Origin of the sequence: Ideonella sp. (genome assembly GCF_041287625.1) — a bacterium.
In the GTDB taxonomy this organism is placed as follows: Bacteria; Pseudomonadota; Gammaproteobacteria; order Burkholderiales; family Burkholderiaceae_C; genus Ideonella.
The window spans coordinates 1-54,737 of record NZ_JBGGNH010000001.1; the positions used below are offsets into that span (position 1 = coordinate 1).

The following is a 54,737-nucleotide window of genomic DNA, read 5'->3' on the forward strand; positions in this document are numbered from 1 at the left end:
AGGTCCGCGCGTTCTCGGGCGACCTGCACAACGTGCTCCTCGCCGGCAAAAAGTAAACAGCTGGAACGGAGTTCGTCATGTCGATGACCGTAGGCGCCGCCGACGAAGGCGAAGAGCAGATGAACTCCAGCATCAACACCACCCCGCTGGTGGATGTGATGCTGGTGCTGCTGATCATTTTCCTGATCACGATTCCCGTGGTCACGCAGTCGGTCAACCTGACGCTGCCCAAGGAAATCAACGTGCCCACCACGACCAAGCCGGAGAACATCCTGCTGGCGGTGACCAAGGATGGCGACGTGTACTGGTCGACCAAGCGCATTCCGGACCAGCAGACGCTGGTGGACATGCTCAAGAAAGAGTCGATCAAGGACCCGCAGCCCGAGGTGCACATCCGTGGCGACGCGAACGTGCGCTATGAGTCGGTGGGCAAGCTGATCGTGGCCTGCCAGCGTGCGGGCATTGCCAAGGTGGGGTTCATCACCGAACCGCCGCCCAAAGGTTAGCCCCCACCTGACGCTGCGCGCCAGGCCCCCCGAGGGGGCGTCAAGCTGCCTTGGGGCGGCCCGGCAGCAGCTTGAAAAAATCAAGGAAACAGACCATGGCCATGAGCGTAGGGTCGTCTGACGACGACATGATGGTGGAGATGAACACCACACCGCTGATCGACGTGATGTTGGTGCTGCTGATCATGTTCATCATCACCATCCCGGTGCAGACGCACGCGGTGAAGATGAACATGCCGCAGAACAGCGCGAGCCAGCCGCCCCCAAAGCCGCCGGAGATCGTGCGCATCGACGTCGACTTCGACGGTACGATTTTCTGGAATAGCGAGCCGGTGCCCACCCGGGCGGACCTGCAGGCGCGGCTGTACCGGTTGGCGCAGCTGCCGGACCAACCCGAGGTGCACCTGCGGCCCAACAAGCTGGTGACCTACAAGCACGTTGCAATGGTGATGGCTGAGGCCCAGCGCCTGGGTGTCACCAAGATCGGCATCATCGGCAACGAACAGTTCATGGACTGACCGGAGACTCGGCCAGCCCTGCACCACAAGCACCTTCCGCCCGCCCGGCTGCCTTCGCAAAGGCGGGCCCGGCGTGCCAGACCATCGGGGCTCATCCGTCAGCGGATCGAACCCCGATGGCGTTTCTGGCTCTCACCCTTCATCGAGCACTTTTCGAGACCCTCCCGGGTCCCCGTACACCATGACCAAGCTGCGCGTTCTTGCCGCCTCCCTGCTGATGGCTGGCTGCCTCACCACCGCTTACGCCCAGGCGCTGCGCCCGGAAGTGGCCAAGCCGCTGCAACAAGCCGGCGACATGCTGAAGGCCGGCAAAGCCAAGGAAGCGCTGGCCAAGGTGCGGGATGCCGACAGCGTCGCCAACAAGAATCCCCAAGAGCAGCTGATGGTGGACCGCATGCGCGGTGCAGCGGCCCAGCGCGCTGGCGACAATGCCACCGCTGCGCGCTCGTTTGAAGCCGCCATCGCTTCGGGCAAGCTGTCTCAAGCCGATCAGGCCCAGATGGCTGAATCCATCGCCTTTGCCTACTCCCAGCTGAAAGACAACGCGAAGGCCGGCCAGTGGGCGCAGAAGGCTGTTTCGCTGGGCGGCAACAGCCCGCAGCTGAAGCAGCTTCAGGCCTATCTGCAGGGCCAGAGTGGCGACTACAACGCGATTGCCAAGGACGCCGCCGCTGCGGTGTCCGCCGCCGAGCAAGGCGGTCGCAAGCCCGACGAAGGCGACCTGCTGCGCCTGGCCGACGCCTACCAGCACACCAACAACGCGGCAGGCCAGAGCGCCGTGCTCGAGAAGCTGCTGACCTACTATCCTAAGAAGGAATACTGGGCGGCTGCACTGGGCCGACTGCCGCGCAAACCAGGCTTCTCGAATGACCGCTACTCGCTGGACCTGCTGCGCCTGCGCCTGGCCACCGGCAACCTGACCAAGGCTGACGACTACATGGAAATGGCCCAGCTCGCGCTGCAGGCCGGCTTCCCGAGCGAAGGCAAGATGGTGGTCGAAAAAGGCATTGCTGCCGGCGTGCTCGGCACCGGCCCGGAAGCCGCGCGCCACAAGCGCCTGGAAGACCTGGCCATCAAGTCGGAAGCCGAAGCCAAGGCCGGGCTGGACAAGGACGTTGCCGAGGCCAGGGACGGCAATGCGATGGTGCTGGTTGGCACCCAACTGGTGTCTTTCGGCCAGACCGACAAAGGCATTGCGCTGATCGAACAAGGCATTGCCAAGGACCAGCTGAAGCGGCCGGACGACGCCAAGCTTCGCCTTGGCTTGGCATTGCTGCACAGTGGCAAGAACAAGGCCAAGGCCACTCAGACGCTGCGCAGCGTGCAAGGCACCGACGGCGCGGCCGACATCGCCCGCATGTGGGCCCTGCTGGGCACCGGTGCCTGATTTCCTGCAAGACCTCGGCCACGGCGTTTACGCCGTGGACACCGGGTTCCAGCGGCCGAATTTCGACGCCGCCTACCTGATCGTCGATGATGGCCGTGCGGCCTTCATCGACACCGGCACCGGCTACGCCGTGCCGCGCCTGCTGGCTTCGCTGCAGGCACTGGACCTGACGCCCGCGCAGGTCGACTGGGTCATTCCAACCCATGTGCACCTGGACCATGCGGGCGGCGTTGGCCAACTGATGCAGCAATTGCCCAATGCAGCGCTGTTGGTGCATCCGCGCGGACTGCGCCACATGCTCGATCCCGGCGCGCTGTACCAGGGTGCGCGCGCGGTCTACGGCCAGGCCGAGATGGACCGCTGGTACGGGCAACTGGTGCCTGTGCCTGCGGCGCGTGCCCAGCCCAGTTCGGACGGCCAGGCCATCAGGCTGGGCCAGCGCACGCTGACCTTGATCGACACGCCCGGCCACGCCCGCCATCACCATTGCATTTGGGACCCGGTCTCGCGCGGCTGGTTCACCGGCGACAGCTTCGGCATCTCCTACCGCGAGCTGGATGTGAATGGCCTGCCCTGGACCTTGCCGACCACAACGCCAGTGCAATTCGAGCCCGATGCAGCCCGCAACACGATTGCCCGGCTGATGGCCGCGCAGCCCGAGCGCGTCTACCTCACGCATTACGGCGCGCTGAGCCCGGTGGCACCGCTGGCCGAAGCGCTGCTGCGCCTGCTGGACGAGGTTGAGGCGCTTGGCCTGGCCCTGCGCGATCACCCGACGCGCCATGCCGCGCTGAGCAGCGCGCTGCTGGCGCTCTACCAGCGCGACCTGCGCGCGGCTGGCAGCACGATGGCACCCGAGCGGGTGGCGGAACTGCTGGCCCTGGACGTTGAACTCAACGCCCAGGGCATGGCTTGCTGGCTGGACCGGCCGGGCACCTAAGGACAGGTTGCCGGCAGCAGCTCAGCGCGCCAGCGCCGAGGCTTCTTGCGCCAGACGCGTGATGCGCGCCCAGTCGCCGGCCTTCACCGCATCAGCCGGCGTCAGCCAGGAACCGCCGCAGACCTTCACGTTGGGCAGCGCCAGGAAGTCGGGGGCGGTCTGCAGGCTGATGCCGCCGGTGGGGCAGAACACGACATCCGGGAACGGACCGGCCAGCGCCTTCAGCATCGGAATGCCGCCGGCCGCGGTGGCCGGGAAGAACTTGAGGAAGCGCAGGCCATCGGCCTGGGCCATCATCACTTCGCTGGCGGTGGCCACACCCGGCAGCAAAGGCAGCGCGAGTTCGCGGCAGGCCGCGCCGACTTCCGGGGTGTAACCAGGGCTGACACCAAACACCGCGCCGGCCGCTTTGGCCGCGCGCGCATCGTCCGCACTGCGGATGGTGCCGGCGCCGACGATGGCGCCCGGCACGGCCTTGACCATGGCCTCGATGGCCTGCAAAGCGACGGGCGTGCGCAAGGTCACTTCCAGCACCTTCACGCCGCCGGCCACCAGCGCTTGCGCCAGCGGCACCGCATCAGCCAGGTTGTCGATCACGATCACCGGGATGACGGGGCCTTGGGCGGCCAGGTCCAGCGTGTTCATCATGGGGAATTTCCTCTGGGTGAGTCTTCGATGGGTTCTGGGACGAGATGCGTCGGCGGCTTCACAGCCAGGTACAGGCGCCCTCTTCGGCCGTGCGCACATTGCGCCGCATGCCGGCAAACAGCTCGCGGCCGAGGTCATGGGCATGCAGCTCGGCGAGTGCGTCGCCGCGCTGCGCGGGCACGCGGGCGGCCCATTCTTCGGCCGGCACCAGGGCTTCCAGCGTGCCGGCCACGGCGTCCAGGCGCAACAGGTCGCCGTCGCGCACCTTGCCCAGCGGGCCACCGGCCAGCGCTTCGGGGCTGACGTGGATGGCGGCCGGCACCTTGCCGGATGCGCCGCTCATGCGGCCATCGGTCACCAGTGCAACCTGGAAGCCCTTGCCTTGCAGCACGGCCAGTGGCGGCGTGAGCTTGTGCAGTTCCGGCATGCCGTTGGCATGCGGGCCCTGGAAGCGCACGACGGCGATCAGGTCGCGCTCCAGCAGGCCATTCTTGAAGGCTTCGAGCAGGGCTTCCTGGCTGTCGAACACGACCGCAGGCGCCTCGATGATGTGGCGGTCTTCCGGCACCGCCGAGACCTTGATCACCGAACGGCCCAGGTTGCCGGACAGCAGCTTCAGCCCTCCGGTCACGGAGAACGGCGACAGGACGCCGCGCAGCACGGTTTCGTCCCCGCTGGCGGCTGGCAGTTCCTGCCAATGCAGGGCCCCTGCTTCATCCAGCAAGGGCAAGCGACCGGATGCGGCCATGCCGTCGGCATCGACCGTGGGCGCATCGCCATGCATCAGCCCGGCCTGCACCAACTCGCGGATCACAAACGCCGGGCCACCGGCGGCCTGGAACTGGTTCACGTCGGCTGCGCCGTTGGGATAGACCCGCGCCAGCAGCGGGATCACGCCGGAGAGTTCGGAGAAGTCGGTCCAGTCGATCAGGATGCCGGCGGCGCGCGCCACGGCGACCCAGTGGATCAGGTGGTTGGTCGAACCGCCGGTGGCCAGCAGCGCGATCATCGCGTTGACGATGCAGCGTTCATCAACCTGGTGGCCGATCGGCAGTTCACGTTGGCGCAGCGCCAGCACGCGGCTCACCGCGTCTTCGGTCAAGGCCTTGCGCAGCGGTGTATTCGGCGGCACAAACGCAGCGCCGGGCACGTGCAGCCCCATCGCTTCCAGCAGCATCTGGTTGGAATTGGCAGTGCCGTAAAAGGTGCACGTCCCAGGGCTGTGATACGCAGCCTGCTCGGCTTGCAACAGTTCGGCACGGCCGACCAGGCCTTGCGCGGCCTGCTCGCGCACCTTGGCCTTGGCGCTGTTCGACAACCCCGAGCCCATGGGGCCGGCCGGCACGAACACGCAAGGCAAGTGGCCGAAGTGCAGCGCGCCGATCAGCAGGCCCGGCACGATCTTGTCGCAGATGCCCAGCAGCAACGCGGCGTCGAAGGTGTCGTGCGTCAACGCGATCGCGGTGCTCATCGCGATGGTGTCGCGCGAGAACAGCGAAAGCTCCATGCCCGCGTAGCCTTGCGTCACACCATCGCACATTGCCGGCACGCCGCCGGCGACCTGCGCACTGGCGCCAAGTTTCATCGCGGTTTCGCGGATCAGCGCCGGGTAACCTTCGTACGGCTGGTGCGCCGACAGGATGTCGTTGTACGAGGTGACGATGCCGATGTTGGGCGCCTTCTCGGCGACGATGCGCAGCTTCTCGTTGGCCGAAGCGCCGGCCACCGCATGCGCCACGTTGGCGCAGCCCAGGCGGTCCACGCCGCGTGGGCGCTTGCGCAAGGCGTCAATGCGGGCAAGGTAGGCGCTGCGCAGCGATGCGCTGCGCTTGCGGATGCGGTCCGTGACGGCCGCAATGACAGGATGCAGTGAAGTTTCAGAAGTCATGGGCGATGGCTGATCCAGGACAGAAGAAGGATTGGCTGCAGGCGGCGCCTGGCGTGCAGGCCGAGTGGCGGCACGATGTAACCTTGGTTTTGATTATCAAGTAACTTGATTACATGGTCAAACCAGGGCCGCGCACAGGCAGGTCGCCAGCGAAGCATGCATCGCGAGCGCGCAAGGATGCGGTTTCCATGCCCCGGACGCGGGCAATGCGCGCTGGCCTCAGCCTGCGGCGAGATTGGCGCGCTGGTGCCAGCGGGCCCGCAGGCTGGCCAGGTCGTCCTCGGTGTCCATGTCCTGCAGCACGCCCGGGTCCTCAACATCGACCGGATGCGCCGGATAGCGCGCCACCAGCCGGCGGGCACCCTCTTCGCCACTGAGGCGCATCAGCTCGGAAAACAGCTCGGCGCCAAAGCCGACAGGATGGCCGCGCTGCCCGCGCAGCTGGGCATAGGCCACGGCATGGTGGGACAGCGCGTTGGCCACTGCGAGCAAGGTCAGCGGCTGCACCATCGGCATGTCGGCCGGCAGCATCAGCCAGCCAGCCGCGCCTGAACGCGCGGCCACACCGGCAGCAATCGAGTCGCCCATGCCGCCAGGCGCTGGGCCGGTGCCGTGGCCCAGCACCACCACGTCACGTTTGGCCACCAGGCCGGCCGCCTCGTCGGCAAAGGCAGGCGTGGTGACCACGACCACCGGCAGCCCGGTGGCAATCGCATTGCGCACGGTGTGGCTGAGGATGGAGTGGCTGCCCAGCGGCTCAGCCAGCTTGTGGCGCGGCCCCAGGTAGCGGGAGCCGCGGCCGGCGCCCAGCACCACCACGGCAGGAAGGGATTTCATGACAGGAAGGAGGCGACAGTTGCCCAACAAGACCGACCCCAAGGATGTAAGCCTTGCCGTCCCCGGGCCAGTGGGAGCTTCACTTAAGGCCTCACCCTAGCGCAAGCTGGCCGTTGGCGGAATCGGCCATTGGAAAGAAGCGCCACGCATACACTTTACCGATGAGTGATCTCGCCAAATTGCGCAAGAGTTACGAGCTTGCCGAATTCGATGAAGACCAGGCGGCCGACGCACCGCTGCCGCAGTTCCAGCAGTGGCTGCAGGCGGCGCTGGACGGGGGCGTGCCCGAGCCGAACGCGATGACGCTGGCAACGGTGGGCGCAGATGGCAGGCCCTCGACCCGCATCGTGCTGATCAAGGGCGCGGACGCGCGCGGGCTGGTCTGGTTCACCAACTACGACAGCCGCAAGGGCCAGGAACTGGCACTGCATCCGTTTGCCGCGCTGCAGTTCCATTGGGTGACGCAGGAGCGCGTGGTGCGCGTCGAGGGCCGGGTCGAGAAAGTCAGCGCCGAGGAGTCGGACGCCTATTTCCAGTCCCGGCCGCTGGACTCGCGCCTGGGTGCCTGGGCTTCGCCACAAAGCCAGGTGATCAGCTCACGCGCGGTGCTGGTGGCCAACGCAGCCAAGGCCGCGCTGACCCACGGCCTGCAGCCCGCGCGGCCACCCCACTGGGGCGGCTACCGCCTGGTGCCGGACTGCTGGGAGTTCTGGCAGGGCCGCAAGTCTCGCCTGCATGATCGCCTGCGATACAGGATGGTCGACGGCCAGTGGCAACGCGAACGCCTCGCACCATAGGAATGGGGCACCCGGTCTCGCGGGATACCCGAGACCACCCGCCGGGCGGGTGCGCAGGCCGCTTGGGGCGGCCCGGCGCTGGCCTGCTGAATGGGGCACCCGGTCTCGCGGGATACGCGAGATCACCCGCCGGGCGGGTGCGCAGGCCGCTTGGGGCGGCCCGGCGCTGGCCTGCTTGGCCGCGCCGCGATCAGAACCTGACGCGCACCCCCGCCGAGGCCGACCGGCCCGGCAGCGGCGCCAGCTCGCGCATGGTCTGGATCGAGCTGGCGCTGTAGGCCAGCGTGTTGCCCAGGTTGTCCAGCTTCAGGAACCACAGCGCGTCGGTGTTGGCGCCCCATGCCTGCTTGTAGCTGGCCGACAGGCTGAGCAGCGTGTAGCCGGGCGTGCGCACATCGCTCGCGGGCACCCGGTTCTGCTCGACTGCGTGGCGGACCTGGGCACCGAGCTGCCAGTTGCCCTGGCTGGCGTCCAGGCCCAGCGTCACGCGCAGCGGTGCGATGCGCGGCAGCGCCTCGCCGGTGTCGCGGTTTTCGCCGCGTGTCATGTCCAGGCCACTGCTCAGGTCCAGCTGCCAGCCACCCAGCCGGGCAAAACGCGTGTGGCCTTCGAGCTCCACGCCCCAGAGCTGCGCCCGCACGCCGCGGAACACGTACTCGGGAGAGTCGCCACCGGGCTCGCCGGCCTCGTCCACCTGCCGGCCCGAGGCTTCCAGCGAGATGAAGTTGGCAAAGCGCATGCCGAACAGCTGCAGGCTCGCGGTGTCGGCACCCTGGGTCCAGTTCAGGCCCAGGTCGGCATGCGTGCTGCGCTCCAGGCCCAGGCTGGCATTGCCGCGTTCATAGGAAGCGGTGGCCACGTGCAGGCCGTTGGCGAACAGTTCGTAATAAGCCGGTGCGCGCTGGGTGTTGCCAAACGACGCGCTGACGGACCAATCTGGAGCGAGCGGCCACGTGCCGGACACCGAGGCGCTCAGCGGCGTGAAGTCGCGGCTGGTGGCCGCACCGAAGCGGTTGCCCACCTGGCCTTCGGCATCCGGCTGATCGCCCTCGGAATGCACGGTGGCGCGCTCGGCACGCAGGCCCAGGCTGAGCTTGCCACCCACGGCATTGAGCTCTTCCAGCGCGAACAGCGCGGCATTGCGGCTGCGGGTGTTGGGCACAAAAGCCTCCTCACCCAGCGCCGAGAAGTTCAGCGTTTCCGCCTGCAGGCCGATCACGCCCTGCGCACCGCTGCCAAACAGGCCGCGATGGCGCGCTTCCAGCCGCAGGTCGTTGCCGCTGCTGTCGAATGTGGTGCCCACTTCACCTGTGCCTTCGACTTCCTGGTGGCGGTAGTCGGTGTGGCCATAGCGGAAGGTCAGCTGCTCGAAACCCAGCGCATCAAGCTCATGTGCGCCGGCCAGGCTGAAACGGTCGCGTTTCATGTGGATGGTCACGTCCGGCTCGACGGTCACGCCATAGACATTTCGGTACGTGTCCAGCGAAGCGCCCAGGTAGCCGGCAGCGTTTGCAAAAGACGCGCCGATGGCGCCGCCTTCGGTCTCGGCAGCGGAATTGCGCACCCTGGTGCTCGACTCACCGGCCTCGCCGTCTTCCACTGGCGTGAAGCGCGGCACGCGCAAGTCGTCGGTCTTGCGCTTGAAGCCGTCCAGATGCCAGTTGAAGCCGCCCTGCCCGCCTTCCAGCAAGCCGGACGCGGACTTCTCGCTCGCGGCACCACCGGCGCGCAGTTCGACCCTGCCGCCCAGCCCGTCCAGCGCGGTGGTAGGAATGCGGTTGTCGATGGTGTTGACCACGCCGCCGGTGGCATTGCCGCCGTACAGCAGCGAGGCCGGGCCGCGCAGCACTTCGACCCGCTCGACCACCAGCGGGTCCAGCGCCACCGCGTGGTCGAAGCTGAGGTTGGATGCGTCGACCGAAGCACCGGCGTTGTCCAGCAGGCGAACGCGATCCCCGTCCAGCCCGCGGATCGTCGGCCTGTTGCTGTTCGGGCCGTACCAGCTGGCAGACACGCCAGGCAGGCCGTCCAGCGTTTCGCCCAGCGTGGGTGCCAGGCGCAGCGTCAGCTTGTCGCCCGTCAGCACACTGGCCGGCTGCACCGAATCGCCACCCAGCGGGTTGCCGGTGATCACAACCTGGGCGGCAGGCGCCCCGGCTGTCGCGGTGCCGGCCAGGTTCGGCGTCGGATTGGCAGCCACGGTTTGGGCCTGGGCAGCGGAAAGCCCGGCCAGGGCCAGCAGCGCGGCCTGGTTCAGTCTGGCAAGAGGCCAAGCAAGAGGCCAAGGGCGGGAAGAAGGCGTGGCAACAGGAGAAGAAGTGGGCAGCAACATTGGGAATCCATGGCCCGCCCCACCAGGCCGCATGGGGCGATGGTGACGGGCAAGTCGAATCAGGTGCACGCGGGACTGGCGTGCAGGCGGCCGCTCGACGTTCCATGCGCAGCGATGCATGCACGCCAGCGCCCGCGTCTAGGCGCAGGACGGCATGCGCATCGGCCATGCGCAGATCGGAACGGAGCGGAAGGGGCTGGCGTCAGGCCAGCAAGGGTGGCGCGCGGGCCTGGTAGGGCTGCTCAAGCCGCCCATGCAGGGCAACCGCAGCCCATGTCGCGAGCCTCGGCGGCCGCGGTGTGTCGGCCGACAAGGCCAGCGTGACCTGCGGCAGCAGGTCGGCATGCAGCAACTGGTCCAGCAGCTGGCAGTCGGCATGGCCGGCTGCGTGGGACCAGAGCGTTGCACCCAGCGAAGTGGCTTCCGTCGCGGCCACCGCCTTGGCAACCAAGGCCTGCCGAGCGGCCCCGCGCGGCAAGCCGTTGCCGTGCTGCAGGCTGTGCAGCGTGCCCAGGGTCTGGGCACACAGCAGTGCAAACGCCAGTGCCAGCGCCGCCGGCCAGCTGAGCCGGACCGACGTTGGCCAGAAGCGCCTGCGAGTCATCTGCAATCAGCCACGCACCAGGCGTGTGAAGCTGCGCCGGAATTTCTCGACCTTGGGCGCCACCACGTAGGCGCAATAGCCCTCGCCCGGGTGGTTGGCGAAGTAGTGCTGGTGGTAGTCCTCGGCCGGCCAGAAGCGCTTGAGCGGCTGCAGTTCGGTGACCACCGGTTTGTCTGCCGCCTGCCGCACTTCGGCCAGCACCTCGCGGCAGACTGGCAACTGGCCTTCGTCGTTCACATAGATGCCGGAGCGGTACTGGGTGCCCACGTCATTGCCCTGGCGGTTCAGCGTGGTCGGGTCGTGGATCACGAAGAAGACTTCCAGCAACTCGCGCAGGCTGACCTGGGCTGGGTCGAAGCGCAGTTGCACCACCTCGGCATGGCCGGTCGTGCCGGCGCAGACCTGCTCGTAGCTGGGATCGTCCACCCGCCCGTTGGCATAGCCGGACTGAACGGACAGCACGCCCTGGACCTGTTCGTAAACACCTTCGAGACACCAGAAGCATCCCCCCGCGAGCGTGATCAGTTGGGGCGCGCTCGCATCAGCGTTTGCAGGCATGGGGGACATGGAGGAAGAGACAAAGGCGGCGGTCATGGCGGGTCCTGTGGTGGCGTAACGCGCACACCCGAAGCGGTGCGGCGAAACCGGCGCAGGTCTGCATTCTGACGGGCTGTGGGGCCCGCCGCGCCGGCTCCCCCTTATCTGAAGCCGCTGGCAGCCGACGCAAGCCCCGGTGCAGGAGCCGACATTGGAGCCCATCAAGACGAAGACCCCCGGCCCGTTGCCGGCCCGGAGGTCTTGTGGACGGCATTCGCCATCCAGCGAGGATCGGGCGAGAAATGGGCCCGGGCCTCAAAGACGCCGCGATGGCGTCTTCATGAAGTACCTCAGTGAAGAGGCGGGTTCAGATTAGCGCCAAGGGGGCGCCAGCGCAAGCGCGTATCCCTGCCCCGATGGCGTCCTTTCGTGATGGCTTGCACAGCACCCTCAGCTGGCCGATGCTCACAGGTTGAGCTGGTCAAACAAGGCCTTCATGCGGGCTTGAACCGCGTCGTCCATCGCAATGACACGGCCCCATTCGCGGCTGGTTTCACCTGGCCATTTGTGGGTCGCGTCCAGCCCCATCTTGCCGCCCAGGCCGCTGACGGGCGAAGCGAAGTCGAGGTAGTCGATTGGCGTCTGCTCGACCAGCGTCGTGTCGCGCACCGGGTCCATGCGGGTGGTGATCGCCCACATCACGTCCTGCCAGTTGCGGATGTCCACGTCGTCGTCGGTCACGACGATGAACTTGGTGTACATGAACTGGCGCAGGAAGCTCCACAGGCCGAACATCAGCCGCTTCGCGTGGCCCGGGTAGGCCTTGCGGATGGAGATCAGCGCCATGCGGTAGCTGCAGCCTTCGGGCGGCAGGTAGAAGTCGACGATCTCCGGAAACTGCTTTTGCAGCAGCGGCACGAACACTTCATTCAGTGCCACGCCCAGCACGGCCGGCTCGTCCGGCGGCTTGCCGGTGTAGGTCGAGTGGTAGATGGGGTCGCGCCGGTGCGTCAACCGGTCGATGCGGAAGACTGGAAACCAGTCCTGCTCGTTGTAGTAGCCGGTGTGGTCGCCATACGGGCCCTCCAGCGCGTGCAGGTAGCCGCCGAGTTCCTTCACCGGCACGCCGTGTTCGCTGTGGCCGGTGAAGCCAGCGGGCGCGGTCGGGATGTGCCCTTCCAGCACCATCTCGGCCCGCGCCGGCACCTGCAGCTTCAGGTCGCCCTCGCCCACGCTGCTGTCGGCCAGCTCGGTGCGGCCGCCGCGCAGCAGGCCGGCGAACTGGTATTCGGACAGGCTGTCCGGCACCGGCGTGACGGCGCCCAGCGTGGTCGCCGGGTCGGCGCCCAGCGCTACGGCGATGGGAAACGGCTGACCTCGGTTGACGCGCGCAAAGTCGCGGAAGTCCAGTGCGCCACCACGGTGCGCCAGCCAACGCATGATGACCTCGTTGCGGCCGATCACCTGCTGACGGTAGATGCCCAGGTTTTGCCGCAGCCTCGGCTGCGGCACGTTGCGCGGCCCGCGGGTGATCACCAAGCCCCAGGTGATCAAGGGCGCAGCGTCACCAGGCCAGCAGAACTGGATCGGCCAACGGCCCAGGTCCACTTCGGCGCCCTGCAGCACCACTTCCTGGCAAGGCGGCGAGCTGACCTTGGCCGGCTTCATGTCCCACACGGCCTTGGCCATGTCCCACAACTTGCCGGCTTCCCTGAGGCTTTTAGGGGGGTCCGGCTCTTTCAGAGCCGCCAGCAGCCGGCCAACGTCGCGAAGTTCGCCCACCGCTTCAGCACCCATCCCCCACGCCACGCGCTGGGGCGTGCCGAACAGATTGGCAAGCACCGGCACGTTCGGCGCTGAATGCGGCGCTATCGAGGCAAAAGCAGGCTGCTCGAAGAGCAATGCAGGTCCGCCGGCCTGCAGGACCTGATCGGCCAAGGCCGTCATTTCGAGGTGTGGCGACACAGGCGCCTGCACCCGCTTGAGCGCACCGCGTGACTCCAAAGCGCCCATGAAGCCGCGAAGATCCCGGTATTTCATATTGTTTCGTTATAAGGACTTAAGTCCTTATGGTTGACTGGTTATTTCGCCTGCCTACAATTCGCAGCATCAACCAATCCAGGCCTGCCCGCGCACTCTCTCAGAGGCGCCCTGAACAGGCGGCCGTTCGGTCAAGTTTGCGATGCTGGCGTGCACATCTGCACCGGCCCGACTTGGCAATCGATTATCGCCACCCTCAGCATCCCTGATCGGCTTCCTGCCGCAGACGCTGCGACGCGTGGCGCCCGAGGAAAGGATGGACATGTCTGAACCTTCATGGTGGCAGCGCATGGCCGACGCAGGACGCCGCAGTGCCGGTGTGTTCCTGCGCGACGTGGGTCATGGCCTGCTAGAGGTCAGCCACAACGTGTTGGCCCTGGTCGGCTTGCTGGTGCTTGCCGCCATTGTCTTCACGCTCAGCCGTGCCGACTTGCGCAGCGCGACCGAGCAACGCATGTACGACTGGCTGCAGGCGCGCAATACCGCGCGCAATGCACCGGCCGAAACCGATTTCATCGCCATGCCGGACGATCCGGACGCGGGCAACCTGGCCCGCGCCCTGGCGATGGACCCGGCCACGCTGAACCGCCAGCAGGCGGTGGTCACGACCTGGCTGTCGCGCCGCTACCGCGTGGCGCCGGAGCCCGTCGCCCGCCTGGTGCAGGAAGCCTGGCATGTGGGCCAGCGCGCCCAGCTGGACCCGACGTTGATCCTGGCGATCGTCGCGATCGAATCCAGCTTCAACCCGTTTGCGCAAAGCCCGGTGGGCGCGCAAGGATTGATGCAGGTCATGACCGGCGTGCACAACCAGAAATACGAGGCCTTCGGCGGCAAGCTGACGGCGTTTGATCCGGTGACCAACCTGCGCGTGGGCGTGCAGGTGCTGAAAGAATGCATCAGCCGCGGCGGCGGCCTGGAAGCCGGCCTGCGTTTCTACGTGGGTGCCGGCAACCAGGAAGAAGACGGCGGGTATGCCGGCAAGGTGCTGGCCGAACAGCGCCACCTGCTGCGCGTGGCCGCCGGCCAGAGCGTGCCGGTGACGGTGCAGAACGCTGTCATCACCGCGTCGAACAACGGCGGCCCCGTGCTGTCGGTCGCCCCGGGGGCTGTCACCCCGCTGGCGCCGGCGCTGCCGGCCTCAATGCCTGCCGCTGCATTGCCAGGCCACCCGGAAGTGACTGGACCGTCTGCGGCGGCTGAGCCTCCGGCGGGCCGCGCACAGGTCGCGTTGGCCAGCTGAACAGGATGCATGCAGCCTGCGGCCGCCTCACGGGCGGCCCTGGCTTGCCGCCGAGTCGGAGCAAGCCGCTACACTAGCGGCCGTGCAGTCTGGCGTTCATCGAGCGTCTCGCAGCACCTAGTTTCTCTGTCTCCTCACGCGCGACTGGCGATAGAGGTGCCCTTCAGGCATCTCGAGGTGGATCACCACCGGGAAGCGCGGAGCGGCCCTCGGCCGCTTGCATCAGCCGTTCGCCTGGGCAACCCTCCTCCTGCAGTGCATGCCGAAGTCGGCCCGCCGCGGGACGGCAGGGCTCATCCTGCCCCCGATTGAAGGAATGCCTCCCATGTTCGACCGCTCCGAATCGACGATTGCCAAGGTCGATCCTGACCTGTGGGCCGCCATCCAGGCGGAAAACCTGCGCCAGGAAGAACACATCGAGCTGATCGCCTCGGAAAACTACACCTCGCCTGCCGTGATGGCTGCGCAAGGCTCGCAGCTGACCAACAAGTACGCCGAGGGCTACCCTGGCAAGCGCTACTACGGCGGCTGCGAAAATGTGGACGTGGTCGAGCAACTCGCCATCGACCGCGTGAAGCAGCTGTTTGGCGCCAACTTCGCCAACGTGCAGCCCAACTCCGGCTCGCAGGCCAACCAGGCCGTGTTCTTCGGCCTGCTGCAGCCCGGCGACACCATCATGGGCATGAGCCTCGCCGAAGGCGGCCACCTGACACACGGCATGTCGCTGAACATGAGCGGCAAGTGGTTCAAGGTCGTCAGCTACGGCCTGGACGCGCAGGAGGACATCGACTATGAAGCGATGGAACGTCAGGCGCGCGAACACAAGCCCAAGCTGATCATCGCCGGCGCGTCCGCCTTCGCGCTGCGCATCGACTTCGAGCGCTTCGCCAAGATCGCCAAGGAAATCGGCGCCTATTTCATGGTTGACATGGCGCACTACGCCGGCCTCATCGCCGCCGGCGTCTACCCGAACCCGGTGCCGCATGCCGACGTGGTGACCTCCACCACCCACAAGAGCCTGCGCGGCCCGCGTGGCGGCATCATCCTGATGAACACCGAAGAGGTCGCCAAGAAGATCAACTCGGCCATCTTCCCCGGCATCCAGGGCGGCCCGCTGATGCACGTCATCGCTGGCAAGGCCATCGCATTCAAGGAGGCCCTGGCGCCCGAGTTCAAGACCTACCAGGAACAGGTCGCCAAGAACGCCAAGGTGCTGGCCGACACGCTGATCGAGCGCGGCCTGCGCATCGTTTCCGGTCGTACCGAAAGCCACGTCATGCTGGTGGACCTGCGCCCCAAGGGCCTGACCGGCAAGGAAGCCGAAGCCATCCTCGGCGCGGCGCACATGACCTGCAACAAGAACGGCATCCCGAACGATCCGCAAAAACCGATGGTCACCAGTGGCATCCGCCTGGGCACGCCAGCCATGACCACCCGCGGATTCAAGGAAGACCAGGCCCGCCAGACCGCGCACCTGATCGCCGACGTACTGGACAACCCGCACGACGAAGCCAATCTGGCCCGCGTGCGTGAAAAGGTGGCGGCGCTGACACGCGACTTCCCGGTCTACCGTTGAAGCAGATGGCCACCCCACGCAGGTCAGCCACCAGGACCTGTTATTGAGTTGACGCCCACGAGCCCGCGCCCAACAGCCGGGCTCGTTTTGCTTCTGGCCTCGCGCCCTACCAAGAAAGAGCCCGCATGCGCTGCCCCTACTGCAGTCACACCGAGACCCAGGTGGCCGAAACCCGCGAATCCGACGAAGGGGACGTGGTGCGCCGCCGGCGCAAATGCACCAGCTGCGACAAGCGCTTCACCACCTACGAACGCGCTGAAATCGCCCTCCCGGCGATCGTCAAGCGCAGCGGCGCCCGAGTGGAGTTCGTGCCAGAGAAGCTGCGCGGCTCCATGCAACTGGCCCTGCGCAAGCGCCAGGTCAGCATCGAGCAGGTGGACGCTGCGATGGAGCGCATCCAGGAAAAGCTGCTGGCGAGCGGGCTGCGCGAAGTGCCGTCAACCCGGCTGGGCGAACTGGTGATGCGCGAATTGAAGCGGCTGGACAAAGTGGCCTACGTGCGCTTCGCTTCGGTTTATCGCAGCTTTGAGGATGTGGATGAGTTCAGTCGGCTGATCAAGGAGATATGACGAACCACATCAGCGCCAGCACTGTGCCGTCAGCGAAGCGTCGGTTCCGCCGCTCTGTGACTTTTGTCCCGTGTCGGTCAGCTTGAGCGTTCCACAAGCGTCGTCAGCTTGTCCACCAGTGGGCGCAGCCAGGATCTCGTAGTGCTGACCTCCAGACTCGTCGCTGAGTGCGATGTCATAAAACTTGGTTCCAGACTTGGGCGACTGGTTTAGCTGCGCCGAACTAAGGCTGGCGTCGGTGAAATTGTTGTGGGCTGCGTAATACCGCTGCAGGTACTGCGCCGCCTCGTTCATCACCGTCTCGGCGTCGGCTCGTCGACTCTTGCGCATCTGGCTGACATAGCTGGGATACGCGATGGCTGCAAGGATGCCGATGATCGCCAGCACGATCATCAGCTCAATCAGCGTGAAACCCGCCGAGCGGAAAGCCCGGTGGGGGCAAGCACGGCGCATCATGGTGTTGTGCTTCTTCATTGGGACTTGGCTAAATCAAGGACTGGGCGCGACCGGCTGAGGCGGGTTCATGATCTGCCGCCACACACGATCGGTGACCACGGGAACGAGCGGCTGGCAGTTATCGGTGGCGGACTTCTTCTGCGTCACGCCATCCGGGCACAAGCAACGAGGATCGCCCATCGGATTGTCCCAACTGCAATGCGGACCAGGGACACAAAGCTCCTGCGCATCATTGGTCGTGTTCACGATCACCACAAGGCAACTGTCGGCTGGACATTTTGCGTTCAGATCTGGCAGACAACGGTTGGTGGAGTATTCGTTCACCAACCCGGTCTGGTTGGTCAGCAACTTGTCCTGACCGTCCGCCAAGGTCTTAGCGCCGGCTACGGTGGCATCAGAGTTGTCGACCGTGCCATCGCCATTGGTATCGAACACCGGGCCATTGATCGCCGCACCAGAGACGCCGTCGAGCACAAAGTTGTACCCTGCACCCGATGCAAATTCACATTCTGCGGCTTTGGCAGCGGGCACGATGGTGCTGATATACACAAAATTCAGGATGTTTTGCGCCGGATAGATCGTGCGCTGCCCGTCCTGGATGTGGGTCTCAAGGTACCAGCCCTTTTTAGAGGTCCAATTCACCGCGTTGCTGCTCACGGTGTAGTACGTCACGCCCTCAATGTTGGTGGTGCTGTCAATGGACTGAGCCACCAGCAGCGAACGATTCGGGTTGGCGCTAGCGAAGGGGCTGGCCAACGCGGCAGAGGAACCCTCGGCAGGCGTATCGTCCCAAACCCCGTAAAAGGTCTGTGCATCAATGTTGGCAGAATCGGCAACGTCGATCAGGCGGCCAGTGCCGAAATTCACGACAAAACCTTTGGTTGGATGCGGAATCGCAGCCGGCGCGTCCACGATGGGCTGGGCTTTACCGGCGCTGTCAGTGGCCTTGAATAAAGGTGAGTTGTTGAAGCCCACCTTCCAAGTGCTGATGTCGTCCCCCCGACCAAAGTCGAAGCGCCAAAGATTGCCCTGCAAGTCGCCCGCGTAGGCAGCGTAAACCTCAAGATGGCTGTTGCGCAGCAGGCGCACGCCGCCGAGACCGTTCGCGCCCGTGTTAGGAGACACCACCAAACTCTTGACCACCGCGCCCGTTTCCAGGTCGACCACAAGCAGCGCCGCGTTGCCATTGGCGCTGTACGGGCCGTTGCCCACGAACGCATACCAACCACCGCCGTTCTGGATCTTGCCGGTGCGCATGTCGTTCATGACATAGCCTAGATCGGCGTGATCGTTCAACTCCCATTGGACTGAGTCGGCATTGAGTTGAGCTGGATCTGCCGTCGGCAGGTTCAGTGCAAACACGCTCTTGCCACCAGCCCCCATGCTGCCCACCAGCATGTTGGTCCAGCGCTTGCTGCCGCCTTTGGGCGTGATGTAGGCGTCGGCCTCGACCGTCGGACCGTCCACGAAGAAGCGATGGGAATTGCTGGCAGTCCCGTAAGTTTTGGAAGCGATCAGGTTCAAGTTCGAGAAACCAGCGCGAGGCACGAAACCGAAGGTTTCCACGCCAGTGGATCCGCGAAACACATGGAAAACGCCAGCATTGGCGCCGACCGCTAAAGCACCGTCGGTACGCGCCTTCTTTGCCGCCAAGTACTCGGCATAGGAACCCGCCTCAGCAGGGTCACTCAGGCTGCCATAGCTTGAATCTAGCAGGTCACGCACATACACCGGTGGCGAATTGATGATGTCACCAATGAACTGGCCACCGCGCGGCCGGAAGCTGAGCGAATTGCCTTCGTTGGCAGTCTCGCCGCGAATGTAATTGACCAAGTCGGCAGAGCCGATCAGGTTCACATCGGCAGTGGAAAGTGTTCCCACCTTGAACTCCTGGCCAGACGTTTCGCCCCAAGTGAAAAGTTTGCGCGCCGCTGCTGACGGCAACTTGGTCGAGGCCTGCCAAATGGGTTTGGAGTCCTTCAGCACGTCACCGGTATCATCCAACTGGTAGGCAAAAACTTCGCCGTACCAGGCACCAGACTTGTACTGTGGCACGAACTTGATGTTCGACGCCGAAAGCGTGGAAGCGACTGTCGCGACGCCAGCCTCTCTCGACTCGACGCCCACTGCGCGGCTGAAGACGTTGGTGAGCGCCGCACTCAACTCCGTGCCATTCTTGACCGGATAGAAATCACCCCCGGTGTTCACCGCAGCATGCCAAAGATCATCGATCTTTTGCGGATCGCCCTTATCCGGCAAAGGCCAAACCTTTGCGCCAGAGGCAATGTCGGCAAGCGTGGCGGCCTTTCGATCGGGGGAAGAAGAATCCAATGTGCCTTTCACACCGATGCCAATCGTGAACTGAGTCAAATGCTGCCAGAAGGCAATGTCAGTATCGGCGGGCACCACCTTGTTTGGAATACCTGTGTCCAAATCCCGGAAATACCATTTCATTGCCACATCGGTCAGCGAGTTCGTCGCAACGTTCTTCGGATCGTCGATATAGGGTCGCTGCGCGACATAGTGCGTAGGCGTGTAACCATTGGGATTGTTCGCACCTGTGTAATCGAAGCCATTTACGCCGCTTTTTTGGATCGTGACGCCGTTGACCACAATGACGCTACCAGTTGCGTTTCCGTCCATATTGGTCTGCTCTCCACCATCCTTATAGTTGGTATCGTTATAATACCCGTCGGTGGTCAGCAAATTAATGGAACGGCGGCACGCCAACTGGGTAGACGTTGCATCGCCGATGGTGGTGAGCCATGGATTACCAGCCTGGGGAGTCCCATTGGCATTGCGCCTGTTGGTGAAATATGGCCCCACCGCATCCAGCGCAGTCCGCAGAGGCGTACCGCCCGATGAGGATATATTCTGAATGCCGGTCCCAGCAGTACCATCTCCGCTCAGCACAGTCTGCAATTGCGTCTTGTCCAAATTTCGAAGGGGCGCCCTGATCACGTTGTAATTGATACCATCAATCTTGGTAGAGCCGCTGTTGATGCGCCCCCATCCCACCCGCATCTTGTCCTGAAACCCGAACAACGATTCGGTCAAAGCGCCCTTCGCGAGCGCTTCACGCATGCGGTGATAGGTGAACCAGTTGGCGAAGTTCTGCTTCTCTTCGTCCTGTGTACAGGCATTGGACAAAGTTACGCAGTCCGTGCGGCCGGTGGGCTTGCTGGTTCGCGTCGAGCTGTAATTGCTGGCGTCGTTGACGTCGTATAGCGTGTAGTTGCCAACATCGTCAGCAGGAGCGCCACTCTTTAGCCGGTAGAATAGGCCTGGGTAATAATCAAGCTTAACAGTGACACAAGTGGTGTCGTAACTGAGGCACCAAGCCCGAGATTCAGCAGTCTTATTGGTCGTCAGATCGAAGGTCGCGGGATTCAGCGTCGCCGCCTTGATCGGATCCCAATACGCTGCAGCAGGCGTGGCATTGGCCATGTACTCGCCGGTACCATCTGACTTTGGCGTGGCTTTCAGCCAAGGTCGATAGCGAACCTCCGGGTTGTACCAAATGGTATTCACGTCCGGCGAACGGAACTGCATCTGGTACTTGTCAGGCGAGTAAGTCTTGCCGGACACCTTGATCGGAACCTTCAAAGCTGGAATATAACCGTCCAGCTGATTCACCGCCTTCTTGCGCGGATCGTCCAGGAATGCACCCAGATGGTCCCCGACCTTGGTACTGTCCAGGCGCGTGGTCACGTTATTCACGAGGACAGCTCCCACTGGCATGAAGTCGGAGTTCATCGAGCCAGAGTCGTCCAAGGTGATCATCACGTTCGGCGGAGGCGCGTCGCCCACACGGCTAGTCAGCGGCGTCTGCGAAGGCTCGTTGGTGACCGCCCAAGCCGCGGCGGCGACCCCACCAGCCAAGAGCAGGGCCACGGCACGCACGATGTTCAAGCCCACATCGGACTGCCAGCGCAACAGGTTGATCTTGCTTGTCATTCAATGCTCCTGCCAATGGAGTGTTCACACCATGGCGAAAGGGAGGGAATTTGGAAACGGCACGGAAGCCCCCAGAGAGGCGCCACAGGGTCAATTCAGCTTCAAGGTGGACTGCACCCAGACCGCAGCACCCGCCGTGGACTTGCCTTCATCCGTCTCCTGATAATCAGGACTGAACCCGCGCGCAGTGATCACTATCGCAGTCGTGGTGGCATCTTCTAGCGTCACGTTCTCAGCCATGCATTGCGGCATGTGCGAGGGTTTGAAGGAACTGTCCTCGGAACGCATGATGTCGTCCGTCAGTTCCGTCCGCTTGCTGGCGTCCTTCCAGTTCGCGAAGGTGTTCCAGTTCGTGGGCCCCGGCGTGTGCAAATCGCCATCGTTGTCCGCTGGGGCAGCGAGCACCGTCACGCCAGCCGGTACTTTCGCCACCTCACGTTCGCAGTAGCGCAGCGCGATCTGTGCTGCCTGCATGGCCGATGCCTGCGAGCGGGCATTGTTGGCCACCACGTCGGCGCTGAGCGCACCACGCATCACCGAAGCGGACATCAGGCCGATGATGACCAGCATCACCATCGCCACGATCAGCACGAAGCCTTGCTGCCTTCGGGCGCCAAGAGAAGAATTCATGCACCTCATGTTTACACCCCCATGCGGTTGTGAAGCACGATGGTCGAAGTGAAGGCACGAAACATGTGGCGATCACCTTCAGCCGGGTCAATCCTGCCTGCATGCGGGTCGCAGCCCACATAGGACACCGGCGCATCCAGCACCTGGTCTTCACTGCGCATCAAGAGGCACACCCGAACCGACAACACGCGCGACCAGGGCCCCATGTCTGACACCTCTTTCGCCGTCTTGTAAGTGATCACCCGCGTGGCGTCAGCGCCAGTACCACCCATGCCGTACATGAGGTGCATTTCCTGGATGTTCTCCACCAGCGGCTGGCCTGTCGCGCTGCCCGGGCCGCGGCAGTACAACTGCGAGTCTTGCAGGTAGAACTGGCTGTAAGAACGGAAGTAAACCGGCGCGATCGTCGTCTTCGTCAACGCGGCGCCCAGGCAATCGCTTGGCACCGTGGTGTTCGTGGCGTCTTTTGTCGTCAGGCTGTTCTGCAAAGTGGCCTCATAGGCCACTGCCAGCACATCCGTTCCGGCCACCCCGGCGGCATTGCAGGCCAGCGTCGTGATCGGCTGGGTGGCATCGGCAAACCCGTTCTCGCAGCCCAGCAGCCACTTGGCCGTATCGGCACCGGCGGCCCGGGTCATGACCGTGCCCGATGTGCCCACTGGCCGGCTGTACCCACCTTCGGCAATGTGCTGCCGCAGGATGTTGATGGCCACCGTCGCGTCTTCAGTCATCTGAGCCACTGCGCGGCTCGTCCGGGTGCTGGCAGACGAGGCCAGATAGGCAGCATAGACCGCGCCCATGACCACCAAGCCGATGACCATCGAGATCATCAACTCGACCAACGTGAAACCGCCTGCCCCGCGCCGCAGCGAACGTGTCAGGAGTACATGCCGATTCATAGCCCCACCCGGAAAAACATGCAGCGCGCCCCAACGTCATCGGGAAAATCTTTCGGACAAGCGGATCGCCCATCGTCATTGGCCGCCAGATCGGCCTGGTTCAATGCCTCCGGGTCACGCCAGATCACCCAGATGTCGAACATTTTGTTGGCCGCGTCCGTCTGGGTCACATACCCGGTGCCATCCGGCAGACTGTTGTTCAGCGAAGCCTGCCAGTCGGCCAGGTCGCGTGCGGCAAGTTGTTCCTTGGTGCAGTTGTCTGGGTCAGCGCAGGGCACCTCATCCGCTGGCGAGGTTGCCAGCGTAGCGCTGAGCAGGCTGTAGCTGGAAGCCCCGATTGCGTTGGCTCGCATGCGATCAACCAGATCAGCTGCCAGCAACGTTGCCATGGAGCGATATTCCGCCGTCTTGCCAAAACGGGTGGAGGTTCCCAGCAGGCCAGCCAGGGCCAGAATGCCCATCGACGCGACGAAGATGGCGACCAGCACCTCGATCAGCGAGGCGCCTGACTGCCGCCGAACATCTCGATGGTTTCCGCTTGTCAGCATGCAGCCTCCCCACCGGTTTTCACCTGTGCCCGTCCCGAAACTGGCAAGCAGACGGTGCGCTGACTATTGGCATCACTGCTGCTCAGCTTGGGCATCACCACCCAACGGCGTGGGCCGCCCACCACCAATCCGTTGGCGGTGAAGGTGGTGAAAGCCTTGTCGTCGTCTTCCACCACACTCTCCACCGATCGGCTTCCAGTAAAGGCTCGCACCAGGCTGTCACCGCTGTCGAGACTGCCATCGGCCCCAGGATCGGTGAACACAAGCCAGCCGGCGGTCCACACGCCATCGGCGCAGGCAGCCGCCCCGGCGTTCGGGTCCGCCGAAGCGCAGACCGAAACCGGCATGCCTCGCTTTAGCGCCTCGGATCGCGCCTGACGCAATGCCGCAGCCAAGTCATCCGCGTTGCCGGCCACGGCGCGCGTCGCCAGCATGGTCTGCATCGCTGGCGCGGCGATCATCGTCAGGATCGCCGCCACCGCAATGGTGACCAGCAACTCGACCAGAGTGAAACCGCGAAGGGCTCGCGAACCCGGGCTTTCGAAGGCTGTAAAACGAGCGCAGAGTGACATGCGGCGAATGATGCGGTGCCGCTGGGTCGCTTCTCGGAGAGAGTCTGATCAGCGGACCGGCTCACCGGACGAGCGGCGACATGCCAGTCGATCTGTGGGAAGTTCACGCCTCCCGACCTGAGCGCTCAGCAGCTCGCGGCGCTAACCACGCGCATGCGCCCCGGCTTGCTGATGCACACCATGCGGCTGTCGTTCGGATTGGCCACGGCGGCATCGGCGCCTTTCGGACGGAACTGGAAGTGAGAGGCCGCACTGGCCGAAATGCCGCTGGGCTGGAAGCTCACATACCGCAGGGTGCTTGCCACCGCGCCGGCCTTCGCGCTCGCTTGGTGAACAGCCACCAGCTGATCCTCGTCCTCATCCATGTCGCCGCGATCGCCACGGTCGACAAACACCACCCAGCCCGCGCTCCAATCTTTGCCACTGGACATGCAGTGGGGATGCGCCGTCGCAGCAGAGGCGAGGTCCAGACCGCAGACTGTGACCACTTCACCCCGATGCATCGCCTCGCTGCGCGCACGATGCACCGCACTTTGAAACTCCCCCAGTTCCGCCTGCACCGCCTGCCTCGCCATCACGCTGCTCATGCTCGGCACGCCCACAGCTGCGAGTACGCCGGCGACCGAAGTGGCGACCATGCATTCGACCAGTGTGAAACCGCTTTGACGCTTGGCTTGGCTGGCGGAACGGGTTTGGCGCTTGAACATGGATCCTCCTCGGGGTTTCGATCTGGGTCGCCGACTCAGGGACGGCGTGGAATGCATTCTTCAAAAGCACGCCTGCGCCGTCATTCCCCCTCAGGGAGGCCCGCGGGCACGACTGCTGCCCCCACCTTTGGGGGGAGAATCGGGCCGTGCCTCTCCCCCTTCTCGTGTGGAACTGCGCGCTTTTTCGTGGTTTGCCCCTATGAATTCCGCTCTCACCCCGACCGCCGCGACGGCGCATGCCTTGGCCCTTGCGACAGCTGCCATCGGGCTCACGGAGCCGAATCCGCGAGTGGGCTGCGTCATCACTTCTGTGGACGGCACGCCACTGGGCGAGGGGCACACCCAGCCTGCCGGTCAGGCGCATGCGGAGGTGATGGCGCTGCGGGACGCTGCCGCACGTGGCATGTCGGTCCAGGGCGGGACGGCCTACGTGACGCTGGAGCCGTGTTCGCACCACGGGCGCACGCCGCCTTGTTGCGACGCGCTGATCGCCGCCGGCATTGCCCGGGTGATCGTGGCGGCGAGTGACCCGAATCCGCTGGTGGCGGGCCAGGGGCTGGCGCGGTTGCGCGCCGCAGGCATCCAGGTGGAGATGGCCGGGCCGGAAGCGCAAGCCGAGAGCGAAGCGCTGAACATCGGCTTCTTCCACCGCATGCGCCATGGCCGGCCCTGGGTGCGGATGAAGATCGCCGCTTCGCTGGACGGCCGAACCGCGCTCGAAAACGGCCAGAGCCAGTGGATCACCGGCGAGGCTGCCCGGCGGGACGGGCATGCCTGGCGGCGGCGAGCGGGCGCGCTGTTGAGCGGCATCGGCACGGTGCTGGCGGACGATCCGCGGCTGGACGTGCGGCTGGTGGACACACCGCGTCAGCCGCTGCGCGCCATCGTGGACGCGCGGCTGGACACGCCGCTCAGCGCCCGGCTGTTCGAGGCCGAGGGGCCGCTGCTGTTCTACGCGGCTGAACCGGCGACCGAGCGCATTTCAGCGCTGCAGGCCCGCAGTGCGGAAGTGGTGTGCTGCCCCGGTGAAGCAGGCAGGGTCGACTTGGCTGCGGTGCTTGCGGACCTGGGCCGGCGGCAGGTCAACGAGTTGCACATCGAAGCGGGCCCACGGCTGAATGCCGGCTGGCTGCAGGCAGGGCTGGTGGACGAGTGCCTGGTCTACCTCGCACCCATGCTGCTGGGTGCCGGCCGCGGCATGGCGGCGCTGGGGCCGCTGCAAAGCCTGGACGGTGCCTGGCGCTACCGCTTCCACGCGCAGGCAGCCATGGGCGACGACCTTCGCTTGCTGCTGCGGCGAACCAGCGAGCCAGCGGCGTGACATTTGCCGTGGCCGCCGCGAGAAGGTCGCCACGGTGGTCCCGCCAGGCCACAGCGCCGGGAAGGGCCCGGCACCTACAATGGCGGGATGCCGATTTCACCTGTTCCCGAGCTGGTTGCCGAACTGGCGGCCGGCCGCATGGTCATTCTCGTTGACGAAGAAGACCGCGAAAACGAAGGCGATCTGGTCATCGCCGCCGAACACGTCACGCCGGAAGCGATCAACTTCATGGCCAAGTTCGGCCGTGGCCTGATCTGCCTGACGCTGACCCGCGAGCGCTGCGAGCGCCTGCAGCTGCCCCCCATGGCCTCACGCAACGGCACGGTGCATGGCACCGCGTTCACGGTGTCGATCGAGGCCGCGGTGGGCGTAAGCACCGGCATTTCTGCGGCCGACCGTGCACGCACCGTGCAAGCTGCCGTGGCGCGAGACGCGCTGCCGCGCGACCTGGTGCAGCCCGGCCACATCTTCCCGCTGCAGGCGCAGGATGGCGGCGTGCTGATGCGCGCCGGCCATACCGAAGCCGGCTGCGACCTGGCCGCGATGGCCGGGCTCATGCCCGCTTCGGTGATCTGCGAGATCATGAACGACGACGGCAGCATGGCCCGCCTGCCGGACCTGGAGGTCTTCGCTGCCGAGCATGGCCTGAAGATCGGCACCATTGCCGACCTGATCACCTACCGCAGCCGCAACGAATCGCTGGTCACCCGCCTGGGCCAGCGCACGCTGGAAACCGCGCAAGGCAGCTTCGAGGCCCATGTTTTCCGCGACCGCTCTGGTGGCGTGCACCTGGCGCTGGCCAGCGGCCACTGGCAGCCGAGCGACGAAGTGCTGGTGCGCGTGCACGAGCCACTGTCCTTGCTGGACGTGCTGGACACCGGCAGCGAACACGGCCATTCGTGGCCGCTGCCCAAGGCACTGGCTGCGCTGAAGGCCAGCCCGGCCGGCCTCGCGGTGCTGCTGAACTGCGGACGCGAGGCCAGCGAGGTGCTGATCGGCAAGCTGCTGCCGCCAGCCGGCGGCGAGCCGCAAGCCAGGCCACCGGTGGACCTCCGCACCTACGGCGTGGGCGCGCAAATCCTGCGCGAGCTGGGCGTCACCCGCATGAAGCTGCTGGGCAGCCCGCGCCGCATGCCGAGCATGGTTGGCTTCGGGCTGGAAGTCACCGGCTTCGTCGGCGCATGAACGGGCTTTCCCGCTCGTTCGCGCCCCTGTTCTTTTCACTTCCTCTCCTGCCAAGGACTCCCCACCATGCAAGGTGCTGACAAAGGCCAAAGCGGCTCGCTGAACGGCGACGACTTGTCGATCGGCATCGTGCGCGCTCGTTTCAACGATGCACTGACCACCAGGCTGGCCGAGGCCTGCCTGGCCGAGCTGGCGGCCTGCGGCGTGAAGGACAAGAACGTCCTGCAGGTCACGGTGCCCGGCGCGCTGGAAGTGCCCATTGCCCTGAAGGCCATGGCCGAGAGCGAGGACTACGACGCGCTGATCGCGCTGGGCTGCATCATCCGCGGCGAGACCTACCACTTCGAGCTGGTCGCCAACGAAAGCGGCGCCGGCGTGAGCCGGGTCTCGCTGGACCATGAAATCCCTATCGCCAACGCGATCCTCACCGTCGAGAACGAAGCCCAGGCCTGGGCCCGCGCCGAAGAAAAAGGCCGCGACGCGGCCCGCGTCGCGATCGAGATGGCCAACCTGATGGACGACCTGCTGTGAACGCGCCCTCTACTCCGTCCGCCCCGGCCACCCCCTCCACGCCGGCCAAGAAGCGCAGCAGCGGTGCCAAGTCGCCTCGCCGGCTGGCCCGCGAAGTCGCGCTGCAAGGCCTGTACGAATGGCTGATCTCCGGCGCTGACGCTGGCGTGATCGACGCCCACATGCGCGAGCAGGAAGGCTTCAACAAGGCCGACCACGCGCATTTCGACGCACTGCTGCACGGCTGCATTGCCGAGGCCGCCGACCTCGACCAGGTGCTCAGCGCCAGCGTGGACCGGGCGACCAACGAGCTTTCACCGGTCGAGCACGCGGTGCTGCTGATCGGCGCCTACGAGCTGAAGCACTGCCTGGACATCCCGTACCGGGTGGCGATCAACGAAGGCGTGGAGCTGGCCAAGAGTTTTGGCGGCACCGATGGCCACAAGTACGTCAACGGCGTGCTGGACAAGACCGCCGCGGCGCTGCGGCCAGCCGAAGTGCAAAAGGCCCGCGCCGCCCGCGGCGGCTGAGCTCACGGCCCGCGCCTGCCGGCGCATGGCCAACCGTTCCCCTGCCCCGCTTCTGCCGTCGGCCCCATGAAACTCGCCAGCCGCCTGGACCACATCGAACCGTTCTACGTGATGGAGTGCGCCAAGGCCGCGGCGCGCATCGCAGCAACGCCGGAGTGCGACCCGGCGCGCGGCGGCACGCCGATGATCTACCTGAACATCGGCGAACCGGACTTCAGCGCGCCGCCGCTGGTGCAGGCCGCGGCCGATGCCGCGATCCGCGCCGGCCGCACCCAGTACACCGACGCCAACGGCCTGCCGGCGCTGCGCCGGGCGCTGTCGCACTGGTACCGCGACCGCTTCGGCCTGGACGTGCCGGCCAGCCGCATCGTCATCACCGCTGGCGCGTCAGCGGCGCTGCAGCTCGCCTGCCTGGCCTTGTTCGAGGCGGGCGACGAGGTGCTGATGCCGGACCCGTCTTACCCCTGCAACCGGCATTTCGTGGCCGCGGCGGGCGCCAAGGCGGTGGCGCTGCCAGCCAGCCCCGAGCAGCGTTTCCAGTTGGACGCAGACACCGTGGCAGCCCGCTGGACGCCGGCCACCCGCGCGGTGCTGCTGGCCTCGCCATCCAACCCGACCGGCACCTCGATTGCGCCCGGTGAACTGGGCCGCATCGTCACCGAAACCCGGGCTCGCGGCGGACTGACGCTGGTCGACGAGATCTACCTCGGCCTGTCCTACGACGACCGTTACGCCCACAGCGCGCTGGCGCTGGGCGAAGACGTGATCTCGATCAACAGCTTCTCGAAGTATTTCAACATGACAGGCTGGCGACTGGGCTGGCTGGTGGTGCCGCCCGCACTGGTTGCGCCAATCGAGAAACTGCAGCAGAACCTCTACATCTGCGCCTCCAGCATTGCCCAGCATGCCGCGCTGGCCTGCTTCGAAGCCGAATCGCTTGCCATCTACGAGCAGCGCCGCCAGGCTTTCCGTGAGCGGCGCGACTTCATCGTCGGCGCGCTCAATGAAATTGGCCTGACGGTGCCGGTGATGCCGGACGGCGCGTTCTACGCCTGGGCCGACTGCAGCCGCTTTTCGAACAGCAGCTGGGACTTCTGCATGGACCTGATGCAGCAAGCCCATGTGGCCCTCACGCCCGGGCGAGACTTCGGACCCGCGGCGGCAGAACGTTACCTGCGCCTCTCATTTGCCAGCAGCCTGCCGCAACTCCAGGAAGCGGCAGCGCGCTTATCACGTTTTGTTTCAACCTGATCCCATTTGACTCTGCAACAGCAGACACGGCGCCACAGTTTGTGAGGGCGGTGTGCTTATGCTGCCCGCCATGCCCTGGAATATCTTCAAGACGCGTCAAAGCAGTACCGGCAGCGCGTCGCCCGTCTTCCAAAACACGGTGGTGGAAGACCGCACCCGGAGTCAATTCGACCTGCTGCATGCGCAGCAGGCGGGCCAACCCGAGCCCGGTGACCTGCCAGCCGCGATGGGCGTCATCGGCCGCTACCAGCTTCGCACCGTGCTCGGCGAAGGCGGGTTGGGCACCGTCTACGGCGCCTGGGACCCGCTGCTGTCGCGGCGCGTCGCGGTCAAGACGCTGCAACTGCGCTGGCACCAGCAGCCCGGCGCACTCGGCGCGCCGGACGAGTTGATTCTCAACGAAGCCCGCGCCGCGGCGCGGCTGTCGCATCCGCACATCGTCACGGTGTATGACGCCGGCAGTTCGGACCAGGGCGTCTACGTCGCGATGGAGCCGCTGCAGGGCCTGGACCTGCGGCAGATGCTGCGCCAGGGCTGGCGGCCCACGCCAATGGAAGCCGCCGGCCTGGTGCGCCGCGTGGCCGAGGCGCTGGCCTATGCCCACGGCAAGGGCGTGATCCACTGCGACATCAAGCCGGCCAACATTTTCATGGTCGACAAGCGCCAGCCCAAGGTACTGGACTTCGGCATCGCCCGCGTCGCCCGGCGCGACGGCTCGACCACGGTCACGCCTTCAGCCGGTTCGCCGCACTACCTCTCGCCCGAGCAACTGCGCCACACCAAGGTCGACCGCCGCTGCGACGTATATTCGCTCGGCGTGGTGCTGTACGAGCTGTTGACCGGCCGCCCGCCTTATACCGGCCAGAGCATGGAAGAGATCAGCCACGCGGTGCTGAACTCGACCCAGCCGCAGGCCAGGATGGTGGATCCGGACGTGCCGGCCGGCCTCTCGGCCATCGCCGCGCGCGCCATGGCCCGCTCGCCCGAGGCCCGCTACCCGTCGGCCCGGCACCTGGCGGCCGCCCTGCGCGAATGGCGCAGTTCGGACGAGGCCCAGGGCCTGTCCAACCCCGAAAGCAAGGGCCGGCGCATGCTGCCGCTGCTCAGCCTGGTGCTGGTGGCCGGGCTGGCGGCGGGTGCCGCCTGGTGGTGGTTCAACAAGGGACCCGGCCTGCACGGCCTGCTGGGCGGAGTGCCTGTCATCACGCCGGCCGTGCCCGCGAGCGCGCCGGCCAGCGCCACTGCTGCAGCCTTGCCCGCCTCGGCACCCGCAGAGGCAGCCAGTGACGCGGCTTCCGCGGCCGGCATGGTGGCCGGCGTGGCTGCCTCCGAACCGGCGTCTGCGAGCGCGGCAACGGTCGGCGCATCGGCGCCCTGACGCCGGGCGGCTGCCGGGCCATTGCCGGACGTTGGCGCAGCAAGCCGGACTGCTGCGGCGCAACCGTGCTCGCGTATCATCGCCGGCACCCATGAGTCAGACCGCCCTCATCCCGGCACCGCCGCTGCTGCACATGCACCCGCTGCGCGTCTACTGGGAAGACACCGACGCCGGCGGCGTCGTCTTCTACGCCAACTACCTGAAGTTCTTCGAGCGTGCGCGCACCGAATGGCTGCGCGCGGCCGGTGTCGGCCAGCACGAGCTGCGCGAGCGCACCGGCGCCATCTTCATCGTGATTGACACGCGGGTACGCTACTTGCGGCCCGCCCGGCTGGACGACGCCTTGCAGATCGCCGTGACCCGCGCCGAACTCGGCCGCGCCACGCTCACCGTTCACCAACACGCCTGGCGCGGCGACGAGCTGCTCTGCGAAGGCAACATCCAGATCGCCTGCGTGGACCACACCAGCTTTCGCCCGCAACGCATTCCCTCCGACGTGCTCAGCCGCCTCACGCCACCATGAACCAGGATCTATCCATCGTCTCGCTCGTGCTGCATGCCAGCCTGGTCGTGCAGCTCGTCGTCGCCGGCCTGCTGCTGGTCTCGCTGGTCAGCTGGAGCCTGATCTTCGCCAAGCTGTTCGGCATGGCCCGCATCAAGAGCGGCAACGACGCCTTCGAGCAGGAATTCTGGTCCGGCAAGAACCTCAACGACCTGTACAAGAACGCCAGCGCCAAGCCGGACGGCGCACCGATAGAGCGCCTGTTCGCCAGCGGCATGCGTGAATTCATGAAGCTGCGCGAGCGCCAGCTCGACACCGGCAGCCAGCTCGACGGCGCTCGCCGCGCGATGCGCGCCACGCTGCAGCGCGAGCTGGACGCCATCGAAGGCAACCTCGGCTTCCTGGCTTCGGTCGGCTCGGTCAGCCCGTACGTGGGCCTGTTCGGCACCGTCTGGGGGATCATGAACGCGTTTGTCGGCCTGGGCAGCTTGCAGACGGTGTCGCTGTCCACCGTGGCGCCTGGCATTGCCGAGGCGCTGGTGGCAACCGCCATCGGCCTGTTCGCTGCCATTCCTGCGGTCGTCGGCTACAACCGCTTCGCGCGCCAGATCGACCGCGTGGCGATCCAGCTGGAGAGCTTCATCGAGGAGTTCTCCAACATCCTGCAGCGCAACGTGGCCGGCCCCGCCGGCGCGCAGCGCTGAGCCGCCGGAGCACCGCATGCCCGCAGTTGCTTCCCGCGGCGCCGGCGGCCGCCGCCGCTCGATGAACGAGATCAACATGGTCCCGTTCATCGACGTGATGCTGGTGCTGCTGATCATCTTCATGGTCAGCGCGCCCATGATCACCACCAGCGTGGTGGACCTGCCCAGCGTCGGCAAGGCCAAGCAGCGGCCCGAAGGCGTGATCGAGATCCTCGTCACCAGCGAAAGCCAGCTGAAGATCAAGATCGACAAGGGCGAGCCCAGCACCATCACGCTGGCCCAGCTCGCCGCGCAGGTCAAGGCCGCCCAGAACGGCAGCGCCAACATCCCGGTGGTCATCTCGGGCGACAAGCAGGTGCGCTACGAAACCGTCGTGAAGGTCATGGACACGCTGCAGAAAAACGGCGTGCAGCGCGTGGGCCTGTCGGTCAAGCAAGGCGGTTGACGAGGTGGAGTCGCGCCTGCCGCCGTCCCTGGCCTTGCCGCGCGAGTCGCTGCGGCCACCCAGCGCCGACCGCCAAAGCGTTGGCCTGCTGGTCTCGCTGCTGGCCCATGCGCTGCTGATCGCCGCGCTGGCGCTGGGCGTGCAGTGGCACACCACAGACCCCGAAGGCGTGGAAGCCGAACTCTGGGCCGCCACGCCGCAGATCGCGGCACCCGCAGCCGTCGAGCCGCCGCCGGAGCCCGCGCCGGAAACCACCCAGCCACCGCCCAGGGCCGCCACCCCGCCGCCGCCCGACACGAGCGCGCAGGACCAGCGCGACGCCGAAATCGCCATCGAGCAGGACCGCAAGCGCAAGGCCCAGAAGGAAGCCGAGCGCCTGGAGGCCGAACGCGACGCGCAGGCCCGCAAGGAGGCCGAGGACCAGCGCGCACGAGACAAGCGCCAGCAGGCCGAGCGCAAGGACAAGGAAGACAAGGCCAAGGCCGAACGCGAAGCCAAGGCCGAGCAGGAAGAAGCCGACCGCAAGGCAGCCGAGAAGAAGACCAAGCTCGACCAGGCCAAGAAGGACAAGGCCGACGCCGATCGGCGCGAAGCCCAGCGGCAGGACAACATCCGCCGCATGAACGCCCAACTGGGTGGCACCGGCGCCGAGAACAGCAGCGGCACTGCCGCACGCAGCGCCGGCCCCTCGGCCAACTACGCCGGCCGCATCAAGGCCTACATCAAGCCCAACATCGTGCTGACCGACCCGGTGCCCGGCAACCCCACGGCAGAGGTGGAAGTGCGCGTGGCGCCGGACGGCAGCATCATCGGCCGCAAGCTGAGCAAGTCCAGCGGCAATGCGGCCTGGGACGAAGCGGTGCTGCGCGCCATTGACCGCACCGCCAAGCTGCCGCGCGACACCGACGGCACGGTGCCGTCCAGCATGGTGATCAGCTTCAAACCTTCTGAATGAAGGCCCCGAGGGGAGCGAGAAAGCTCAGGGCAGCAGCCGCGGCTTGAGCCACGCATCGACTGACCACTTCCCCGGCCCCCAGAGCAACAGTGCCACCAGCAGCGTGCCCCAGAACTGGTGCTGCTGCAGCGCTGGCGCCGTGATCTCGGCCAGGCTCAGCACGGCCATCACGTTGACCACGCTCAGGCCCGCTGCGGCAAAGCGCCCGGCCAGGCCCAGCACCAGCAGCACCGGCAGGCCCAACTCGCCGCAAGTACCGGCATAGGCGGCCACCTCGGGCGGCAGCAGCGGCACGTGGTATTCATCCTGGAACAACGCCAGCGTGGTGTCCCAATCGCGGATCTTGGTCAGCCCGGAGAGGAAAAACACTTTCGCGACGTAGACGCGCGCTGCCAGCTGGGCCAGCGGTTGCAGGGCTTGCAGGCCTTTTTCGACCGCGGCCCAGGCCGGGGCCACGAAGGCCGGCAGCGGCGAGCGGCGGGCGTTGCCCATGGGCGCCATCGGCGCCGCGGCGGTGGGAAGGGACTTGATCATGACGGGGTGTCTCCAGGAACGTGGGGTTGGACCGCCTGCAGCCAGCCCGCTTGCAGCGCGCGCACCAGCCAAGCGGTGAAGTCTTCTGGCGGCTGCCCGGCCAGCGCCCGGCCCAGGCTGTGGCCGGCGAGCAGCGCGCCGGTGAAGGCGGCATCCGAAGCAGACAGTTCGTCGACCTGCACGCGGCAGCCGCTGCGGCAGACCAGCGCGGCCTCGCCCCGCCCTTCGGCCAGCGCCAACCGGGCCGCGGCAAAGCGGTCGGTGTTGTCCGTCTCGGTGGCCGGCTGGTGCGCCCGCCAGATGGACACGACCGGAAAGCGCGAGGCCAGCAAGGCCAGCCCAGGCGTGAACTGCAGACGCAACTCTTTCGGCGCCTGGCTGGCCAGCAAGCCCAGGCCGAGCACGCCTTCCGGCGCGGGTGCGGCGTCCGCCGCGCGTGCGGACTGGTGCACGCACCACTCCAGCCGCGCCATGTCGGGCAGGTAGGCCTCTTCGGCCAGTTCCGGCAGCGAAGCCACCAGCCCGGCCAGGCCTTCGCCCCAGCCGCCCAGGTCGCCACGCACGGGCGGCTGGCTGCACCACAGGCGCCAGGCCAGCGCGGCCACGGTTTCGTCGCCCACCAGCTGGGCGAACACAGGGTACGCGTCCGCCAGGGCCCGGGCGGCATGCGCAGCCGCGTTGCCACGGTAAGCCTGCAAGCCCGCTGCCGGCGCGGCACCGCGGCCAGGCAGTGCGGCCCAGCCAGGTGGCAAGGCCGCTGGCGAACGCGGCAGCAGCAGCGCGGCCAGCAAGGCGGCCTGGCGTTCGGCCTCTGCCAGCGTCGCTTCGGATGTCATGCAGCGGCCTTTTGCATCTCTGCGCGGGCACGCTCGGCCTCGCCCAGCAGCACCGGCCAGGCGGGGATGTCGGTGTCCCACTCGACCAGCGTGGGCCTCGCGCCGAGCCGGGCCAGGGCATGGCGGTAGACCTGCCAGACGGGCTCGCGCACGGTCGAGCCGTGGTCGTCGATCACCAACGCGCCGCTGTCGTTGTAGCCGGCCAGGTGGACCTCGCCGACGATGGCCGGATCCAGCGCGTCAATCCAGCCGCAGCTTGCCGCGACTGGATCGGCCACGCCTTCGTTCAGCGCATTGACAACCAGGTTGTTGACGTCGAGCAGCAGGCCGCAGCCAGTCTGCTGCGACAGCGTGTTGAAAAACTCAGGCTCTGCCATCTCGTCGGCAGCCTGGCCCGGCACGGCGCGCAAGTAGGCCGACAGGTTCTCGACCAGCAACGGCCTGCGCAGCCGCTCCTGCACCTGCGTGACATGCCGGGCCATCAGCGCCAGCGAGGCGCGGTTGAAGGCCAAGGGCAGCAGGTCGCTGCCATGCAGCACCACCTCACCGCCCGGCAGCATGGCGCGAGCAAAGCACGCGTGGTCCGACACCAGCACCGGCTCGATGCGCTCGACCAGCGCCGCCAGCCGGTCCAGGTGCCACGGGTCCAGCCCCACGGACGAGCCCAGTGCCAGCCCCACGCCATGCAGGCTGACGGCATGGCTTTCGCGCGCGCGGCTCAGCGTGGTGAGCGCCGCGCCGCCAGCGGCAAAGAAGTTCTCGGAATGGACTTCGATGAAACCCAGCTGCGGCGCGCCGCCTTCCAGCAGTTCGCGCTCATGGGACTGGCGCCAGCCAATGCCCACGCTGGCGCAAGGCAAGGAAGACAACGGGGGGGGCATGGCGGCGCGTGGCGGGTGTCGAAGAAGGCGGGCCGGGCTTACTTCTTCATCGCCGCCTTGGCCTCTTCGGCCGTCATGCCTTTCATGGACTTGCAGGTGCCCTTGGCCACGTACTTCCATTCGGCCGGGTCGGTGCCGGTGGTGGCCTGGCCGGCGCAGGAGTGGCTGCCGCTCAGGTTGGCACAGTCGTTGGCACCGGCCTTGGTGATGCCGTAGCACTTCTCCTTGGCCTCCGCCGCGTGGGCAGTGGTCGTGGCGGCACCCAGGCCCAGCGACAGGGCAGCGGCGAGGGCGGAGGAAACGAGTTGATGCGGGTTCATGAGAGGCTCCTTGAAAAATGGGGGATGAAATGAAGCGAGGTTAGGGCAAGCAGACGGCTTGTGGTCTTGGTGCTTGACCGCGAGTCCGGTAGCCTTCAAGGCTTGCAGCACGGCGACATGGCTGTGTCGGGAGCCGGTTGGCATTCCTTACACTGCGCGCTGATTTGTTTTTGCCACCGCCTTCGCAGGCGGCGTCGACCATGACCGACTTTGCCCGTGCGGTGGAGACTTTGCGGCCGCAGCTGATGCGCTACGCCCGCTCGCAGTTGCGCAACGATGCGCTGGCGGAAGACGCAGTGTCGGACACCTTGCTGGCGGCGCTGGAGAAGCCGCAGGCTTTCGCCGGCCAGTCGCAGCTGAAAACCTGGCTGGTCGGCATCCTGAAGCACAAGCTGATCGACCAGCTGCGCCGCCACTCGCGCGAGCTGACCGTGCTGTCGCAGGACGACTGCGAGGACCTAGACGAGCAGCTGTTCGACGCCACCGGCCACTGGCGAGAAGTGCCGGCCGACTGGAGCGACCACCCGGAAGCCGCGCTCGGCCAGCAGCAGTTCCTGAAGGTGATGGACGCCTGCGTCGAAAAACTGCCGGCAACGCAAGGCCGGGTGTTCCTGATGCGGGAATGGCTGGAGCTGGAGACCGACGAAGTTTGTAAGGAATTGAGCATCAGCACGACCAACCTCTGGGTGCTGCTGCACCGCGCGCGCCTGAGGCTGCGTGACTGCCTGCAGCTCAATTGGTTCGGCCAAAAAGCCACCTGAATCTTCCATGCGTTTCAAGCTCAACTGCCGCCAAGCCAGCACGCTGCTGCTGCAATCCGAGGACCGCACGCTGCGCACCGGCGAGCACCTGGGCTTGCGGTTGCACCTGATGATCTGCGAGGCCTGCACCCGCTTCAAGGGCCAGCTGCGCGTGATGCGCCGCGCCACCGGCCGCTGGAAGCAGTACCGCGACACGCTGGAAGACGACGCAGGCGGCCCGCCGGGCGCCTGATGCCCGGGCTGGCATCAGCCGCGCTTTCCACCCGTTTCTCCGGCCTTTCCAGCCAGCACCAGCGCCCTACGATGGGGCCGTTTCCCCGGATGCCGCCTGGCACCGGGGCCTTGCCGCCGCGCTGCCCGCCCGAGATGACCGACCTGTCGCTTCCGCCGCTGTCACTGGCTCCGCCGGAGGGCCACCCGCCGCCGCCCGCAGGCCACGGCCAGGTCCCAGGCGGCTTCGTCTGGCCCACCCCGCCCTACCCTTGCTATTCGCCGGGCTTGCCGCAGTGCGAGCCCGAGGCCTGCGAGATCGAGGGCCTGAACGGCAAGATCATGAAGGCGCGCATGACGCTGTTCTCGCCGGCCGAGGATCAACTGCTGGTGCAGCTGCCGCCCTCGCGCACGACGGTGCCGGTCAAGCTTTCGCAGTTCCGGCGGTTGACGCTGCTGGCGCCGCTGTCACCTTCGTTCATGGGTCGCGGCGCGGCGCCCGCCGAGCTGATGGACTTCCACCCCACGGTGGCGTATCAGCTTGAGCTGGGCGATGGCACGCAGCTCACTGGCCGCACCGTCGGCCATGTCGAAAACCTGCACGGCCTGTTCCTGTTCCCGCCGCTGGATGAAGATGGCACGGTGCGGCGCGTCTTCTGTGCCAAAGGCGTGTACGCCCGCGCGAGTTTCGGCCCGGTGCTGGGCGAGGTGCTGCTGGCGGCCCACAGCGCCACGCCGGCCCAGATCGCCAACGTGCTGGCCGAGCAGGAAGGCCTGCGCGAGCAGCGCCTGGGCGACGTGCTGCTGAACCAGAACGTGCTCTCGCGCGAGCAGCTGGAAACCGCGCTGTCCTCGCAGTCCCGCATGCCGATGGTGCGCATTGGCGAAGCCTTGCTGGCGCTTGGTTTCATCACGCCGGCGCAACTGGACCACGCGCTGGAAGAACAGCGCGGCAACCGCACGGTGCCGCTGGGCGAACTGCTGGTGCGCGGTGGCCACATCGACCGCAACGAGCTGCGCACCGCACTGGCCCGCAAGATGGGCTACCCGGTGGTGCAGGTCGACAGCTACCCGGTGGACCCGGCGGCGCTCAAGCAGATCCCGCTGCCCGTGGCCAGGCGCATGAACGTGCTGCCGCTGCAGGCACTGGCCGGCCGCCTCGTGGTGGCGCTGGAAGATCCGTCGCGTGGCGACGTGCTGGAAGAGCTGGCCTTCCTCGCCCAAGGCAAGATCGTGCCGGTGCTCTCGGCCAGCGACAACCTGGCCCACGTCATCCAGGTCGCCTACCAGAAGCACGGTTATGAAGACTCGCTGAGCATCGGCCTGATCGAGCCGGTGGGCCTGAACTTCGACGAAGGCGGCACCGAGCGGCTGCTGGCCGACCTGGAATTGAGCCGCACCGTGGACGTGCCGGCCGACGACACCGTCGAGCAGTCCGACAACACGCTGGTACGGCTGATCAACACCATGATCGTCGAGGCCTACAGCCAGGGTGTGTCGGACATCCACATCGAAAGCCACCCCGGCACGGAGAAGCTGCGCATCCGCTTCCGCCGCGACGGCATGCTGCGCCCCTACCTGGAACTGCCGCCCAGCTACCGCAGCGCCATGATTGCCCGCATCAAGATCATGTGCGACCTGGACATCTCGGAGCGCCGCCGCCCACAGGACGGCAAGATCAACTTCGCGCGCTTCGTGCCTTCGTGCCCGGTCGAACTGCGCGTGGCCACCATCCCCACCAGCAACAGCCTCGAAGACGCGGTGCTGCGCATCCTGGCCTCGGCCCGGCCCATCCCGCTGGACCAGCTCAGCCTGTCACCACGCAACATCAAGGCGCTGAAGGAAGCCGTGGAGCGGCCGTACGGCCTGGTGCTCTGCGTCGGCCCAACAGGCTCTGGCAAGACCACCACGCTGCACTCCGCGCTCAGCCACATCAACGTGCCCGAGCGCAAGATCTGGACAGCCGAGGACCCGGTCGAAATCACCCAGCCCGGCCTGCGCCAGGTGCAGGTGAACCCGAAGATCGACTGGACCTTTGCCAAGGCCCTGCGCGCCTTCCTGCGCGCCGATCCGGACGTCATCATGGTCGGCGAAATCCGCGACCAGGAGACGGCCAAGATTGCCGTCGAATCGTCGCTGACGGGCCACCTCGTCTTGTCCACGCTGCACACCAACAGCGCCGCCGAGACGGTGACGCGGCTGCTGGACATGGGCATGGACCCGTTCAACTTCGCCGACTCATTGCTCGCCGTGCTGGCCCAGCGCCTGGTGCGCAAACTCTGCGCGCACTGCCGAACCACAGAACCGATGCCGGCCGAACAGCGCGACGAACTGCTGGACGACTACCTGCACGCCTGGTCCCGTGGCCGCGCCGGCAGCCCCACGCGCGAGGGCCTCCTAAGCGAATGGCAGCAACGCTTCGGCGACGAACAAGGCCGCCTGCTGCGCTACCACAGCCCCGGTTGCAGCCACTGCAGCCAGACAGGGGTGCGTGGCCGCGTCGGCGTGCACGAACTGCTCACCGTCTCCCGCCAACTCCGCCACCTGATCCAGACCAGCACCCGCGCCGACGACATCCAGCAGCAAGCGCTGGCCGAGGGCCTGCGCACGTTGCGGCAGGACGGGATTGAGAAGGTGCTGGCGGGGTTGACGACGCTGGAAGAGGTGCGGGCGACGAGCAATGTCTAGTTGGCGACCGCGTTGGTCACCAGTTTCCCGGCACCGAGGTGGGTATCCAGGAAACGCACCAAGGCGGCGAAGAACTCCTGACGGTGCTCCTGCAGGGAGAGCTGATGGTCACCAGCCTCCTGGGTGATGAACTCGAACTGTTTGCTGGCGCTCTTCAACGCCTTGGCCATGAGCTCAGACTGCTCGTAGGGCACCGATGCGTCGGCCGTGCCGTGCACCAGCAGCACCGGTATCTTGATCTCGGCAGCGCGCTTGGCTGGTGATGTGGCCTTGAGCTGCTGCCGGTCATACCAGTAGTTGCCCATCATCTTGTCCAGCCCGGCAGTGTCGATCAGGTCGGCTATCAGAGCGCAGAGGGCCGATGTCGAGCGTCCACGCGGACGCGCTGTTGGCGCAGTCAATGGCCTCGGAATCACTTCGCCGCCGATGAGCCAGGGCCAATGTTCTGATCCAGGAACTTCAGCGTTTCGTCAAGAAACTTCACATGGTCGCTCTGACGGGACAACTGGTGATCGCCCCCCTCGAGCGTCACGAAACGATGGTTCTTGCCTGCAGCCTTGAGCGCCTTGTCCATGTCGACGGACTGGTCGTACGGCACCTGGACATCCACCGTGCCATGCACCAACAAGACCGGAACCTTGATCTCGGCAGCGCGGCTGCTGGGCGAAGTCTGCTTGAGTCGGTCTCGGTCATTCCAGTAGTTCCCGAGTTGCTTGTCGGCAACCTTGCTGCCGCCATAGCCAGCCCAATGCCGGGACATGTCAACCAAGTTGCTGACCCCCGCGAAGCTGATCGCGCATCGATACAGGTCCGGTGTCTTCACGGCCCCCATCAAGGCAGCGTAGCCACCATAGCTGGCTCCCACGATGCACATCCGCCTAGGATTCGCGATGTGAGCCCCTAGGGCCCACTGAACACCGTCCGTCAGGTCATCCTGCATCTCCAGGCCCCAACGCTGCAGGCCGGCGTCCCGGAAGCTTCGCCCCAAATTGTCGGACCCACGAAAGTTGATCTGCAGCACGGCGTACCCGCGTGATGCCAAAAGTTCCGCCCACGGATCGAAGTCAATGTCGTCTTCCGAAATCGGCCCGCCATGGGGCAGGACCACCATCGGCCAGCCATCCTCAGGCGTGTCGGACTTGGGAACCGTCAGGAAGCCTCGGATTTCGAGGCCATCACGGGCCTTGAACTTGATGCGGCGCTTGCCCGACAAGTCTTCAGGCTTGAGATCGGGGTAGCGATCACCGATCAGCTTGAGCGTGCCAGCCTTGCGGTCACCCACCAGCAACTGACCAGGCACGCCATTGCCGGATGACTCGACCAAGTATCTGTTCAGGTCACGGCTGAATCCATGAATGAGATTGAAGCGCTTGGGCAAGAGGCGGTCGATGTCAGCCGCCAATTCTTTCAAAGACTCCTCGATGAAGACTCGGGCCGCGTCACCCTCGCGCACGCCGCCGAAACCTACCAACTCGCCGTTTGGCAGCCGAAATACATTCTCGACGTGCTCGTTTTCCCGCGCGACCACCAGATCCATGGTGGGCTTTCCCTGAGTATCAAGCTTGTCAAGGTGCGCGAGATAGAGCGCCTGATAGTCACCCTTCAGCGCGGTGACATAGAGCGACTGCGGATCACGACCGAATGCAATCGGGTGGATGTCCTTGCGATCGAAGAAGCTGTAGCGCCAGAGCTTTCGCCAGTCCCCTTTTTCGGAATCCCGGCCAATCACTTCGATCAGGTCCTTCTCCTCGTCCCGACGAACGCCAACCCTTACCTGATGCTGAGTGTCAGTCAGCCACGACCAGACATTCTCCCGAGGACCCAGGATCTGGTTGCGTTTGCCGGTGTTGACGTCGACAAGAAAAACCCCCGGCGCGAAAACATCGAAGTCCTCGACGATGGACATCAGGACATGCTGCCCGTCCTCCGGCAACCAGTCGATCACGTCGTCCTGTTGTTGAGCAAGCCACTTGCTGTTCGACCGGCGCGGCGGCGGGACCAAATTGACGACGTTCTCGCCCTTGAGGTCCATCGCCAATGCCCGGGTTTCCCACGCCAGCGTGCCGCGCGTCGTCGAAGGAAATCGAAGACTGACGACCAAACGGTCGTTATTCACCCAGTGGACCCAGTTGAACAGGAACTTGTTGTTGTCCGTGTCGAGTATCGGCCGAATGCCCGAACCGTCCCAGTTGCCTGTGACCAGCGAGGATTTCCCGCCAATGTTCATAAAGCCGACAATGCGCTGACCATCAGGCGACAAGCGGAAGTCGTCCAGCAATGGCTTGGCGGCAAAGACCTCGACAGGCGGCGGCGCGGCGATAGCTCCACCATACAGCATGCCAATGGTCATGCCCCACCCCAATGTCACCCGAACACGCCAACGTGCGCGCAAACTGGCCCTCATGCACTTCCCTCCGCCTTGTTGTATGACACTAGTCGCCGAACCCGATGACCCGTCGTGATCGACCGGCCGGGCAGCGGCGACAGATGTTACCGATATCCCTCGACCTCGTCGCCCCCAGATCAGGGGAGAGCATCAGGACAATGATGGATGCCTCCTCGACCAGGACCGCTGGTTAGCAAGCCCTCCAAACAGCCACACCTGGACCTCGTCGCCCGCATCCACACACCCGTGCGCCGCATCCAGCAACACCACGCATTCGCCTGCGTCATGCCGGTCAGCTGCCCTGAACCCTGGCCGCCAGGCAGCCGCATTTGCCGTCGCCCGCCGTCCGGCCAGCGCCACGGTCTCTTCGCCGGACGGGGAGGGGTTGGAGCGCGACTGCGCATGGTGATGGTGCGCCGCGCCATGCCAAGATCACGGCCCGCCACCTTCAACATCAGTTGAACCACCCCGCCATGGCGCCTCGGCCCGCCTGCCCGCATTGCCATCGACCGTTGCGCGGCTGCCTGTGCAGCTTTGCACGACCGGTGGCCAACAAGCTGCCGCTGCTGGTGCTGCAACATCCGCTGGAAGTCGGCCACCCCAAGGGCAGCGTGCCGCTGCTGCAGCTGAGCTTGGCTCGCTGCCGCGTATCGACAGGCGAGCAGTTCGACCCTGCCGCGCTGACCGACTGGCTGGGGCCGCCGGGCCATAGCCTCCTGCTTTATCCCGAGTTGGCTCCCGGCTTGCCGACGGCAGCGGCAGCACCATCCGGCACCATGCCAGGCCAGTTGGTCGTCATCGACGGCACCTGGCGCAAGAGCCTGAAGATGCTGCTGCTGAACCCCGGCTTGCAAGCCCTGCCACGCATGGCACTGCGCAGCCCACCGCCTTCACGCTATGGTTCGCTGCGCCAGGCCCCGCAGGCCGAGCAGCGCTCCACGCTGGAAGCCTGCTGCCAGGCGCTGGGCCAACTCGAACAAGCGCCGGAAACCTACCTGGCGCTGCTGGCTGCGTTCGACGACTTCGTGCAGCAGCGCTCGCGTCCCGCCACGGCGGGCTGACAAAGCCTGCACAATGCGGCCGCCTTTGGCAGGTTTCCCGGCGCCTTCCGGCGGCTGCGCATGGACAATTGGAAGATGCAATTCAGTGGCGTGCATCTGCAGTACAGCTTCAAGTCGCAAGGACAACATGGCGCTGATCTCCAACATCCTCTGTTCGACTTGCTGCGCACCATGCGCGAAAAGGGCTCGATCCAGCAGGCTGCGAATGCGCTCGGCGCTTCCTACCGCCACGTGTGGGGCGCACTGAAGAACTGGGAAGCCGAGCTGGGCCAGCCGCTGGTGCACTGGGCGCAGGGACAGCCCGCGCGCCTGACCCCGTTTGCCGAGCGGCTGCTGAGCCAGGAGGCGCGTGTGCGCGCCGCCTTTGCGCCGCCGCAATTGGATGCCTTGCGCAGCGAGCTTTCGCGCACGCTGAGCGAGGCGTTGCACGGCCCGCAGCCCACGCTGTGCTTGCACGCTTCGCTGGACCCTGCCGTGCCGCTGCTGCGCGATCAGCTGCAGGCGCAAGGCCTGCAACTGACGACTCGCGCCACCTCCGCCGTGTCCGCACTGCAAGCCCTGGCCGCCGGCCAGACCGGGCTGGCGCTGGTCACGCTGCCGGCGCTCTTGCCTTCCGGCTTGTCGGGCGGGTTGGCCCCCTGCGCACTGCAGGGCCCGATGGCGCAGGCCCTGGCCGGCGCGTTGGGCCCGTCGGCCGATTCAGGCTTTCGCTTCTTGCCGCTGATGCGGCGCGAGCAAGGCCTGATGCTGCCGCGCGGCAATCCGCGCCGGCTGCGTGGGCTGGCCGATCTGCAATGCCAGCGCGTCATGAGCATTGCACCGGCGCTGCGCTTCGTCGCTCGCCCGCCCGGCTCGGCAACGCGCTGCCTGACCCAACAACTGTGGTCAGAACTCGGGCTGGACCCTTTGCTGCTGCCAGGCCTGCACGAGACAGGCGAGCCGCATCATCTGGCCGCAGCAGCGGCAGTGGCCAGCGGTCAAGGTGACGTGGCCATCGGGTTGGCTTCCGCGGCCAGGCAGTTCGGGCTGGATTTCGTGCCGCTGCGCCGCGAGCACTGCTACTTGGCGGTCGCGCCCGAAGTGCAGGAGCAGCCAGAGCTGGCACCGCTGCGCAGCGTGCTGCAGGCGCCAGCCTGGGCCGAAGCCCTGGCTGTGTTGCCGGGCCACGGCCCGCTGACGCATGCGGGTGAATGGCTGACGCTGGCCGAGGTGCTGGCGCCAATCAGCAGCGCAGCCCCGGAAGCCGCGATCCCTTCGACCAGGCGGGAGCCGGCGCTCGCCGTGGAAGGCGAGCTGGCCGGCTGAGCCGGTCAGGCCTTGTTGGCCAGGGACCCGACGCGGCGGTCGATCAGGCGGCGCATGTTGCCCATCGAGATCTGGTGTGCGTGCAGCAGCGACAGCAGGCCGTTGCGGGCCAGCTCCAGCGTCTCGGCATCGGTCAGCTGGGCCAGGCGTTCTTCGTCCACGGCCAGGAAGCCGTCGACCGTCAGCGTGCTGCCGTCTGGCAGCGTGGCGTCGAAGCGCTTGGGCTGCAGCAGCTTCAGTTCCATCATGCGCTGGCCGGCCAGGCGCGTGCGCTCGGTCTCGACTTCCAGCTGTTCGATGAACTTGCGCAGCTCGGTGATCATCGGCGTGGGCTGGCCGTCGGCACCGAAGATGGCTTCGCCTTCTTCGGTTGAGAAGCCTTCCCAGCTTTCATCGAGCACCACGGCAAACTGGTCCGGGCCGACGCGCGCCATCGTGAACGGATAGGCGCGCAGGGCAGCCGGCACGTAGAACGCATCCCAGCGGCCGTCGGCCTGCAGGAACAGGTTTTCACCCTGGGTGACGCCGAACACGGCGACCGGCGCAACCTGCTCCTTGCCCTGTTCGTCCTTGCCGGCGGCGATGAACAGGATCGGATATTCCTTGCACGCATCGCCGAATTCGGCGGTGGTCAGGAACAGCGAGTTCAGGCTGGCGGAAGCCTTCAGGTTGCTGAGGGCCGTGCGCAGCTTGAGGTTGCGATGCTTGTCGCGATCCAGTGCGGTGGGTTTCTTGTGCAGTTCAGGGTTGATCAATCGGGTTCTCCAGATTCATGCAGGCGACTGGCAAGCACCTTGTCGACGCGCTTGCCATCGAGGTCCACCACCTCGAAGCGCCAACCGCCCCACTCCACCGTGTCGGTGGTGCGCGGCAGCCGGCCCAGCAACAGCATGATCATGCCGGCCAGGGTGTTGTAGCGCCCGCGGTCTTCCTCGGGCAATTCTTTCAATTCCAGCCGATCCTTGAGCTCGGGCGTGGGCATCAGGCCGTCGACCAGCCAGCTGCCATCGGCACGCTGCACCGCCCAGGCGTCTTCTTCGCCCGGGTTGCTGAATTCGCCGGTGATGGCTTCCATCACCTCGCGCATCGTGATCACGCCCTGCACCGCGCCGTATTCGTCGACCACGAACACCAGGTCCGCGCCCGTGGTGCGGAAATGCTCCAGCAGTTCCATGCCCGACAGCGTCTCCGGCACGAAGACGGGCGGCTGCAGATGGTCTGCCAAAGAACCCAACCGGCTCTCGGCCACGGGCCGGATCAGGCTGTGCGCAGCGACCACGCCGATCACATCGTCCAGCCCGCCGCGGCAGACCGGATAGCGCGAATGCTCTTCCTCGGCCACCACGCGCAGCACTTCCTCGACGCTGGCATTCACGTCCAGCCAAGTGATCTCGGCGCGCGGAATCATCATCGAGCCGATTTGCCGGTCATCCAGCCGGAACACATTGCGCACCATCTGGTGTTCCTGCGCCTCGATCACGCCCGCATCCAGCCCCTCTTCCAGGCTGGCGGCAATTTCTTCTTCCGTCACGCTGCGCGACGGGCCGCCCTTGATGCCAAACAGCCGCAGCGTGGTCTCGGTACAGGCCGCCAGCAGCCAGACCAGCGGCCGTGCGCCCACCGACAGCCACTGCATCGGCTGCGCCACCAGCCGCGCCACCGTCTCCGGGTACATCTGGCCCAGGCGCTTGGGCACCAACTCGCCGAAGATGATGCTGAGGATGGTGATGATCATCACCACCAGCGCGGTGGCCGTGAGGTCCGCGGCGCGTTCGCCCAGTGCGGGGATGATGGACCGCAGCCAAAGCGCCACCGGCGCCGAGAAGGCCGCTTCACCCACGATGCCGTTCAGCACCCCGATCGAGGTGATGCCGATCTGCACGGTCGACAGGAAGCGCGTGGGGTTCTCGTGCAGCGCAATGGCTGCGCTTGCGCCGCGCTCCCCGGCCTCGACCATCACCTGCAGCCGCGCCTTGCGGCTGGCGGCGAGCGCCATTTCCGACATGGCGAACAGCCCGTTGATGAAGATCAGGAACGCAAGTAGGGCAAAGTCCATGGAACGCGGCCTGCAAATTCCGGGCCGCAACGCGAAGTGAATGGGGTTGCGAGCGTAGCAGAATCGCCCCATGCACTACCTCATCGGCGACCTCCAGGGCTGCTGCGACGCCTTGGCGCGCCTGCTCGCCCAGCTCGACTTCTCGCCGTCTCGCGACCACGTGCACCTGCTCGGCGACCTGGTCAACCGCGGCCCGGACTCCCTGGGCACGCTGCGCAGCCTGCGCGCCCTGGGTGGCAGCGCCACCTGCCTGCTCGGCAACCACGACCTGCACCTGCTGGCCGTGGCCGCCGGCGTGCGCAAGCCCAACCGCAAGGACACGCTGGCCCCCATCCTCGAAGACACCGAGCGCGAAGCCTGGCTGGACTGGATGCGCCAGCGCAAGCTGGCCGACCTCAGCGATGGCTGGTTGATGGTGCATGCCGGCGTGGTGCCGCAATGGACCCCTGCGCAGACGCTCTCGCTGGCGCGCGAGGTCGAGGCCATGATCCAGGGCCCCGGCCTGAACGACTTCCTGCAGGTCATGTACGGCGACCGCCCCGCTCGCTGGGACGACACGCTGCAAGGCAACGACAGGCTGCGCGCGGTGGTCAACGTGCTGACCCGCATCCGCTTCTGCGCGGCCGACGGCACGCTGGACTTCGCGGCCAAGGACGGCGCCGACGCCGCACCACCCGGCATGCGGCCCTGGTTCGAGCACGAAACCCGCCTCACGGCTGGCCAACCGATGGCCTTCGGCCACTGGTCCACGCTGGGCCTGATCGACCGCCCCGACCTGCTCGCACTGGACACCGGCTGCATCTGGGGCGGCCAGCTGACCGCCGTGCGCGTGGACGGCGGCCACCGCGAGGTGATCCAGGTCCAGTGCCAGCAGGCGCAGGCACCGGGCTGAGTTACCATCGCTGCCCCAGCAATGGAAGCGTGGCCGAGCGGTTTAAGGCACCGGTCTTGAAAACCGGCGAGGGTTCATCCCCTCCGTGAGTTCGAATCTCACCGCTTCCGCCAGACGGCGGGAGAAGATGCTGCGCAACATCGCGCGGCTTTCTTCGTCCTTCTCCTTGTCAATTGTCGCGAGTACGAGCGCTTCTAGCGGGTCGTCGCCGACGATGTCAGCCAGCTTGGCGGCCAGGCTTGGAGGGATTGGCCGGGTGCCCGCGATCATTCCCGATAGGGCGCCCTGCCCTACGCCTGTCAATTTCGACAAGCGATAGGCAGAACCGCATTTTCTTACAGCCCTGTCAATTAGGGTTTCTACTGCTGTCAGATTGTCAGTAGTCATGGCTCAATCTCGTCCAATGCTTACAAAACGTAAGCGTTCCAAATTGGACGTATGGCCGCGAATCTACATCAAAACCGACCTGCAGGGCAAAGCCTGGTGCGAGTGCACCCGGTTGGCGTTGTGTCCGACCTGTCGGGCTGGCAGCGCGTCGAGCGCGAGCTAGGTCGAGTCGAAGCGCGGTCCGGCCTGGTTGCTGGCCAACCCGTCGATGTCAATGCGGCCACTGCCGCAGTCATCAACAACGAAACCGTATTCGTCCAGTGCCGCAAGCGGGGTGCTGTGCTGTGCGGTCGCCTGCTTCGGGCAGTGACGGCCGGGGAAAACGAGTTCGTTGAGGTTCGCACCCAGATCGCCGATCTGTGGGTCACTGCTGCAAACACCCGCGTTTGCTCAGGGGATGGCCGCTGCTCCTGCGAAGACGGGGCCGAGAGCCGTCAGGCTCACGGCTCCGGCTTCGCTGTCCCCCTCGGTAACACGGGGACAACAACGGTGGAGGGGGCATGACGCCAGCAAAGCCGATCAGTGACGGCCAGCGCATCCGCTGGACCCTCGAACAGCAAGCCCAGCAAACGCAAGCGGGCGTCCGCATTGACTGGCTTCGTTTCACCGTGCCCGTGTCAACGGTCGTTGACCCGAGTGAGCCTCTGCCGCTGGATGCAAAGGGCCTTTCAATTCTCGATCAGGCCGGTAGGGACCTGGTGCGTGAGGCTCGCGGCATTGGCGATGAGGCTATCCGGCTGGGTGCGATGGCGATTTCACGCATGGGCGCGCTGAAGCTGGTTGAGTGCCTCGGCGTCTTCGATGTCGGTGCGACAGAAGACAAGGGCATGGACTACTACGCGGCCCGCACTCCCCTGCTCTACCAAGGGGAAGCGGTCGGCATGGTGCTCGCTGGTGCCAGCGACAAAAACAAGTCGGGTGGCAATCAGTCATCTACCGTTCACGTCAACCTCTTTGGCAGCGCGTTCCTCCACATTTCGCCAGAGAAAGCCCAGGACCTTCGGCCGTGGATCGCCTGCGGTGGTTGGATTACCCGCGTTGACCTTTCCTTTGACGTGTTCGCGGGCTTCGACGTTGCCGATGTGCAGCAGGCCTATCTGGATGGCGAGTTCAAGGTGCGCGGCAAACAACCCAATCAGCAGAACATCGGCTCTTGGGCGCTGGGTCACTCGCGCACCTTTCAAGTCGGCTCACGCGATACCGGCAAGCTGGCGCGCTTCTACGAAAAAGGCGACCAGCTTTTCGGCCCTGAAGCCGCAGATCCTTGGGTTCGCGCAGAAGTCGAGTTCCGCAGTAATCACCGGGTCATTGATCTTGACGTGTTGACCCGTCCAGCCGACTTCTTCGCCGGTGCTTATGCGTTCTGCGAAGACCTGTTGCACGCGTACCGCGACCAGTTCGAAGCCGCGCGCATTGCAACCACGCCCGAGGTCAAAGACAAGACCTCTGACGCAGCGGTTACCCGCTTCGTCCGCTGGTCAATGAACACCGCAGGCCCCGCCATCGCTCACCTGTTTTGGAAAGCACCTGACGTGCTAGCTGAACTCGTCGAGCGCGAATCGCATCGCCTCCCCCGCCGTTTCCGTGGCTTCACGCCTGGAGACATCGCCGCGAGCTTTCACAAAGTCGCTGTCGCGTTGGTCCCGGCGTCAGTGCCGCCGAATTTCGGGACCGCTTGAGGAATCCACCAAATGAAGTTTCAAACCGAAATCACCGTCGTTGGCATGAAGGCCAGCAAAGGCACGCTGGACAACGGCCAGGCTTATGACTCCACCAAGGTTTACGCCTTGGTTGACATGGACACCACCAAGGGCCTGATGGTCGGTCAGAGCGCTGCTGAATACACCCTCGGTGTCTCCACTGAGTTCGAAAAATACAAGTCCCTGCCCTACCCCTTCAAGGGCGTCGCCGACATGGAAATCATTACGAGCGGCAGCAAGACCCGCACCGTGATGACCGGCCTTCGGCCCGTCGAAGGCAAGAAGGCCTAAGCATGGCGCGCTACCTCCTTCAGTCTGCGTTGACGTGGGAGTTTTTGCACCCCTCGCCGCGAACCGGTGACGTGACTTGGACCCCCTCGCTTCTCACGGCGATTGAGTTCGGCGTGATCGAAGACGAGGAGGAGGTGCAGCAGCTCATCAACGATCACTGCGACCGTGGTCGCGTGCTCATCGTCAACCTTGACGCCTGAGTTTCTCAGCGAAAGAAACGCTTCAATGAACCCCGACATTTCCGCCGCGCAGGCTTTGTCCGTCATGCAATCCGGCTTCGGCATGGGCATTGGCTTCGGCGTGCTTCTCGCCGTGCTGCTGCTCGTGATGTTTTCGCCTCTCTGGCGTGCAGCAAACCAGGTGCTCGAAGTTCGCACCGACCTGTTCGTCGCCAAGCAACGCGCCCGCATGCGCGCCCAAGTCTCAGAAGAAGTCGGCAAGCACCTCTTTGAGCTTGGTTGGGTCGACACCGTTACAGGTCCTCCCAATGCGTGATGTCTGTATTGCCGCTGTCGTGTGGCTTTCGTTCTCTGCCCTCATTACCGCCCTTGTGTTGGCCGCGCTGTGGCTATTCGCTTTCCTTGCCTCGCTGGCTGGTGCACCAGTGAACGCATTCAACCCGCACTGAAAAAAGGTATCTCATGAACAAGTTCGCAAAGCTGGCCCTGGCCGTCCCGGCTTCCTTGGCAATGCTCGGCGCCGCTCGCGCCGACGTCCCCACCGGCGTCAGCACCGCCCTCGCCTCTATCGGCGTCGACGGCAGCACCGTTGCAACGACCATCCTGCTCGCCGTCGTCGCGATCTTCGCCATCAAGTTCCTCCGCAAGGGCCTGTGATGGCGCGGCGGCTGCTCATTGCTGCCGCCCTGGCGGGTGCTGGCGTCTCGGCGTCCGCCTCGCCCGCTGCCGTTCTGATTCTCGGCGCCGTTGCCGGCCTTCAGGCTGACAGCCAAACCGTGGGCTGGATGATCTTCAGCGCAATCTGCGCCGTCTACGCGCTCAAGAAATTGAGGTTCCTGTGAGCTATCAAGTTGGCGCGGCCTGCTACGAGTCGCCCATTGCCGCAGTGCAGGCCATCGCCTCGTCGCAGCTTGGCCAGCTTCTTCATGCATCAGGCGGCACTTACGCTGTCGACGTGGTTGCGATTGGCGATGCCAGTTACACCCTGGCATTTACGGCGCTTGACGGTGGGCCCGCTTTGTCCGCCCAGGCAGTGCCGCTCACCTTACAGCCCTGTGGCCTGTTGACCTGGCAAGACGGCATGACCCTCGGCTGGCTTGTCGTCGGCGCATGGGCTACCACCTACGCCGTCAAGTTCCTATGGGGCCTCTTCCGGGGCGAGGAGGTTGCGAATGGCGACGCCTGAGTTTTGGGTGTGCGTCGTTGCCCTTGCTGGCGTCGGCTGGATTCTGTTCGGCGGTCAACGATGAGGACACCCGCTCTCCTGCTCGCTGCGCTGTTTCTCAGTGTTGCTGCGTTTGCTACCGGCATCATCACTCGTCCGGGCAGCTGGTCTCTCAGTGGCAACGGCACTTACAGCGGCTTTGCAACTGTCGGCGACCTTTCCGCCAAGATGCACGAACTCAACACTTGCGCGGGCACAGCTAACTGCACCATCTCGTGGACAGCCCTCACGAAGGTCAGCGAGGTGAACTACAGCGAGAAATACACGAAGGTCATTAACGGTGTCAGTTATCCCAACACGCTGAGCTATGTTTTCAACGCCCAGGCGTGTCCAGCAGGCTCAGTAGCTGCGGCTGATGGCATCTCGTGCAACTGCTCCGGCACCAATGTCCCGACGTTGGATGGAAAGGCCTGTTCAGCGCCTGGCGGGCCTGGAACCAAGTTGTGCGCCTTAGGCACGCTGGCTGACTCCGGCTATTACGACATCGGCACGTCCGCCTCAGGCGCTCCAGTCTTTTTGTCCTGTAAAAACTCTTGCGTTGTCGCCTTTGACGGCATCTACCCCGCAGGCTCGGCGCTCGTCAGCGGCGTCAAGCATTACTACGCGCAGGGTGAGTACGCGCAGACCGGCGCGACCTGCGATTCTTCTGCTGGCAGCACCACTCCGCAGCTCGGTAGCGGCACCACGAACCCGCCAAACAACTCCTGCGCCTCAGGGCAGTCAGGCGGCGAGGTCAACGGCAAGTTCGTATGCGTTGACAACTCGACCGGCAACGTAGTGCCAGGAAGTGGCTCCGGTGCCCCGCCATCTGGCTCTACCGGTGGGTCCGGCACTGTCGGCGGCGGAACGACAGGCGGCACTAACGGTGGCGGTGTCGGCCCTGGCACCGGGTCCACGACCAGCACCACAGTTGTTACCGGTTCCGATGGCAGCACCACCACCACCACGACGACTATGACGACTGACGGCAGCGGCAACACCCAGACCAACACCACAACAACCACCTGCGACAGCACCGGCAAGAACTGCTCTACCAAGGGCACCACCACAGGCGAGAAGACCGACGATCAGAAAACCGAGTGTGAGCGCAACCCGAACACGGCAGGCTGCGCCTTGCTCGGAACAGGCACCTCTGTCTCCGTCGGTGGGCTCACAAAGGCTCTCAGCATCACTCGTACCGGCGGCTGGTCCAGCGATCAAAGCTGTCCCGCAGACAAGATCGTTCACACGCACCTGGCGGGAGACATTCCCGTGCCGTTCACGATGCTCTGCACTGCGGCTGACTACGCCAGGCCTATGGTGCTCGCCGTGGCCTGGCTCATCGCAATTGGCTCCTTCATGGGCCTATCCAGCAAGAGGGACTGACCATGTCTTGGGCTGACTGGCTGATCGGCATGATTCAGCCGCTGATCACGAGGGCTCTCGTCGTCCTCGGCATGGGCGTCTTGACTTACACCGGCGTCGACACCGCGATAGGCACTGCCCTTTCTACCGCGCAGGCCGCCCTGCAGGGCTTGCCGATTGAGATTGCTCAGATCGTCGCCCGCTTCGGCTTCTTCGACTTCATGAGCATCACCAGCGGCGGCGTCGTCAGCGGCATTGCCTGGCTGCAGCTGAAGAAGTTCGTCGTCACCAGTACAGGCACCTCATGATCACCCTCATCACTGGCGCGCCAGGCGCCGGCAAGTCCGCTGCAATGATGGCCATGATTCAGCAGCACTACGCCGGCCGGTTGCTCTACGTCGACGGCGTGCCAGATCTCAAGCTCGAGCACGTCGAGCTCGACGCCAAGACCTGGCCCGATACCGTCCCGGACGGCTCGTTGATCGTCATCGATGAGGTCCAGCGCATTTGGCGCCCCACCGGCCCCGGCCAGAAGCCAGGCGCCGACGTGGCCATGCTCGAAACGCACCGGCACCGCGGCCTTGACTTCATCATCGTTACGCAGGCGCCGCGCCTCGTGCACACCAACGTGCGCACCCTCGTCGGCCGTCACGTGCACCTGCGAGATACCGGCATCCTCGGCCGGTACTGGTATGAATGGCCAGAGTGCAGCGAAAACCTCGCATGGCGTACCGCGCCTATCAGTAACCGCTACCGTCTCCCGAAGCACGTCTTTGGGCAGTACAAGTCCGCCAGCCTGCACGTTAAACCGGTGCGCGGCTTCCCCAAGATGCTTGCCGTCGCCTTGCTGGCCATCGTCGGCTTCGCGTGGATGGGCTATCGCGCGGTGTCCAGCTTCATGGACAAGCGCAACCCGCAGCCAGCCGCGCAGCCTGCCAGCGTCCAGCCCGCTGGCCAGCAGTCGCTCGGCCAGGCCAGACCGCAGCTCGTGGCGCGCAGCGTGCAGGCCTACCGCGCCCAGTTCATCCCCGTCGTGCCTGGCGAGCCGCTGACCGCGCCCGCGTACGACCAACTTCGCAAGATTGTCCGCATGCCTCGCATCGTCGGCGGCTGGTGCGAGCAGGGTCAGCACTGCACGTGTTACGACCAGGACGGCAACATTGCCAGGGTCCCCGAGCCTGATTGCCGCGTGCGCGTCCAGGCGCCCAGCTTCGACCCGTATTTCGAGCCTAAGCGCGTTGGCTACTCACAGCATCAGGCATCGTTAGACCCGTTAGAGACTGCGCCGGTACCGTCGCAGGCCGCATCTAACCCCTGACCGTTATCAGCAGCCTAGTTCGTACTTGCGTCGTCGCATCCTCAGCACTGCGTCCGCAGTGGCTGCTGCCCCGGACGCAATGCCTGCATCTAGGGTCTTGCATTCCTGTTGGCTCGTCGCAGGAAGTTGGTTCCGGCGTCTTGCCGTGACGTATTCCGCGGGATTGAGGCTAGTTACCGGCCGTAGTGCAGTCGCAAGCCCCTCGGTTAGTTTCTCCCGCGAAACGTCAGCGCCTATTCGAGTGTGACCAGTGGATTTATCTAATCCTCTAGTCGGCGTCACGTCTACCTCAATGGCGTCGATGCACGGTTCGCTGCTGTAGCTGATGCTCCCGTTGATAGTGCATTTGTATACCGGCTGCCTGCCATCCGTGCCAGCTGCTGCGGACGCCATTGCCAGTAATCCAAAAATTGCCCCTGTTACCGTCTGTTGTGCTACTCGCAAGTTTGTGCTCCGTCCGCTGTGCTCAACGCGTCGCATTGTGCCGTGCCCACAGTAGCCTCCGTTATGGGGTAGGTGCAACACGTCAACATGACAAAGGGCCCAACGGCCCTTTTTCATTTGCCACCCGTCGCGATGATGTTTCGCAGGCGAAAGAAAAGGCCCCTTAGGGCCTTGCTCATGGATGCTGTAGAGTACTGCGCGTCATTCGGCGTCTTTGGTGAGCAGAGACAGTGCCGCTTGAATTTGATTCCACACCGTCTGATGCCCCGCCTTCTCCACGGCTGCGCGGTAGTGCTCGGCGATGTCGTGCGGCACCTTCAGCACGTCTTCCATTGCCGGGTTATACGTCACTTGCGCCGTCATCAAGTCTTGTTGCGCTGGCGTCTCCGTGGTCACCGTTTGACCTGGTTTGCGCGTGGTGACGGCTTCACTGCGGCCTGCTGCTGAAATTGCCGCCTCCGTGCGGTTCATTTCGGTACGCGTCAAGAGACCAGCTTCCGCGAGTTGATGCAAGCGTGGCAATTCCTTCGCAAGCCGTTCCTGATGCTTCTCGCTCGGGTCTTTCAGTAACTTGTCCAGCTTCAGCAGCGTTTCTAGGTCCTCGACCTTCCCCGTTTCCAGCCAGTCAGCCACAACGGGATGCACGTGGTTCGCCGTCACAGACAGGTGCTTGGACACCCACGGCGCAGACTTACCCAGGATCTTCGCAACCGTCGCGCCCTTGTTGTAGATCATCATGAGCGTGCGAACTGCGCGGGCCGTGTCGGCTAGCGTCATTTGCTCGCGCTGGATGTTCTCCGCGATCTCCATTTCATACGCCCTCGCCTCGTCGGTGTCGATGACAAGACACGGCACAGATGCCAGGTCGGCCGCTTTGCAGGCCATCACGCGGCGACGGCCGGCGACCACGATGTATTCGAAGCCGTTCACTTGTTCGGACACTTGTCGCA

57 protein-coding genes, 1 tRNA gene and 1 riboswitch (1 of these 59 running past the window's edge) are annotated in these 54,737 nt (G+C 65.4%); of the genes, 35 read left to right on the forward strand and 23 right to left on the reverse strand.

The window, feature by feature from the left end:
- Positions 1-77: 77 nt before the first annotated feature.
- The 4 genes from ACAH41_RS00005 to ACAH41_RS00020 all read left to right on the forward strand — a co-directional run bounded on the left by ACAH41_RS00005 (position 78) and on the right by ACAH41_RS00020 (position 3,351).
- Positions 78-506, forward strand: a complete 429-nt coding sequence (locus tag ACAH41_RS00005; RefSeq protein ID WP_325651938.1) for a biopolymer transporter ExbD — start codon at positions 78-80, stop codon at positions 504-506.
- Between the two features lie 95 nt (positions 507-601).
- Positions 602-1,024, forward strand: coding sequence for a biopolymer transporter ExbD (locus ACAH41_RS00010; RefSeq protein ID WP_325651940.1), 423 nt, complete (start codon positions 602-604; stop codon positions 1,022-1,024).
- Positions 1,025-1,205: 181 nt separating this feature from the next.
- Positions 1,206-2,411, forward strand: coding sequence for a hypothetical protein (locus ACAH41_RS00015; protein WP_325651942.1), 1,206 nt, complete (start codon positions 1,206-1,208; stop codon positions 2,409-2,411).
- Entirely contained in the window at positions 2,404-3,351 is a 948-nt protein-coding gene (locus ACAH41_RS00020) for an MBL fold metallo-hydrolase (protein WP_325651944.1), read from the forward strand. The genes ACAH41_RS00015 and ACAH41_RS00020 overlap by 8 nt, the downstream gene beginning before the upstream one ends.
- Before the next feature lie 21 nt (positions 3,352-3,372).
- On the opposite strand, the gene eda is transcribed toward ACAH41_RS00020, so the two are convergent.
- The 3 genes from eda to ACAH41_RS00035 all read right to left on the reverse strand — a co-directional run bounded on the left by eda (position 3,373) and on the right by ACAH41_RS00035 (position 6,724).
- Complete coding sequence (eda, locus tag ACAH41_RS00025) at positions 3,373-3,996, reverse strand: bifunctional 4-hydroxy-2-oxoglutarate aldolase/2-dehydro-3-deoxy-phosphogluconate aldolase (RefSeq protein ID WP_325651984.1); 624 nt, start codon at positions 3,994-3,996, stop codon at positions 3,373-3,375.
- 61 nt (positions 3,997-4,057) lie between these two features.
- Entirely contained in the window at positions 4,058-5,887 is a 1,830-nt protein-coding gene (gene edd, locus ACAH41_RS00030; protein WP_325651946.1) for a phosphogluconate dehydratase, read from the reverse strand.
- Between the two features lie 219 nt (positions 5,888-6,106).
- A complete protein-coding gene (locus tag ACAH41_RS00035) occupies positions 6,107-6,724 on the reverse strand; it encodes a nucleotidyltransferase family protein (RefSeq protein ID WP_325651948.1) in 618 nt (205 codons plus the stop codon).
- Between the two features lie 161 nt (positions 6,725-6,885).
- Between ACAH41_RS00035 and pdxH the strand changes: the two genes are divergently transcribed.
- Positions 6,886-7,521 carry a pyridoxamine 5'-phosphate oxidase gene (gene pdxH / locus ACAH41_RS00040; RefSeq protein WP_325651950.1) on the forward strand — a complete coding sequence of 212 codons (636 nt, stop codon included), beginning with the start codon at positions 6,886-6,888 and terminating at the stop codon, positions 7,519-7,521.
- Positions 7,522-7,711: 190 nt separating this feature from the next.
- Here pdxH and ACAH41_RS00045 read toward each other — a convergent pair whose 3' ends face one another.
- The 4 genes from ACAH41_RS00045 to ACAH41_RS00060 form a co-directional block, all read right to left on the reverse strand.
- Positions 7,712-9,721: a TonB-dependent receptor domain-containing protein gene (locus tag ACAH41_RS00045; protein WP_325651951.1), complete on the reverse strand. Its 2,010-nt coding sequence runs from the start codon at positions 9,719-9,721 to the stop codon at positions 7,712-7,714.
- Positions 9,722-10,055: 334 nt separating this feature from the next.
- Positions 10,056-10,457 carry a hypothetical protein gene (locus tag ACAH41_RS00050; RefSeq protein ID WP_325651953.1) on the reverse strand — a complete coding sequence of 134 codons (402 nt, stop codon included), beginning with the start codon at positions 10,455-10,457 and terminating at the stop codon, positions 10,056-10,058.
- 6 nt (positions 10,458-10,463) lie between these two features.
- On the reverse strand, positions 10,464-11,015 hold the full coding sequence (gene msrA, locus ACAH41_RS00055) for a peptide-methionine (S)-S-oxide reductase MsrA (protein ID WP_325651955.1): 552 nt from the start codon (positions 11,013-11,015) through the stop codon (positions 10,464-10,466).
- Between the two features lie 444 nt (positions 11,016-11,459).
- The gene (locus tag ACAH41_RS00060) at positions 11,460-13,034 is read right to left on the reverse strand and encodes a UbiD family decarboxylase domain-containing protein (protein ID WP_325651957.1); all 1,575 of its coding nucleotides are present in this window, start codon (positions 13,032-13,034) and stop codon (positions 11,460-11,462) included.
- A 262-nt stretch (positions 13,035-13,296) separates the two neighbouring features.
- On the opposite strand from ACAH41_RS00060, the gene ACAH41_RS00065 reads away from it, so the two are divergent.
- The 3 genes from ACAH41_RS00065 to nrdR all read left to right on the forward strand — a co-directional run bounded on the left by ACAH41_RS00065 (position 13,297) and on the right by nrdR (position 16,419).
- A complete protein-coding gene (locus tag ACAH41_RS00065) occupies positions 13,297-14,274 on the forward strand; it encodes a lytic transglycosylase domain-containing protein (RefSeq protein WP_325651959.1) in 978 nt (325 codons plus the stop codon).
- Positions 14,275-14,404: 130 nt separating this feature from the next.
- Positions 14,405-14,521, forward strand: a riboswitch (ZMP/ZTP riboswitch).
- A 78-nt stretch (positions 14,522-14,599) separates the two neighbouring features.
- The gene (glyA, locus tag ACAH41_RS00070) at positions 14,600-15,850 is read left to right on the forward strand and encodes a serine hydroxymethyltransferase (RefSeq protein WP_325651961.1); all 1,251 of its coding nucleotides are present in this window, start codon (positions 14,600-14,602) and stop codon (positions 15,848-15,850) included.
- 125 nt (positions 15,851-15,975) lie between these two features.
- The gene (gene nrdR, locus ACAH41_RS00075) at positions 15,976-16,419 is read left to right on the forward strand and encodes a transcriptional regulator NrdR (protein ID WP_325651962.1); all 444 of its coding nucleotides are present in this window, start codon (positions 15,976-15,978) and stop codon (positions 16,417-16,419) included.
- Between the two features lie 9 nt (positions 16,420-16,428).
- Here the strand turns inward: nrdR and ACAH41_RS00080 are convergent, their stop codons facing one another.
- From ACAH41_RS00080 to ACAH41_RS00110, 7 genes are all read right to left on the reverse strand, one after another.
- Positions 16,429-16,872 carry a type IV pilin protein gene (locus ACAH41_RS00080; RefSeq protein WP_370538115.1) on the reverse strand — a complete coding sequence of 148 codons (444 nt, stop codon included), beginning with the start codon at positions 16,870-16,872 and terminating at the stop codon, positions 16,429-16,431.
- A gap of 36 nt (positions 16,873-16,908) precedes the next feature.
- On the reverse strand, positions 16,909-20,832 hold the full coding sequence (locus ACAH41_RS00085) for a PilC/PilY family type IV pilus protein (protein ID WP_325651966.1): 3,924 nt from the start codon (positions 20,830-20,832) through the stop codon (positions 16,909-16,911).
- Positions 20,833-20,922: 90 nt separating this feature from the next.
- Positions 20,923-21,462 carry a hypothetical protein gene (locus ACAH41_RS00090; protein ID WP_325651968.1) on the reverse strand — a complete coding sequence of 180 codons (540 nt, stop codon included), beginning with the start codon at positions 21,460-21,462 and terminating at the stop codon, positions 20,923-20,925.
- Between the two features lie 11 nt (positions 21,463-21,473).
- A complete protein-coding gene (locus ACAH41_RS00095; RefSeq protein ID WP_325651970.1) occupies positions 21,474-22,361 on the reverse strand; it encodes a PilW family protein in 888 nt (295 codons plus the stop codon).
- Positions 22,358-22,909, reverse strand: coding sequence for a type IV pilus modification protein PilV (pilV, locus tag ACAH41_RS00100; protein WP_325651971.1), 552 nt, complete (start codon positions 22,907-22,909; stop codon positions 22,358-22,360). The genes ACAH41_RS00095 and pilV overlap by 4 nt, the downstream gene beginning before the upstream one ends.
- Positions 22,903-23,481 (reverse strand): GspH/FimT family pseudopilin, encoded by a 579-nt coding sequence (locus ACAH41_RS00105; RefSeq protein ID WP_325651972.1) that lies wholly within the window; start codon positions 23,479-23,481, stop codon positions 22,903-22,905. Before ACAH41_RS00105 ends, pilV begins: the two co-directional genes overlap by 7 nt.
- Before the next feature lie 125 nt (positions 23,482-23,606).
- Positions 23,607-24,188, reverse strand: a complete 582-nt coding sequence (locus ACAH41_RS00110; protein ID WP_325651974.1) for a GspH/FimT family pseudopilin — start codon at positions 24,186-24,188, stop codon at positions 23,607-23,609.
- Positions 24,189-24,387: 199 nt separating this feature from the next.
- On the opposite strand from ACAH41_RS00110, the gene ribD reads away from it, so the two are divergent.
- From ribD to tolA, 10 genes are all read left to right on the forward strand, one after another.
- Complete coding sequence (gene ribD / locus ACAH41_RS00115; protein WP_325651976.1) at positions 24,388-25,509, forward strand: bifunctional diaminohydroxyphosphoribosylaminopyrimidine deaminase/5-amino-6-(5-phosphoribosylamino)uracil reductase RibD; 1,122 nt, start codon at positions 24,388-24,390, stop codon at positions 25,507-25,509.
- Positions 25,510-25,596: 87 nt separating this feature from the next.
- Complete coding sequence (gene ribBA, locus ACAH41_RS00120) at positions 25,597-26,694, forward strand: bifunctional 3,4-dihydroxy-2-butanone-4-phosphate synthase/GTP cyclohydrolase II (RefSeq protein ID WP_325651977.1); 1,098 nt, start codon at positions 25,597-25,599, stop codon at positions 26,692-26,694.
- A 66-nt stretch (positions 26,695-26,760) separates the two neighbouring features.
- Complete coding sequence (ribH, locus tag ACAH41_RS00125; RefSeq protein WP_370538099.1) at positions 26,761-27,225, forward strand: 6,7-dimethyl-8-ribityllumazine synthase; 465 nt, start codon at positions 26,761-26,763, stop codon at positions 27,223-27,225.
- Entirely contained in the window at positions 27,222-27,734 is a 513-nt protein-coding gene (gene nusB, locus ACAH41_RS00130; RefSeq protein WP_370538100.1) for a transcription antitermination factor NusB, read from the forward strand. The genes ribH and nusB overlap by 4 nt, the downstream gene beginning before the upstream one ends.
- 66 nt (positions 27,735-27,800) lie before the next feature.
- A complete protein-coding gene (locus tag ACAH41_RS00135; RefSeq protein WP_325655573.1) occupies positions 27,801-28,985 on the forward strand; it encodes a pyridoxal phosphate-dependent aminotransferase in 1,185 nt (394 codons plus the stop codon).
- Between the two features lie 70 nt (positions 28,986-29,055).
- On the forward strand, positions 29,056-30,363 hold the full coding sequence (locus tag ACAH41_RS00140; RefSeq protein ID WP_325655574.1) for a serine/threonine-protein kinase: 1,308 nt from the start codon (positions 29,056-29,058) through the stop codon (positions 30,361-30,363).
- 91 nt (positions 30,364-30,454) lie between these two features.
- On the forward strand, positions 30,455-30,886 hold the full coding sequence (ybgC, locus tag ACAH41_RS00145) for a tol-pal system-associated acyl-CoA thioesterase (protein ID WP_141290448.1): 432 nt from the start codon (positions 30,455-30,457) through the stop codon (positions 30,884-30,886).
- Entirely contained in the window at positions 30,883-31,569 is a 687-nt protein-coding gene (tolQ, locus tag ACAH41_RS00150) for a protein TolQ (RefSeq protein ID WP_141290446.1), read from the forward strand. The genes ybgC and tolQ overlap by 4 nt, the downstream gene beginning before the upstream one ends.
- 16 nt (positions 31,570-31,585) lie before the next feature.
- On the forward strand, positions 31,586-32,014 hold the full coding sequence (locus ACAH41_RS00155) for an ExbD/TolR family protein (protein WP_325655575.1): 429 nt from the start codon (positions 31,586-31,588) through the stop codon (positions 32,012-32,014).
- A gap of 4 nt (positions 32,015-32,018) precedes the next feature.
- The gene (gene tolA, locus ACAH41_RS00160) at positions 32,019-32,969 is read left to right on the forward strand and encodes a cell envelope integrity protein TolA (RefSeq protein ID WP_325655576.1); all 951 of its coding nucleotides are present in this window, start codon (positions 32,019-32,021) and stop codon (positions 32,967-32,969) included.
- A gap of 24 nt (positions 32,970-32,993) precedes the next feature.
- Here the strand turns inward: tolA and ACAH41_RS00165 are convergent, their stop codons facing one another.
- The 4 genes from ACAH41_RS00165 to ACAH41_RS00180 are packed head-to-tail and all read right to left on the reverse strand — an operon-like array spanning position 32,994 to position 35,540.
- Positions 32,994-33,503 carry a DoxX family protein gene (locus ACAH41_RS00165; RefSeq protein WP_325655577.1) on the reverse strand — a complete coding sequence of 170 codons (510 nt, stop codon included), beginning with the start codon at positions 33,501-33,503 and terminating at the stop codon, positions 32,994-32,996.
- The gene (locus tag ACAH41_RS00170) at positions 33,500-34,339 is read right to left on the reverse strand and encodes a putative DNA-binding domain-containing protein (protein WP_325655578.1); all 840 of its coding nucleotides are present in this window, start codon (positions 34,337-34,339) and stop codon (positions 33,500-33,502) included. Before ACAH41_RS00170 ends, ACAH41_RS00165 begins: the two co-directional genes overlap by 4 nt.
- Positions 34,336-35,220 carry a DUF692 domain-containing protein gene (locus ACAH41_RS00175; protein ID WP_325655579.1) on the reverse strand — a complete coding sequence of 295 codons (885 nt, stop codon included), beginning with the start codon at positions 35,218-35,220 and terminating at the stop codon, positions 34,336-34,338. The genes ACAH41_RS00170 and ACAH41_RS00175 overlap by 4 nt, the downstream gene beginning before the upstream one ends.
- Before the next feature lie 38 nt (positions 35,221-35,258).
- Positions 35,259-35,540, reverse strand: a complete 282-nt coding sequence (locus tag ACAH41_RS00180; RefSeq protein ID WP_325655580.1) for a DUF2282 domain-containing protein — start codon at positions 35,538-35,540, stop codon at positions 35,259-35,261.
- A 200-nt stretch (positions 35,541-35,740) separates the two neighbouring features.
- On the opposite strand from ACAH41_RS00180, the gene ACAH41_RS00185 reads away from it, so the two are divergent.
- The 3 genes from ACAH41_RS00185 (at position 35,741) to ACAH41_RS00195 (ending at position 39,199) form a co-directional block, all read left to right on the forward strand.
- Positions 35,741-36,301 carry a sigma-70 family RNA polymerase sigma factor gene (locus ACAH41_RS00185; protein ID WP_325655581.1) on the forward strand — a complete coding sequence of 187 codons (561 nt, stop codon included), beginning with the start codon at positions 35,741-35,743 and terminating at the stop codon, positions 36,299-36,301.
- 7 nt (positions 36,302-36,308) lie between these two features.
- Positions 36,309-36,533 carry a zf-HC2 domain-containing protein gene (locus ACAH41_RS00190; protein ID WP_325655582.1) on the forward strand — a complete coding sequence of 75 codons (225 nt, stop codon included), beginning with the start codon at positions 36,309-36,311 and terminating at the stop codon, positions 36,531-36,533.
- 134 nt (positions 36,534-36,667) lie between these two features.
- A complete protein-coding gene (locus ACAH41_RS00195) occupies positions 36,668-39,199 on the forward strand; it encodes an ATPase, T2SS/T4P/T4SS family (protein WP_325655583.1) in 2,532 nt (843 codons plus the stop codon).
- Here the strand turns inward: ACAH41_RS00195 and ACAH41_RS00200 are convergent.
- Together ACAH41_RS00200 and ACAH41_RS00205 are read right to left on the reverse strand one after the other, a co-directional pair.
- Positions 39,196-39,507, reverse strand: coding sequence for an alpha/beta hydrolase family protein (locus tag ACAH41_RS00200; RefSeq protein ID WP_370538101.1), 312 nt, complete (start codon positions 39,505-39,507; stop codon positions 39,196-39,198). The two genes, ACAH41_RS00195 and ACAH41_RS00200, sit on opposite strands and share 4 nt — an antisense overlap.
- Positions 39,508-39,611: 104 nt before the next feature.
- Positions 39,612-41,549 carry a S9 family peptidase gene (locus ACAH41_RS00205; protein WP_325655585.1) on the reverse strand — a complete coding sequence of 646 codons (1,938 nt, stop codon included), beginning with the start codon at positions 41,547-41,549 and terminating at the stop codon, positions 39,612-39,614.
- A 509-nt stretch (positions 41,550-42,058) separates the two neighbouring features.
- Between ACAH41_RS00205 and ACAH41_RS00210 the strand changes: the two genes are divergently transcribed.
- Both ACAH41_RS00210 and ACAH41_RS00215 read left to right on the forward strand, forming a co-directional pair.
- The gene (locus ACAH41_RS00210) at positions 42,059-42,646 is read left to right on the forward strand and encodes a tRNA-uridine aminocarboxypropyltransferase (RefSeq protein WP_325655586.1); all 588 of its coding nucleotides are present in this window, start codon (positions 42,059-42,061) and stop codon (positions 42,644-42,646) included.
- Positions 42,647-42,706: 60 nt separating this feature from the next.
- Entirely contained in the window at positions 42,707-43,951 is a 1,245-nt protein-coding gene (locus tag ACAH41_RS00215) for a substrate-binding domain-containing protein (RefSeq protein ID WP_325655587.1), read from the forward strand.
- Positions 43,952-43,956: 5 nt separating this feature from the next.
- Here ACAH41_RS00215 and ACAH41_RS00220 read toward each other — a convergent pair whose 3' ends face one another.
- Together ACAH41_RS00220 and ACAH41_RS00225 are read right to left on the reverse strand one after the other, a co-directional pair.
- Entirely contained in the window at positions 43,957-44,706 is a 750-nt protein-coding gene (locus ACAH41_RS00220) for a SapC family protein (protein ID WP_325655588.1), read from the reverse strand.
- Entirely contained in the window at positions 44,703-46,007 is a 1,305-nt protein-coding gene (locus ACAH41_RS00225; protein WP_325655589.1) for a hemolysin family protein, read from the reverse strand. Before ACAH41_RS00225 ends, ACAH41_RS00220 begins: the two co-directional genes overlap by 4 nt.
- 70 nt (positions 46,008-46,077) lie before the next feature.
- Between ACAH41_RS00225 and ACAH41_RS00230 the strand changes: the two genes are divergently transcribed.
- From ACAH41_RS00230 to ACAH41_RS00285, 12 genes are all read left to right on the forward strand, one after another.
- Positions 46,078-46,899: a symmetrical bis(5'-nucleosyl)-tetraphosphatase gene (locus tag ACAH41_RS00230; RefSeq protein WP_325655590.1), complete on the forward strand. Its 822-nt coding sequence runs from the start codon at positions 46,078-46,080 to the stop codon at positions 46,897-46,899.
- 23 nt (positions 46,900-46,922) lie between these two features.
- A tRNA-Ser gene (locus ACAH41_RS00235) sits at positions 46,923-47,012 on the forward strand.
- Positions 47,013-47,786: 774 nt separating this feature from the next.
- The gene (locus tag ACAH41_RS00240) at positions 47,787-48,965 is read left to right on the forward strand and encodes a replication initiation factor domain-containing protein (RefSeq protein WP_370538102.1); all 1,179 of its coding nucleotides are present in this window, start codon (positions 47,787-47,789) and stop codon (positions 48,963-48,965) included.
- A gap of 12 nt (positions 48,966-48,977) precedes the next feature.
- The gene (locus ACAH41_RS00245) at positions 48,978-49,277 is read left to right on the forward strand and encodes a hypothetical protein (protein ID WP_370538103.1); all 300 of its coding nucleotides are present in this window, start codon (positions 48,978-48,980) and stop codon (positions 49,275-49,277) included.
- Between the two features lie 2 nt (positions 49,278-49,279).
- On the forward strand, positions 49,280-49,477 hold the full coding sequence (locus ACAH41_RS00250) for a hypothetical protein (RefSeq protein ID WP_370538104.1): 198 nt from the start codon (positions 49,280-49,282) through the stop codon (positions 49,475-49,477).
- Between the two features lie 25 nt (positions 49,478-49,502).
- Positions 49,503-49,772 (forward strand): hypothetical protein, encoded by a 270-nt coding sequence (locus ACAH41_RS00255; protein ID WP_370538105.1) that lies wholly within the window; start codon positions 49,503-49,505, stop codon positions 49,770-49,772.
- Between the two features lie 146 nt (positions 49,773-49,918).
- On the forward strand, positions 49,919-50,113 hold the full coding sequence (locus ACAH41_RS00260; protein WP_370538106.1) for a major capsid protein: 195 nt from the start codon (positions 49,919-49,921) through the stop codon (positions 50,111-50,113).
- Complete coding sequence (locus tag ACAH41_RS00265; protein WP_370538107.1) at positions 50,113-50,298, forward strand: hypothetical protein; 186 nt, start codon at positions 50,113-50,115, stop codon at positions 50,296-50,298. The genes ACAH41_RS00260 and ACAH41_RS00265 overlap by 1 nt, the downstream gene beginning before the upstream one ends.
- Positions 50,295-50,642: a hypothetical protein gene (locus ACAH41_RS00270; RefSeq protein WP_370538108.1), complete on the forward strand. Its 348-nt coding sequence runs from the start codon at positions 50,295-50,297 to the stop codon at positions 50,640-50,642. Before ACAH41_RS00265 ends, ACAH41_RS00270 begins: the two co-directional genes overlap by 4 nt.
- A gap of 60 nt (positions 50,643-50,702) precedes the next feature.
- The gene (locus tag ACAH41_RS00275) at positions 50,703-52,046 is read left to right on the forward strand and encodes a virulence factor TspB C-terminal domain-related protein (RefSeq protein WP_370538109.1); all 1,344 of its coding nucleotides are present in this window, start codon (positions 50,703-50,705) and stop codon (positions 52,044-52,046) included.
- Positions 52,047-52,048: 2 nt separating this feature from the next.
- Positions 52,049-52,333: a DUF2523 domain-containing protein gene (locus tag ACAH41_RS00280; protein WP_370538110.1), complete on the forward strand. Its 285-nt coding sequence runs from the start codon at positions 52,049-52,051 to the stop codon at positions 52,331-52,333.
- Positions 52,330-53,343 carry a zonular occludens toxin domain-containing protein gene (locus tag ACAH41_RS00285; protein WP_370538111.1) on the forward strand — a complete coding sequence of 338 codons (1,014 nt, stop codon included), beginning with the start codon at positions 52,330-52,332 and terminating at the stop codon, positions 53,341-53,343. The genes ACAH41_RS00280 and ACAH41_RS00285 overlap by 4 nt, the downstream gene beginning before the upstream one ends.
- Before the next feature lie 645 nt (positions 53,344-53,988).
- On the opposite strand, the gene ACAH41_RS00290 is transcribed toward ACAH41_RS00285, so the two are convergent.
- Positions 53,989-54,737: the 3' portion of a ParB/RepB/Spo0J family partition protein gene (locus ACAH41_RS00290; RefSeq protein WP_370538112.1), read on the reverse strand. 154 nt of this gene lie beyond the right edge of the window; 749 of the gene's 903 nt are visible here — the last part of the coding sequence; the start codon falls outside the window, past its right edge — the gene reads right to left on this strand; it ends in the stop codon at positions 53,989-53,991.

Bases quoted from the DNA above. Each gene is read 5' to 3' on its own strand.
- ACAH41_RS00230 (WP_325655590.1), top strand. From the start codon at position 46,078: ATGCACTACCTCATCGGCGACCTCCAGGGCTGCTGCGACGCCTTGGCG.
- ACAH41_RS00090 (WP_325651968.1), bottom strand. From the start codon at position 21,462: ATGAATTCTTCTCTTGGCGCCCGAAGGCAGCAAGGCTTCGTGCTGATC.
- msrA (WP_325651955.1), bottom strand. From the start codon at position 11,015: ATGCCTGCAAACGCTGATGCGAGCGCGCCCCAACTGATCACGCTCGCG.
- ACAH41_RS00185 (WP_325655581.1), top strand. From the start codon at position 35,741: ATGACCGACTTTGCCCGTGCGGTGGAGACTTTGCGGCCGCAGCTGATG.
- ACAH41_RS00190 (WP_325655582.1), top strand. From the start codon at position 36,309: ATGCGTTTCAAGCTCAACTGCCGCCAAGCCAGCACGCTGCTGCTGCAA.
- ACAH41_RS00280 (WP_370538110.1), top strand. From the start codon at position 52,049: ATGTCTTGGGCTGACTGGCTGATCGGCATGATTCAGCCGCTGATCACG.
- pilV (WP_325651971.1), bottom strand. From the start codon at position 22,909: ATGCTGACAAGCGGAAACCATCGAGATGTTCGGCGGCAGTCAGGCGCC.
- ACAH41_RS00140 (WP_325655574.1), top strand. From the start codon at position 29,056: ATGCCCTGGAATATCTTCAAGACGCGTCAAAGCAGTACCGGCAGCGCG.
- ACAH41_RS00005 (WP_325651938.1), top strand. From the start codon at position 78: ATGTCGATGACCGTAGGCGCCGCCGACGAAGGCGAAGAGCAGATGAAC.
- ACAH41_RS00260 (WP_370538106.1), top strand. From the start codon at position 49,919: ATGAACAAGTTCGCAAAGCTGGCCCTGGCCGTCCCGGCTTCCTTGGCA.
- ACAH41_RS00205 (WP_325655585.1), bottom strand. From the start codon at position 41,549: ATGACCATTGGCATGCTGTATGGTGGAGCTATCGCCGCGCCGCCGCCT.
- glyA (WP_325651961.1), top strand. From the start codon at position 14,600: ATGTTCGACCGCTCCGAATCGACGATTGCCAAGGTCGATCCTGACCTG.
- ACAH41_RS00225 (WP_325655589.1), bottom strand. From the start codon at position 46,007: ATGGACTTTGCCCTACTTGCGTTCCTGATCTTCATCAACGGGCTGTTC.
- nrdR (WP_325651962.1), top strand. From the start codon at position 15,976: ATGCGCTGCCCCTACTGCAGTCACACCGAGACCCAGGTGGCCGAAACC.
- ribH (WP_370538099.1), top strand. From the start codon at position 26,761: ATGCAAGGTGCTGACAAAGGCCAAAGCGGCTCGCTGAACGGCGACGAC.
- ACAH41_RS00080 (WP_370538115.1), bottom strand. From the start codon at position 16,872: ATGCGCCGTGCTTGCCCCCACCGGGCTTTCCGCTCGGCGGGTTTCACG.
- ACAH41_RS00210 (WP_325655586.1), top strand. From the start codon at position 42,059: ATGGCGCCTCGGCCCGCCTGCCCGCATTGCCATCGACCGTTGCGCGGC.
- ACAH41_RS00085 (WP_325651966.1), bottom strand. From the start codon at position 20,832: ATGACAAGCAAGATCAACCTGTTGCGCTGGCAGTCCGATGTGGGCTTG.
- ACAH41_RS00065 (WP_325651959.1), top strand. From the start codon at position 13,297: ATGTCTGAACCTTCATGGTGGCAGCGCATGGCCGACGCAGGACGCCGC.
- ribD (WP_325651976.1), top strand. From the start codon at position 24,388: ATGAATTCCGCTCTCACCCCGACCGCCGCGACGGCGCATGCCTTGGCC.
- ACAH41_RS00135 (WP_325655573.1), top strand. From the start codon at position 27,801: ATGAAACTCGCCAGCCGCCTGGACCACATCGAACCGTTCTACGTGATG.
- ACAH41_RS00195 (WP_325655583.1), top strand. From the start codon at position 36,668: ATGACCGACCTGTCGCTTCCGCCGCTGTCACTGGCTCCGCCGGAGGGC.
- ACAH41_RS00285 (WP_370538111.1), top strand. From the start codon at position 52,330: ATGATCACCCTCATCACTGGCGCGCCAGGCGCCGGCAAGTCCGCTGCA.
- ACAH41_RS00215 (WP_325655587.1), top strand. From the start codon at position 42,707: ATGGACAATTGGAAGATGCAATTCAGTGGCGTGCATCTGCAGTACAGC.
- ACAH41_RS00250 (WP_370538104.1), top strand. From the start codon at position 49,280: ATGGCGCGCTACCTCCTTCAGTCTGCGTTGACGTGGGAGTTTTTGCAC.
- ACAH41_RS00275 (WP_370538109.1), top strand. From the start codon at position 50,703: ATGAGGACACCCGCTCTCCTGCTCGCTGCGCTGTTTCTCAGTGTTGCT.
- ACAH41_RS00155 (WP_325655575.1), top strand. From the start codon at position 31,586: ATGCCCGCAGTTGCTTCCCGCGGCGCCGGCGGCCGCCGCCGCTCGATG.
- ybgC (WP_141290448.1), top strand. From the start codon at position 30,455: ATGAGTCAGACCGCCCTCATCCCGGCACCGCCGCTGCTGCACATGCAC.
- ribBA (WP_325651977.1), top strand. From the start codon at position 25,597: ATGCCGATTTCACCTGTTCCCGAGCTGGTTGCCGAACTGGCGGCCGGC.
- pdxH (WP_325651950.1), top strand. From the start codon at position 6,886: ATGAGTGATCTCGCCAAATTGCGCAAGAGTTACGAGCTTGCCGAATTC.
- ACAH41_RS00110 (WP_325651974.1), bottom strand. From the start codon at position 24,188: ATGTTCAAGCGCCAAACCCGTTCCGCCAGCCAAGCCAAGCGTCAAAGC.
- ACAH41_RS00015 (WP_325651942.1), top strand. From the start codon at position 1,206: ATGACCAAGCTGCGCGTTCTTGCCGCCTCCCTGCTGATGGCTGGCTGC.
- ACAH41_RS00180 (WP_325655580.1), bottom strand. From the start codon at position 35,540: ATGAACCCGCATCAACTCGTTTCCTCCGCCCTCGCCGCTGCCCTGTCG.
- eda (WP_325651984.1), bottom strand. From the start codon at position 3,996: ATGAACACGCTGGACCTGGCCGCCCAAGGCCCCGTCATCCCGGTGATC.
- ACAH41_RS00060 (WP_325651957.1), bottom strand. From the start codon at position 13,034: ATGAAATACCGGGATCTTCGCGGCTTCATGGGCGCTTTGGAGTCACGC.
- ACAH41_RS00105 (WP_325651972.1), bottom strand. From the start codon at position 23,481: ATGTCACTCTGCGCTCGTTTTACAGCCTTCGAAAGCCCGGGTTCGCGA.
- ACAH41_RS00035 (WP_325651948.1), bottom strand. From the start codon at position 6,724: ATGAAATCCCTTCCTGCCGTGGTGGTGCTGGGCGCCGGCCGCGGCTCC.
- ACAH41_RS00050 (WP_325651953.1), bottom strand. From the start codon at position 10,457: ATGACTCGCAGGCGCTTCTGGCCAACGTCGGTCCGGCTCAGCTGGCCG.
- ACAH41_RS00255 (WP_370538105.1), top strand. From the start codon at position 49,503: ATGAACCCCGACATTTCCGCCGCGCAGGCTTTGTCCGTCATGCAATCC.
- ACAH41_RS00095 (WP_325651970.1), bottom strand. From the start codon at position 22,361: ATGAATCGGCATGTACTCCTGACACGTTCGCTGCGGCGCGGGGCAGGC.
- ACAH41_RS00010 (WP_325651940.1), top strand. From the start codon at position 602: ATGGCCATGAGCGTAGGGTCGTCTGACGACGACATGATGGTGGAGATG.
- ACAH41_RS00240 (WP_370538102.1), top strand. From the start codon at position 47,787: ATGACGCCAGCAAAGCCGATCAGTGACGGCCAGCGCATCCGCTGGACC.
- ACAH41_RS00200 (WP_370538101.1), bottom strand. From the start codon at position 39,507: ATGATGGGCAACTACTGGTATGACCGGCAGCAGCTCAAGGCCACATCA.
- ACAH41_RS00245 (WP_370538103.1), top strand. From the start codon at position 48,978: ATGAAGTTTCAAACCGAAATCACCGTCGTTGGCATGAAGGCCAGCAAA.
- edd (WP_325651946.1), bottom strand. From the start codon at position 5,887: ATGACTTCTGAAACTTCACTGCATCCTGTCATTGCGGCCGTCACGGAC.
- ACAH41_RS00170 (WP_325655578.1), bottom strand. From the start codon at position 34,339: ATGACATCCGAAGCGACGCTGGCAGAGGCCGAACGCCAGGCCGCCTTG.
- ACAH41_RS00265 (WP_370538107.1), top strand. From the start codon at position 50,113: ATGGCGCGGCGGCTGCTCATTGCTGCCGCCCTGGCGGGTGCTGGCGTC.
- ACAH41_RS00175 (WP_325655579.1), bottom strand. From the start codon at position 35,220: ATGCCCCCCCCGTTGTCTTCCTTGCCTTGCGCCAGCGTGGGCATTGGC.
- tolQ (WP_141290446.1), top strand. From the start codon at position 30,883: ATGAACCAGGATCTATCCATCGTCTCGCTCGTGCTGCATGCCAGCCTG.
- ACAH41_RS00165 (WP_325655577.1), bottom strand. From the start codon at position 33,503: ATGATCAAGTCCCTTCCCACCGCCGCGGCGCCGATGGCGCCCATGGGC.